Genomic DNA, 57671 nt, shown 5'->3' with positions numbered 1-57671 from the left:
CCGCCCACACAAGCTGCTGTCCGGTGTGCAGGGACCGCTGCGGTCCCAAGACTTCGACATACTGTGCATCCGTGAGAACACCGAGGGCGAATATTCCGGCGCGGGCGGCCGCGTGCATCAGGGCACGGACAGCGAGGTGGCGGTGGAAACCTCCATCTTCACTCGAAAGGGCGTCGAACGCATACTGCGTTTCGGGTTCGAACAGGCGCGTGCGCGGCGCGGCAAGCTCGCCTCAGTGACAAAGTCCAATGCACAGAAATACTCGATGGTCTTCTGGGACGAGATCACCCACAAGCTCTCGGTAGAATATCCGGATGTCGAGGTGACCAGCTACCATATCGACGCCATGGCTGCCCGCATGGTCATGGCGCCTGAGAGCCTCGATGTCGTGGTCGCATCCAATCTGTTCGGCGACATTCTGACCGACCTTGGCGCCGCCATCCAGGGCGGGCTCGGCTTTGCGGCGTCCGCCAACATCAATCCTGATCGCTCAGCGCCGTCCATGTTCGAACCCGTCCACGGCTCCGCGCCCGATATCGCTCATCTCGGAATTGCCAATCCGATAGCCGCCATCTGGTCCGGCGCAATGATGCTGGAGCATCTCGGAGAAGCGGCTGCCGCCGGAAGGATAATGGCCGCAATCGAGGCGACGACGGCGCGCGGCATCGGCGCCATACCCGGCAAGGACAAAACCGACGCGATCACGGCATCAGTGCTTTCAGCACTCGATTAGCGCGTCGCGCAAACCTGGCAGTGGTTTAGAAATGCTCTGATGAAAGGGGAGAAAATGAACGGTTTAAGGGATCGCAGCCTGCTGCGCCAGCAAGGGCTCATCGGCGGAGAATGGTGCGGGGCCGCAGCCGGGCGCACGATCGAGGTGATCGATCCGGCGACGCAGAATGTGCTGGGCAGCGTCCCCGACATGGACGGGGCCGATACGCGGGCGGCAATAGCGGCGGCGGAAAAAGCCTTTGGCCCCTGGCGGGCAAAGACCCACGCCGAGCGCGCCGCCCTGCTCGAGGCCTGGCACGATCTGATGCTCGACAATATCGAGGACCTGGCGCTGATCCTGACCACGGAACAGGGAAAACCGCTGACGGAGGCGCGAGGCGAAATCCGCTACGGCGCCTCGTTCGTCAAATGGTTTTCCGAGGAAGCACGCCGCATCGGCGGAACGACCATCCCCTCGCCCACCGCGGACCGGCGGATCGTTGTCCTGAAGGAACCCGTCGGCGTGTCGGCGGTCATCACGCCGTGGAATTTTCCCAATGCGATGATTACGCGCAAGGTGGGGCCGGCGCTTGCGGCAGGTTGCACGGTCGTCATCAAACCATCGGAGCTGACGCCCTTTTCGGCGCTGGCGCTCGCCGTACTGGCGGAACGGGCCGGCATCCCCAAGGGCGTGATCAACATCGTCACCGGCATGCCGGCCGCAATCGGCGACGAACTGATGACGAACCAGACCGTCCGCAAGATCTCTTTCACCGGCTCGACCCGCGTCGGGTCGCTGCTGATGCGCGGGGCGGCCGACAGCGTCAAGCGGCTCAGCCTCGAACTCGGCGGCAACGCGCCTTTCATCGTCTTCGACGATGCCGATCTCGATCTTGCCGTGGAGGGCGCCATCGCGTCGAAATTCCGCAATGGCGGGCAGACCTGCGTCTGCGCCAACCGTCTTCTTGTTCAGTCCGGCGTCTACGATGCGTTTGCCGCCAAACTCGGCGCGCGGGTTTCGGCCATGAAGGTCGGGGCAGGCACGGAGGTAGGCACGGATATCGGACCGATGATCAACAAGGCTGCGATCGAGAAGATCAAGCGTCACGTGGAAGATGCAGTAGGAAAAGGAGCCAAGATCCTCGCCACTGCGGATTCCATGCCTGCCGGCGATCAATATGCCGCTCCGATGGTGCTTGGCGGCGCGACCGTGGACATGCAGCTTGCCAGCGAAGAGACATTCGGACCGATTGCCCCGCTGTTCCGGTTCGACACCGAGGAAGAGGCGATCCGCCTCGCAAATTCCACCCCCTTCGGCCTTGCGGCCTATTTCTACACTGAGAGCCTGAAACGGTCCTGGCGGGTCGGCGAGGCGCTCGAATTCGGCATGATAGGCCTGAACACGGGCGCCATCTCCACCGAGGTCGCTCCGTTTGGCGGCGTCAAGCAATCCGGCCTCGGGCGTGAGGGCGCACAATGCGGCATTGAGGAATATCTGGAAATGAAGAGCTTCCACATCGGCGGGCTTTCCTGACCGGCAAGAAAGAAGGGGCGCTCGGAAGATCATTCCGGCGCCCTTCCGCAAACTTTGGATCTAATTTCTGCCTGTCTCGTGCTGCTGCAACCTTTTGCGACACAGGCCCGCGAACGGCTCAACCGCACTCGTCACGCCGCGCTTACATGAAGCGATCAAGCGTCTTGTAATAGAGCCCGACGACCGGCAGGAACCACGGCTTGCCGAAATGGCCGGGGACGGCAGGCCATTCGAGGCCTTTTACCGGATTGCGATCCGCCTTGCCCATGATCGCATCGGCGATGATCATGCCGAGGTGGGTGGAGAGCTGGGCGCCGTGGCCGGAATAACCCATCGCGTACCAGACGCCATCGACATAGCCCGCGCGGGGGTAACGGTCTTTCGTCATATCGACGAGCCCGCCCCAGCAATAATCGATCTCAATGCTGGCAAGTTGCGGGAAGATTTCAGCCAGACCGGCGCGCAGGATATCGCCGCTCTTTGCATCCGACCGCTGGTCGGACGTGGCGGAAAAGCGCGCGCGACCACCGAAGATCAGCCGCTTGTCCGGCGATAGCCGGAAATAGTTGCCGATGTTCATCGAGGTGACACAGGTCCGGTTTCCCGGCATGGTCGCTGCGACTTCGGCGTCGCTCAGTGGTCGGGTGGCGAGCAGAAAGCTGCCGACGGAAATAATCCGGCGGCGGAAATAGCCGAAGGTCGGCGGCGTATAAGCGCCTGTCGCGACCAGCACGTGGTCGGCGGTGACGGTGCCTCGCCCCGTCTCGAGGCTGTGGCGGCCGTTGCCTTGCCTATGACCGGTCACGGCAGCCTTTTCGAAAATGGCGGCGCCGTGACGGACGGCTGCTGCGGCGAGCCCGACGACATAGCGACCCATATGCATCATTGCGCTCTTCTTCGAGAGCATCGCGCCATGGAAGGGCGAGCCGACCTCACTCTTCAAGTCACCCGCCGAAAGAAGCGCCGTCTCCGGATCGACCTCTTTATGCACAGCCTCGAAATTGCGGGCAATGGCATCGAAATGCTGCGGCTTGGAGGCAAGCTTCAGCTTTCCGGCACGACGGAAATTGCAGTCGATCCCCTCCTCGGCGATGATCGTCTCGATCGTGTCGATCGACTCATCGAACGCCCGATAAAGTGCGATGGCCCGTTCCGGGCCAAGCGCTGACTTGGCGGACAGGAAGCTGTGGGCAAGCCCGTTGTTGAGATGGCCGCCATTGCGTCCCGACGCCCCCCAGCCCACTCGTTCGGCCTCCAGCACGACGACCTTGATACCGGCTTTCGCAAGCTGGCGCGCTGCCGCAAGCCCGGTAAAGCCGGCGCCGATGACGGCGACATCATAATGTCCTTCGACCGGACCTTGAACCGCATCGGCAAAATGGCGGGCCGTGTCGTGCCAGTAGGATTGGAACTGCATCCACTCGTCTCCGTCAGAGGCCGACCACGCCAGGCAAGCCGGAGATATCGGGAATTTCGACATAGCCGTAATAGGGGTTAGCCGGCTCGTGGCCGCGATTGACCCACACCTTGTTCTTGATGCCGAGATCGTGCGCCGACATCAGATCGTAGCGGAAGGAAGACGAGCAGTGCAGCACGTCCTCCGGCCCGCAGCCCAGCATGTCGAACATGTATTCGAAAGCCTGGAAACGCGGCTTGTAAGCATTGGCCTGCTGAGCGGTATAGACCGCGTGGAAGGGCGCGCCGAGCTTTTCGACATTCGACATGATCTGTGCGTTCATGGCGTTGGACAGGATGACCAAAGGAATCTCCTTGGCAACTCTGGCAAGGCCCTCCGGTACGTCGCGATGCGGCCCCCAGGTCGGAACACGCTCGTAAACCATCTGTGCTGCTTCGTCGCGAAATGTCACGCCGTTGCGTTTGCATGTCCGCTCGAGCGAATTGTGCACCACCTCGGCATAGGGCTTCCAGTCGCCCATGATCTCGTCGAGTCGATAGGCCGCGAAATTCTTGATGAACTCCGCCATGCGCGGCTCGTCGAGCTCTTCGCCGTAGAGATCGCGTGCCGCTTCCGCCATCTGGAAGTTGGTGAGCGTGCCGTAGCAGTCGAAGGTGATGTATTTCGGACGGAACGTCGTCATCTGCGTATCCTTGATCGATTGGAACCGGGACGTTTCACAATCATAGGCACCGCTTGATCCATGGCTTACCTGAATTGGCAGCATCCGAAGCAGAATCTATCGTATCGACAGCGGCGTTTGGCAGAAGGTTGCGCGCTCTCGCAGACGGACCATACCTTCGAGCACTCATGCTCCTGAAGCGGAGACGGGTTCAATCGTGGTTGTGGTCGTGATGCGAGGGAAGATCGAGGCCGAAGGTATGAACGAGATCAGCCACCTGAGCCGGGCTGAGGAACCGCGGATTGAGGTTGCGCAACAGCAGATAGAGCTTCGCCGTTTCCTCCAGCTCCTCGGTTGCGAAGACCGCCGCCTCCAGGCTGTCACCGGCGACAACAGGTCCATGATTGGCCAGAAGCACCGACGAATATCGGCCTGCCAGCCCGCGGATGGCATCGGCGACCGCCGGATCGCCGGGACGATAATAGGGCACCAAAGCGGTCTCGCCGGCCCTCATCAGATAATATGGCGTCATCGGCGGCAGGGCAGCACGCGGATCAATCTCCGGCAGCATGGTCAGAGCCACGGCATGGGTGGAGTGGAGATGCACGATGGCGCGGGCGTTGCCACGCGTATCGTAGAGGGCCGTGTGAAGCGGAATTTCCTTGGTCGGCTTGTCGCCGGACAGCAATCGGCCTTCCGCATCGAGCCTCGATATACGCGCCGGGTCGAGAAAGCCGAGCGAGGCGTTGGTCGGCGTCACCAGCCAACCGCCGTCTTCCAGCCGCAACGATATGTTGCCGGACGAACCGGGCGTCAGCCCGCGCTCGAACAGCGAGCGACCGTATCGGCAGATTTCCTCACGCAGGCGCGCGTCGGACATGGCGGTTCCTCCAATGTTACGCAGTAGCCCCTTCGATCAGTTCAAAACCGAGATCGATGGCCTGCGGCGGCGCGTTGGCAACGACCAACTGCGCGGCTGTTTGTCCCGTGGCCACGCGCGGCGTCCGGATGGTCGATAGGGGTTGCGGTATTGCCCGGCCGATATCGAGACCGTTGTAGCCGAAAATGGCGAGCCGCGAGGGGATGGCGATCCCCCGGGCAAGGCAATGAAAGTAACCGCCGAGCGCCATGTCGTCGTTGGAAAAGTAGACCGCATCGAGGTCAGTCGCCCTTGCAAGGAGTTGCTCCAGCCCCTGCCTGCCGTTTTCCACCGAGGAAGCGCCCGACAGAATCTCGCGGGCGATGAGGGGAGTTCCGTTGGCGTCCAGAGTTTCGCAAAAGCTCAAAAAGCGCTTGCCGGCGCGGGTGTCGCGGCTCAGGTCGTGACCGACATAGCCGATCCGGCGGTAACCTCGCCTGAGCAGAAACGCAGCGCTGTCCCGCCCGGCCGCACGGTTCGAGAAGCCAACGGCGATGTCGAGAGCATCGCCGTCCAGATCGAGCAGCTCCACAACCCGGCATCCGCTGGCACGCAACATCTTCGCCGTGGCGTCGGTATGCTCGTACCCCGCCAGCATCACCGCCGCCGGCCGCCAGGCAAGCATCGCGGCCGCGAGCGCTTCCTCTTTGCCCGGATCATAATCGGTTACCGAGAAAACCGCCTGATATCGGTTTTCCTCCAGGACGGCGCCGGCACCGCGCAGCACGTCGGCAAAGACGATGTTGGACAGCGAGGGAATGACGAAGGCTACAAGGCGTGAAGTCGTGGAAGCGAGCGTTCCGGCGATCCGGTTGGGCACATAGCCTAGCCGATCCACGGCGGCCATCACCCGCTCGCGCGTCTTTCCCGAAAACGAACCGTGGTTGCGCAGAACCCGCGACACCGTGCTCTCCCCGACGCCGGCCGCTTCAGCGACTTCTGCAAGGGTAACCGTCGCCTGATGTTTGAATTCCATCGTCAATTTCATACCCGGCGCTAGGATGACTTTCAGGCGCAAACCAGTTGTTGGTGCGCTGTAGCTGCCGCTTCCATTTTTCACCACTTCGGACAAGAAGCAAGATATTTTTGGCAGCGCTGCCATTTTGTCATTGGCAAGGCCCCCGACATGATTTAGAAAGAATGGCAGCGCTGCCAAAATGGGCATGGCCGGAGGACGTCTTATGATACCGCTTGCTGAAAACTCGGGCCCCGCCGTCATTGCAGCCGTCATCGGCCTTGGTTCCATGGGAAAGGGAATGGCCCTGTCCATGAAGCGCGCAGGTCTCGACGTCATTGGGTATGACATAATGCCAGGCGCGGTGGACCGCTTCGTCGCCGAAGGTGGACGCGGCGCTGCATCCCCGGCTGACGCCGCTGCGGATGCCGACATCGTCGTCTCCGTTGTGGTCAACGGAGCGCAGACCGAGTCCGTGCTGTTCGGACCCCAGGGCATTGCGGCGACGATGAAGGCCGACGCTGTCTTCATCTCATCGGCAACGATGGACCCCGCCGTCGCGCGCAATCTTGCGGAGCGGGCGGAGGCTTTGGATCTGCACTATCTCGATGCGCCGATTTCAGGCGGCGCCGCCAAGGCCGCCCGAGGCGAGCTGACGATTATGGCTTCCGGTTCCCGAAAGGCCTTCGAGACCGCGCGTCCGGCCCTCGATGCCATGGCCGGCAAAGTCTACGAGCTCGGCAACGCGGCCGGAACCGGCGCCGCCTTCAAGATGATCAACCAGCTTCTCGCCGGCGTGCATATCGCAGCCGCATGCGAGGCGATAACATTTGCGGCCAAGCAGGGTCTGGACCTCGACAAGGTCTATGAGGTCATCACCGCCTCGGCCGGCAATTCCTGGATGTTTGAAAACCGCGTGCCGCATATACTGGCCGGGGACTATGCTCCGCTCAGCAGCATTGAGATCTTCGTCAAGGATCTCGGAATCGTCCAGGATATGGCCCGCTCCGAACGATATCCCACACCGCTCGCGGCAGCCGCTCTGCAAATGTACCTGGCGGCCGCCGGAGCCGGCATGGGCCGTGACGACGATTCCTCGCTGGCGCGCCTCTACGCCAAACTCTCTGGCGCAGAATTGCCCGGCTCCGCCAAGGAGCCTCAGAGCCTGTAAAGGAAGCCCATCATGCCAGTTTTCGCCGCCAACTTGACGATGATGTTCAATGAATGGGCCTTCCTCGACCGCTTCGATGCTGCAGCCGATGCTGGGTTTTCCGCCGTCGAGTATCTTTTTCCCTACGAAGCAGTGCCGGAGGCCATCGCCGAACGGCTCGCCCGCAACAATCTGCAGCAGGCCTTGTTTAACCTGCCGCCTGGCGACTGGGCAGCAGGCGAGCGTGGCATCGCCGCCCTTCCCGGGCGGTTCGATCAGCTCAAAGCGGATGTCGGGCGCGCACTGGATTATGCGGCGGCTACAGGCGTCAAACGATTGCACCTGATGGCAGGCATCGCCAATCCTCAAGATCAGGACGCTTCTTCCTCCTACCGCCGATCCGTCGCCTACACCGCCGGCCGGCTCGGGGAAGAGGGCATCGACCTTCTGCTTGAGCCGATCAACGGGCGCAACATGCCGGGATACTTCCTCAACGACTTCGCCATGGCCGAGCGGTTCGTCGCCGAATGCGGCCTGCCGAACCTGAAGCTTCAATTCGACATCTATCACCGCCAGATCTTGCATGGCGACGTCGCCATGGCATTGCGGCGCCTGCTGCCGATCACCGGACATATCCAGATTGCCAGCGTGCCGTCCCGCAACGAGCCGGACGGGGAGGAACTGAACTATCCCTACCTGTTCAGCGAAATCGACCGCCTGGGCTATGACGGGTTCATTGGCTGCGAATATATCCCGCGCGGCCACACGCTGGACGGTCTGGGCTGGTTCGCCCCTTTTGCACGGAGCTAGACGATGGCTATTTCACTCGGGTCGATCGCTGACGACTATACGGGCGCGTCCGATCTCGCCAACACGCTGACGAAGAACGGCCTACGCACGGTCCAGACAGTCGGTATTCCCGATACCTCGCTGGCGCTGCCGGATGTCGATGCCATAGTTATTTCCCTAAAAATCCGCTCAGTCCCGGCCTCGGAGGCGGTGACGGCTGCCACCGGAGCTGAGCGATGGCTGCGCCATAGGGGCGTGGGCCACGTGCTTTACAAGATCTGCTCGACATTCGATTCCACCGTTGCCGGTAATATCGGCCCGGTCACGGAGGCCCTGAGCGACGCTGCTGGCGGTGGCAGCGTCCTGGTTACACCAGCCTTCCCGGAAACCGGACGTACCGTCTATCTCGGCCATCTCTTCGTCGGCCACCTGCCATTGAACGAAAGCCCCCTCAAGGACCACCCCCTCAACCCGATGCACGACGCCAATCTCGTGCGGGTTCTCGCTCGGCAATCGCGCCGCGCGGTCGGACTGATCGATCTGGCAGCTGTCGCGGCCGGACCGGCCGCCGCCAAGGCAAAGCTCAATGCCCTGCGCATGACAGGCGTGACCATGGCTATCGCCGACGCGATTTTCGAAAGGGATCTGGAAACGCTTGGCGAAATAGCATTGGAGGCTCCGGTATCCACCGGTGCGTCAGGCCTCGGCCTCGGCCTTGCCCGCGCACTCGTTCGTTCCGGTCGCATAGCCGGCAGCGCCACGACTGAAGACGTCATTCGCCCTGTGGGCGGGCTTTCGGCGATCATTGCCGGAAGCTGTTCGAAGGCGACGCTACACCAGCTCGACGTCGCCGAACGGTCGATGCCTGTGCTGCGGCTTGATCCGGAGCGGTTGATATCAGGCCCGGATGAGATTGCCGCAGCGATTTCCTGGGCCGGAGACCGCATCTCCACCGGCCCCGTGATAGTCGCCGCGAGCGCGGCGCCGGAAACCGTATCCCAGCTGCAATCGCAATATGGTCGGGAGGCCTCCGGCCACGCGATCGAGACCGCGACGTCGATCATCGCCGCCGAACTGGTTGAGAGGGGCGTGCGGCGCCTCGTCGTCGCAGGCGGCGAAACGTCCGGGGCCGCAGTTGACAAGCTCGCCATCCCAGCATTCCTGATCGGCCCAGAGATTGCCCCCGGCGTGCCGGTCCTGCGCTCGGTCGGCAATCGGCAGGGCGACATGCTTCTGGCGTTGAAATCAGGGAACTTCGGCGGCGACGACTTCTTCGCGGCAGCTCTCGCGATGATGCACTGAACTGTCCCAGCGAACCAGAGCGATTTGGCGCCAAGCGTTCAGTCAACATCCCCGATGGAAATTATCGATCCGCTCCAGCATAAGATGCGGCGGCACGTCAGCGCAAAGCTATAAGATACTGCCTTAACCGCGGCCTTCAGACGATCCGCCCGCCGGGGCTCCGGCAGACTTGCGGGCACGATATGAAGGACGGCCCGATGCAAACACGTCAGATCGAAATCGCCCCGTTCAGCCCCGACCATCTGGAAGCCGCCGTTGCGCTCTCCAGACAGGCGGGCTGGCCGCATCGGCCGGAGGACTGGCAGATGGCCCTGGCCTTGAGCGAAGGTATGGTCGCGATCGAGGACGACAGGGTCGTCGGCACCGTCCTCGTCACACCTTACAAAGACGATTGTGCGACCATCAACATGGTCATCGTCGACGAAACGATGCGCGGCCGCGGCCTCGGCCGCAGCCTGATGGATGCGGCTTTGCGGATCGCGGGCGACCGGCCGCTGCGGCTGGTCGCGACAACCGCAGGCCTGCCGCTCTACCAAAAGCTCGGCTTCCATGAATGCGGGACCGTGCTGCAGCACCAAGGCTTTGCCGGAGGCATCGGCGCGCCGACTGGCACGCAAACCGCCACCGCGGGTGATCTCAACGCCATCATGGCGCTCGACCGCCTTGCCTTCGGTGCCGACCGCGAAGGGCTGCTCTCCTATCTTGCAAGGGTCGGCGAATTCGCCGTCATTCGCCGCGACGGCGCCGTTTCGGGATTCGCATGCCTGCGTTCCTTCGGTCGCGGCGAGGTGATCGGACCGGTGGTCGCCGCGGACATCGAGGACGCCAGGAAACTCATCGAGCATCACATCGCCGTTCGGCCAGGAAGGTTCCTCAGGGTGGATACGACTGCCGAAACCGGACTGTCCCCATGGCTGGCCACACAGGGGCTCGCCCATGTCGGCGGTGGCATCGCTATGAGAACATCATCGGCCGGCGACGTCGCCGCCCGGACCGCCACCACCTTTGCCCTTGCCAGCCAGGCGCTCGGCTGACCCGGAGATCCCCATGTACAGCAACTCGCTCATCGAACTCGATCGCGCCCACCTCATTCATCCCGTCGCATCCTATCGCAGTCATGAAAAGCATGGCGTGCGCGTGCTGGCCTCGGCCAAGGGAGCAACGGTCACCGACGCCTCGGGCAAACAGCTCATCGACGGTTTCGCCGGTCTCTGGTGCGTCAATGCCGGTTATGGCCATGAGAGCATCGTCGAGGCGGCGGCACGGCAGATGCGTGAGCTTCCCTACGCAACGGCCTATTTCGGCCTCGGCTCCGAGCCCGCGATCCGGCTCGCCGGGGAACTTGCCGATCGGGCGCCTGGTGATTTGAACCATGTCTACTTCACACTCGGGGGCTCCGACGCCATAGACAGCACGATCCGGTTCATCCGCTACTACTGGAATGCCCGAGGACGACCCGAGCGCGATCAGTTCATCTCGGTCGAACAGGGCTATCACGGCTCCTCGACGGTGGGTGCCGGCCTGACCGCCTTGCCCGCCTTCCATGCCGGATTCGGCCTGCCCTTCGACTGGCAGCATAAGATTCCCTCGCATTATGCTTACCGCAACCCGGTTGGCGACGATCCGCAGGCGATCATCGAGGCATCGCTTGCGGCGCTGAAAAGCAAGGTCGAGACGATCGGGCCGGAGCGCGTTGCGGCCTTCTACGTCGAACCGATTCAGGGTTCGGGCGGCGTGCTCGTGCCGCCGAAAGGCTGGGTTAAGGCGATGCGCGAATTCTGCCGCGAGCACGATATCCTTTTCGTGGCGGATGAGGTGATCACCGGCTTTGGCCGCACCGGGCCGCTTTTTGCCTGCAGCGAGGAAGGGATTGTGCCGGATCTTTTGACGACAGCCAAGGGCCTCACCTCCGGCTACGTCCCCATGGGCGCCGTTCTGATGTCCGATCACGTCTATGAAACGATCGCCGAAGGCGCTGGTGCTGCCGCAGTCGGCCATGGTTACACCTATTCGGCCCATCCCGTCAGCGCCGCGGTCGGCCTCGAAGTCCTGAAGCTTTATGAAAGCGGCCTTCTGGACAATGGCGTCAGGGCGGGTGCGCGGCTGATGGAGGGTCTGGAGGGGCTGAGGGATCATCCGCTTGTCGGGGATGTCCGCGGCCGCGGCATGCTTGCCGCCGTCGAGCTTGTAGTCGACAAGGTGAACAAAACGCCGCTGCCGGCATCCGCCGAACCGGCGCGCCGCATCTTCGACCGCGCCTGGGCAAACGGCCTTGTCATCCGCGCGTTCGGGAACGGCGTGCTTGGCTACGCACCGCCACTCTGCTGCACCGAAACCGAGATCGATGCGATCGTCGAGCGCACGCGCATGACGCTGGACGAGACGCTGGAGGACCCGGATGTGCGTCGGGCGCTGCGGGCCGGAGAATACCGCTAAACGGTCAGATTCGGTATTTTCTGCCGCTCCATGCCGCCATTTCGGCGAATCCGGCGCGGTGCAGGTGACAAACTGAAACCAAGAAAAGACCTGGAACCGGCGAATGCGGGTCTTCCAGACAAGAGCGGGACAATGCGCCCGCCGGCGGAACAGAAAATTCTTCTTCGAGAAGCCGCGCTCCGATTGGAGCCGAACACTGGGGAATTCACGTGAGCAAGAGCCTTTCGGAATTCAAATACCTGACCTTCGACGTCGTCGGCACACTCATCGATTTCGAGGGCGGCCTCAAGGCCTGCCTTGCCGAGATCGCTGGCGAGGTGGACTGCAAGATCGACGGCGAGCAGGCTCTCACCGTTTACCGCGCGGCCCGCTACTCCGAAGACGCCGAGCTCTTTCCTGACGACCTTGTTCGCGTCTATCTCGCGATCGCGCCGGACCTGGGCTTGCCCGTCGATCAGAAATACGGCGAGCGGCTGCGGGACTCGGCCAAGAGCTGGAGGGGGTTTGCAGACAGCGCCGCAGCACTGGCAAGTCTTGCCAAAGATTACCGCCTCGTGGCGATGACCAACGCGCGCCGCTGGGCATTCGACTTCTTCGAAAAGGAACTGGGCAATCCCTTTTATGCCGCCTTCACCGCGGATGACACGAAGACCGAGAAGCCCGATCCCGCCTTCTTCGAGAAGGTGTTTGACCACGTTGCCTCTGAAGGACATTCAAAAGACGACATCCTGCACGTCGCCCAGAGCCAGTACCACGATATCGGGATCTCCAGGAAACTTGGGCTGACCAATTGCTGGATCGAGCGGCGGCATGCCGAGAAGGGCTACGGCGGCACGATCGAGCCGGCGGAATTCACCGCACCCGACTATCATTTCACGTCGATGGCAGCCCTCGCCGAGGCCGTAGCCGCCGCGCGAGCCTGACTTAAAACCGGATCGGGCTCGCCAGCGCGGCCGCCCGCCACAGAAGAAAAGGGGAATGAAATGAACGACAAGATCACCAATTGGACCAGGTCCGACGACGCCATGGTCGAAAGCGCCATCCGTCGTGGCGCCACCCGCCGCGAGTTGCTGCATATGATGCTCGCGGGCGGTGTGGCCATGTCCGCCGGCGGGCTTGTGCTCGGCCGTGCCGGCAAGGCGCTCGCCGCTGCGCCGGTTTCCGGCGGGGCGCTCAAGGCGGCCGGCTGGTCATCCTCGACCGCCGATACACTCGACCCCGCCAAGGCGTCGCTTTCCACTGACTATGTCCGTTGCTGCTCCTTCTATAACCGCCTAACCTTCCTCGACAAGAGCGGCACACCGCAGATGGAGCTTGCCGAAGCGATCGAGAGCAAGGATGCGAAGACCTGGACGGTCAAGCTGAAGAGCGGCGTCACCTTCCATGACGGCAAGCCGCTGACTGCCGACGACGTGGTCTTCTCGCTGAAGCGCCATCTTGACCCCGCCGTGGGCTCGAAAGTTGCCAAGATCGCCGCACAGATGACGGGCTTCAAGGCGGTCGACAAGCAGACCGTCGAGATTACGCTCGCCAATCCGAATGCCGACCTGCCGACCATTCTTGCGATGCATCACTTCATGATCGTCGCTGATGGCACGACCGATTTCACCAAGGCCAACGGCACCGGCGCTTTCGTCAAGGAGGTCTTCGAACCGGGCGTGCGCTCGGTCGGGGTCAAGAACAAGAACTACTGGAAATCCGGCCCGAACGTCGATTCGTTCGAATATTTCGCGATCAGCGACGACAACGCCCGCGTCAACGCGCTGCTTGCCGGCGATATCCATCTCGCGGCAACGATCAATCCCCGCTCCATGCGACTCGTCGAGGCCCAGGGCGACGGATTTACATTATCGAAGTCAACATCAGGAAATTACACCAATCTGAACATGCGATTGGACATGGAGCCTGGCAACAAGCGGGATTTCATCGAAGGCATGAAATATCTCGTCAACCGCGAGCAGATCGTCAAATCGGCGCTGCGTGGTCTCGGCGAGGTCGGCAATGATCAACCCGTGTCCCCGGCAAACTTCTATCACAATGCAGAGCTGAAGCCGCGGGCTTTTGATCCGGAAAAGGCCAAGTTCCACTTCGAAAAGGCTGGCGTCCTCGGGCAAGCCATTCCGATCGTCGCCTCCGATGCGGCGAACTCGTCGATCGACATGGCCATGATCATCCAGGCCGCCGGTGCCGAAATCGGCATGAAGCTCGATGTCCAGCGAGTGCCATCCGATGGCTACTGGGACAATTACTGGCTCAAGGCGCCGGTCCACTTCGGCAATATCAACCCGCGGCCGACCCCTGATATCCTCTTCTCCCTCCTCTACACCTCGGACGCTCCGTGGAACGAAAGCCAATACAAGTCGGAGAAGTTCGACAAGATGCTCATCGAGGCGCGCGGCTCTCTCGATCAAGACAAGCGCAAGCTGATTTACAACGAGATGCAGGGCATGGTCGCTCAAGAAGCCGGTACTATCATTCCGGCCTATATCTCGAACGTCGATGCCACAACGGCCAAGCTGAAGGGCCTGGAAGCAAACCCGCTCGGTGGCCAGATGGGATATGCTTTTGCCGAATATGTCTGGCTTGAAGCCTGATAGAGCAAAGGAGACTGGGGCAGCAGCCGCGCCCCAGCTCCTCCATCTGCATTGATGCAACTCAACTCGAACGCAGAGGGAAGACGCCCGTGAACCGCCAGGTCTTATCCCTTGTATTGGGCAGATTGTTCGTCGCCATGGTCACCCTGGTGATCGTCTCCTTCGCCGTCTTCTTCGCGACAACGCTGTTGCCCGGAGATACGGCGACGATCCTGCTCGGACAGGCCGCCACGCCGGAAGCCGTGGAAGGCCTGCGCAAAGCCATGCATCTCGACGAACCGGCGCTTTTTCGTTTCCTTCGCTGGTCCGTCGGGCTGCTGCAAGGGGACCTCGGCACGTCCTATGCCAATGAAATGCCGATCGCTGCTCTCATAGCCGGCCGCTTCGTCAACACGCTGAAACTTGCCGGCGTCACCGCGCTTTTCTCCGTGCCGATCGCGCTCACGCTCGGGATCACTGCGGCAATGCTGCGCGGCACCCTTTATGATCGGATCGTCACCGTGATCACCATCGGCGTCATTTCCGTACCGGAATTCATGGTCGCGACCTCTGCCGCGCTCATCTTCGCCGTCTATCTGAAATGGCTGCCGGCCCTATCATTCGCCAATGAAGTTCACAGTCTGGCCGACCTGTTGCGTGTCTATGCCATGCCCGTGATCACCCTCACCTTCGTCGTCTCCGCCCAGATGATCCGGATGACGCGCGCGGCTGTTATCGAGACGCTCAACACGCCCTATGTTGAGATGGCATTGCTCAAGGGTGCCTCCCGGCCGCGCATCGTCTTTCGCCATGCGCTGCCGAATGCGCTCGGCCCCATCGTCAATGCGGTTGCGCTGTCGCTTTCCTATCTGCTCGGAGGCGTCATCATCGTCGAGACCATTTTCAACTATCCCGGTATCGCCAAGCTGATGCTGGATGGCGTCGCCACGCGTGATCTGCCGCTGATCCAGAGCTGCGCGATGATCTTCTGCCTTGGCTACCTGCTCCTGATCACCATCGCCGATATCATCGCCATCCTTTCAAACCCGAGGCTAAGATGACCATGTCCCATTCCGAAACCGCCTCCCGCCGGCTGTCCGGAACCCGGTTTCGCTATCGCTTCAACATCGTCGGCGCGATCGGCCTTGCCATCATCCTCTCGTGGGCGCTCGTGGCAATCTTTGCACCGTTGATCATCCCCTATCCGGTCGGCGAGATTGTCGATCTCGACTATTTCGGCCCGATGAGCCGTGAACTCTGGCTCGGCTCCGATTATCTCGGCCGCGACATGCTCTCGCGGATCCTGATGGGCGCGCGGTATACGGTCGGCATCTCGCTGGCGGCGGTCACGATCGCCTGCTTCAGCGGCGTGGTGCTCGGCATGATCGCAGCGGTCGCCGGCGGTTGGCTCGATACAATCCTCAGCCGGTTCCTCGACGCACTCAACTCCATCCCGAGCAAGCTGTTCGGACTAGTGGTCGTGGCTGCCGTCGGCTCCTCCGTCCCAGTGCTGATCATGACGCTGTCGGTGATCTACATCCCCGGCGCTTACCGTTTCGCCCGGGCGCTTGCCGTCAACATCAATGCAATGGATTTCATCACGGTTGCGCGCATCCGCGGTGAAAGTACCCTCTATCTCATTCGCTCGGAGATCCTCCCCAACATCGTCGGGCCGGTGCTTGCCGATCTCGGCATTCGTTTTGTCTTCATCGTTCTGCTGCTGTCTGGATTGTCCTTCCTTGGCCTCGGCGTCCAGCCGCCCTATGCCGATTGGGGGGCACTCGTGCGCGAGAACGTCGGCGGCCTGCCATTCGGCGCGCCAGCGGTGATGTTTCCCTCACTTGCCATCGCCAGCCTCACGATCAGCGTCAACTTGCTGATCGACAACCTGCCGCAGAAGATCCGCGACCGGAGCGAGTCATGAGCAACTTCATAGAAATCCGTGACCTCAAGGTCGAAGCAACCACCGATTCCGGCCGACGTGTCGAGATCATCAAAGGCGTCAGTCTCGATATTGCCGAGGGCGAGATCGTCGCGTTGATCGGCGAGAGCGGCTCGGGCAAAACCACGATCGCCCTGACCCTCATGGGCCATACCCGCCCGGGCTGTCGCATTTCCGCCGGCAGTGTTTCGGTCGGCGGCAAGGATATGGTTGCGCTCAGCGAAAAGCAGCGCGCCAAACTACGCGGCACCCAGGTCGCTTACGTGCCGCAATCGGCCGCAGCCGCCTTCAACCCTGCCACATCGATCATGGATCAGGTGATCGAGGTCACGCGTATTCATCAGCTGATGTCGCCGGAAGATGCCCGAACCCGGGCGATCGAACTCTTCCGGGCGCTGTCCCTGCCCGAACCGGAAACGATCGGCAGCCGTTATCCGCACCAGGTTTCCGGCGGACAGCTGCAGCGTCTGGCTGCCGCCATGGCGCTCATCGGCGACCCGACGCTTGTCATCTTCGACGAGCCGACGACCGCGCTTGACGTGACGACCCAGATCGAAGTTCTGCGTGCTTTCAAATCGGTCATGAAGAAAGGCGGCATATCAGGCGTCTATGTCTCGCACGACCTCGCCGTCGTCGCACAGATCGCCGACCGCATCGTGGTGTTGAAAGGCGGGGAGACCCAGGAAACCGGCACAACCGAAGAAATCCTCAACGATGCGAAGCACCCCTATACCCGGCAATTGCTCGCAGCCTTCGAACCAAAACCGCGAGGCGCGGCAAGTCCTGCAGGGAACGCGACGGCGCCGCTCCTGAAGATCGAGGACGTCGTCGCTGGTTATGGGCAGCGCCAGGCTGACGGACTTCCCCTCGTTCGTGCGGTCGAGCACGTAAGCCTGATAGTGGAAAGAGGGCGCAATCTCGGCATCATCGGGGAATCCGGTTGCGGCAAGTCGACGCTTGCTCGCACCATCGCCGGGATACTGCCGGCCGCAGTCGGCAAGATCGTCTTCGACGGCACGGAATTGCGCAGCAGCGCGCGTGAGCGCTCACGTGAGCAGTTGCGCGAAATGCAGATCGTTTTCCAATATGCCGATACCGCGCTCAACCCGGCGAAATCTGTCGAGGACATCCTGGCCAGGCCGCTGGTCTTTTACCACGGCATGGATCGAAAGGCACGGAGCGCCCGGATCGATCAATTGCTCGACATGGTGCACCTGCCCCGCAACCTGCGCCATCGCCGGCCTGGCGAACTCTCGGGCGGGCAGAAGCAGCGTGTCAACTTCGCCCGCGCCCTTGCCGCCGATCCGAAGCTGATCCTCTGCGACGAGATTACCTCGGCGCTCGACACGGTGGTTGCCGCCGCAGTCATCGATCTGCTCAAGGAGTTGCAACGCGAACTCGGCCTCTCCTACATCTTCATCAGCCATGACCTCTCGGTAGTAGAGGCGATCTGCGACGAAATCGTTGTGATGTACGGAGGCCGCAAGGTCGAGGAAATCACCTCCTCGACGGTGAAGACGCCGCAACACCCCTATTCACAGCTGCTCTTTTCATCGGTGCCAACGCTCGATCCGGCCTGGCTCGACGGGCTCCAGCAGGATCCGGAACTGGTGCGGACCTATTGCCGGCACTGAGTGCCGGTTCCACTGCGAAAATTCTTGGCACGGATTTGCCTCAGGGATCACGCAATCGTTCTGTGCTTACTGACCTGCGTTCCTTGAAACCCGAGCAAGAGCTTGTCAGATCGAGCGCGCACCGGGTCGGGTCGCGCTGGAAAGCCTCGACTCCACGGCAGAACCCCAGCAAGTGGCAGCCAACAGGGCTCTGGAAGGCAAGGATGAGATTTGTCGCAAGTCGTTCCAACCAGTAGGAAGCTTACAGTTATAGGTGGAACAACCTGCGACAGAGAGAACCGCTATCCGCGCAGCACCGATGAAAGATGCACAACCGCTATGCCATTTTGCTGGAACAGCTCTAATGCGGGAACAATGTGGTCAGCGGCATGTGGGCTTTGATGATCGGCGATTTCAGGACGACGAAGCTGAAATATTTGTCGATGCCGACGTCCAGGTCGGTCAGGCGCTCCATGATCGTCTGATACTCGTCGATGCCGGCCGTGACAAATTTCAGCAGATAATCGTAGCCGCCAGAAACCAGATGGCATTCGATCACTTGGTCGACCTTCTCGATCGCCGCCAGAAAGCGGGCGAAGTCGATCTGCCGATGGTTCTTCAACGTGATCTCGGTGAACACGGTCAGTGTCTGGCCGAGTTTACTGACATTGATCTGAGCAGAATAGCCTTCGATATAACCTTCCGACTGCAGCTTCTTCACCCGCATCAGACACGGGCTCGGCGACAGATTGACCAGCTCGGCGAGTTCCACATTCGTGACGCGGCCATTCTTCTGCAGTTCGTAGAGAATTTTTATGTCGATCCGGTCGAGTTTCATCATCACGCGCGCCTTCGCTTGCTCGAGATCGCCAATGACGCAGCATATTATGCTGCTTCCTTTCAACGTCGAGCTTAACACATCAAAGGGGGGTGTCGACCGGGTTGGAGGATATGCAGAAGCACAAATGGCTGCCGGCCTGCCGCCAAGACGGAATCTTCTGCTGTCGCTGCATGAACTCCGGCAAAGTCGCGGCGGCGGATCCGCTAGACTGGCCTGACACGGAGACCATGCCATGCCCGCACCGCTCACTCGCGTCGACACCACCCCGAAGCTGCCCGATACCGCCGATGCGGTCGTGATCGGCGGCGGCATCGTCGGCGTTTTCGCGGCTTATTATCTGGCCAGGCGCGGGTTGAAGGTCGCCCTCGTCGAGAAAGGCCTTGTCGGTGCGGAGCAATCGAGCCGCAACTGGGGCTGGTGCCGCCAGCAAAACCGCGACGCCCGGGAGTTGCCGATGTCGACGAAGAGCCTGGATCTGTGGGAGCGCTTCGCCACTGAGACCGGCGAGGACACCGGCTTCCGCCGCTGCGGTCTCCTCTATCTCAGTAATAGCGAGGAGGAACTTTCCGGCTGGGCGCGCTGGCGCGATTTCGCCCGATCGGTCGGCGTTACCACCCATATGCTGAGCGGCGCAGAGGCAACGGAACGCGGGCGGGCCACCGGCGCCCCGTGGAAGGGCGGAGTCTTTTCGCCGACGGACGGCACGGCCGATCCTGCAAACGCCGCGCCTGCCGTCGCGCGTGCGATCCTGAAGCTCGGCGGTACGGTGCATCAGTCCTGTGCGGCCCGCGGCGTCGACGTTGAAGGCGGCAGAGTTTCAGGTGTCGTCACCGAGCATGGCACCATCCGAACAAAAGTGGCGATCCTGGCCGGCGGCGCCTGGGCCTCCTCCTTCTGCCGCCAGCTCGGCATCCGATTTCCGCAAGCCTCCATCCGCTCGTCGATCCTCGCGGTTTCACCAGGTGCGAACGGGTTGCCCGATGCACTGCACACATCGGCAGTTTCCGTGACACGCCGCGGCGACTGCGGTTACACGATCGCCATCAGCGGCCGCGGCCGTGTCGACCCCACCGCCCAGCAGTTTCGTTTCGCGCCGCAGTTCCTGCCGATGTTTGCCCGGCGCTGGCGGAGTCTGGCACCTGGCGGATTGGAGGGAGTTCGCTCGGGCCATGAATCGCTGGCAGGGTGGCGGCTCGACAGGCCGACGCCAATGGAGCGCATGCGCATTCTCGACCCGGCCGTCGATGAGCCGACCATTGCCCTCACGCATTCGCGGGCACTCAAGCTTCTGCCCGCCTTGAAGAATACCGAAATCAAGGCGGCCTGGGCGGGCTATATCGACAGCACGCCAGACGGTGTACCGGGGATCGGCGAGATCGCCACCCTTCCCGGATTCATCCTCGCTGCCGGTTTCAGCGGCCACGGTTTCGGCATCGGACCCGGCGCCGGCCATCTGATTGCCGACATCGTCACGGGTGATGAGCCAATTGTCGATCCCCGGCCCTACCATCCCAGCCGCTTCGCAGCGTCCGCCTGGGGCAAAGTAGCTGATTTCTAGGACCCGGTCGGCCTTCGCGACGTTCGACGACGCGGATCGGCACGACCTTGTACCTGCCATAGCAGCCGATGCATCACTCTTCGACTGCCACGATCACGAAAAGCGGCGGTCAGGGCTAGGTTGTCTCTTCGATCCCTCACCGGCATCATTGGCAATTGTGGCGCGCAATACTCCCGCCACAGCTGTGCCAGCGACGGCGAGGTCACGCACCGTGCTCATGTGGTTCCCGTCTGCGACATGCGATTCCCGCACTTCAAGCCCTTGGGCGGCGAGAACCTTCCTGAACGCATTTGCCTGAATTTTGAATGGATCAGTTTCCAGGTCGCCGGTCATGATAGCGACGCGCGTTGCAGGATCGTGCTCGTGGCGCATCGGCGTAAACCGTCGCACCTCCTCGTCGCTCAAGGCGATCTCCTCACTAAGGAAGGAGGTCTGAAGCGGTTCGAGGTCATATAGGCCGCCGAGCAGGAAAGCAGCATCCACGCCCGAAGGCGCTGGCGAGCGATGGAAGAGAAAGGTTGCAAGATGTGCGCCGGCGGAGTGACCGCTGACGGAGAACTGCTTCGGCGTGGCGCCAAAACGATCCGCATGCGCCAGCAGGAAAGCCTTGGCTTTCAGGACCTGACCAACCAGGACGTCCATTCTCACGCCGGGCATCAAGGAATAATCGACGATGGCCGCGACCGCGCCAGCCCCGGTGATAGTCTCAGCGACGCAGGAATAGTCTTCCTTGGAAAACATCCGCCAATAGCCACCATGGATGAACATGTGGATCGGCATGTCCGAGCCGGCATCGCTTGGCAGGAAGATGTCGAGCGTCTCGCCCGGTCCAGCCCCATAGGCAATGTTGGCTTCCATTGTAACAGTGCGCCGCGTCGCAAGGCTGCGGGCACGGATATCGCCGACAATCTCGTCGAAATCTGAGACATGGTCACGGATGCGGAACGGATCGGCGGCCACAGGCTACTCCTCAGAAGCTCGTCGCAATGTACTTGGCTTCCATGAACTCTGCGATACCGTGGTGCTGCCCTCCTTCACGTCCGAGGCCGCTCTGCTTCACGCCGCCAAAGGGGGCAGCGGGATCGGAGACCAGTCCACGATTGAGCGCGATCATGCCCGCCTCGACCTTGGAGGCGACGCGCATGCCACGACCAATGTCGCGGGTATAGATGTAGGCGGCGAGACCATACTCCGTATTGTTGGCGGCAGCGATGACCTCTGCCTCGCTCTCGAAACGGTAGAGCGGCGCGACGGGGCCGAAAATCTCCTCACAGCCCATGTCAGAGGCCGGGGAAACATCGACAAGCACCGTCGGCGGATAGAAAAAGCCCCGTCCTGCCAATGTTCGTCCGCCGCAGAGAGCGCGAGCACCGCGGGAAGTGGCGTCCGCAACAAGGCGGTCGATCTTCTCCACCGCCTTGCGTGTGATCATCGGACCGCACTCGGTATCCGGATCTACGCCCGGACCGACCCTGAGGGCGGCCATGCGTCGAGTAAATTTTTCCGCGAAGGCATCGTGGATACCGGACTGGACATAAATGCGGTTCGCAGCCGTGCAGGCCTCACCGGCATTGCGCATTTTCGCAACCATCAGCCCGTCGATCGCCGCGTCAATGTCCGCGTCATCGAAAACGATGAATGGCGCGTTGCCGCCGAGTTCCATGGAGCAGGAGATGACATTTTTCGCCGCTTCCGCCAGAAGCGTGCGGCCGACGCCCGTCGAGCCTGTAAAGGAGAGTTTTCGCACCCGCGGGTCGGCCAGCATGGCGGCGATGACGGGGCCTGGCGTCGATGTTGTCATCACGTTCACGACGCCCGGCGGCACCCCAGCCTCCTCGTAGAGAGCCGCAAGCGCATAGGCCGTCAACGGCGTCTCGCTCGCCGGCTTCAGGATGACGGTGCAGCCTGCGGCAAGGGCTGGCGCAATCTTGCGGGTCGCCATCGCGGCGGGGAAATTCCACGGTGTGATGAGAACGCAGACGCCGATAGGCTGGTAATCGACGACGATCCGGTTTCCACCGGCCGGGGCGATACCGAACTCACCAGAGATGCGCACCGCCTCCTCGGCGTTCCACCGAAAGAACTCCGCTGCATAGGCCACCTCGCCGCGCGCGTCGCGCAACGCCTTTCCGTTCTCGAGCGAAATGAGCCTCGCAAGCGCTTCGGAGCGCTCCACCATAAGTTCGAAGCAGCGGCGCAGGATCTCGGACCGCTTCCGCGGCGGGGTCTCGCGCCAGCTTTCCGCGGCGCTCGCCGCAGTCTCGACGGCCGCTGCCGCATCCGCAAGGGTCCCATCCGGCACGGCGGCAATGACCGCTTCTGTCGAGGGATCGATCACCTGGATCCGTCCCTCGCCCGCTGCAGGCCGCCACTCGCCGCCAATATAGAGGCCGCGGGAAAACGCGCTCAGCCCGAAGGGATCGTGGTCTGGATGCGGCGAATGCTGGTTCACGTTCATGATGATTTCCCAGGTCAGAGTGCGGAAGCGGCCAGGTCGCCGTCATAAGCGGCCCGAACCAGGCCGCGCATGGCGTCCGGATCGAGGGGACGTGGATTATTCTTGATCAGCCGGCCGATGCCGAGCGCCTGCTCGGCCGCCCAGTCAATCCGGTCTTCCGGCAGGCCGAGCCTGGCGAGCGTCGGCGCAATGCCGATCGCCGCAAAAAGGCGGCTCACCTCGTCGATCGCGGCATCGGCCAGTGTGAAGTCGTTCTCCACTCCGGCGGGATCGAGGCCGAGCGCCCTACCGACAGCGGCAATTTCCGCGGCAGCGACCCGCCGATTAAATGTCATCACATAGGGAAGCATGGTCGCCACCCCGAGCCCATGCGGCGTATGGGTCAGGGCGCCGACCGGATATTGCACCGCATGGGCCGCAGCGGTGCCCGCAGTCCCGAAGGCGCAGCCGGCTGCGAGCGCGCCCATCATCACATCGGCGCGCGCGTCGATGTCCGAACCGTCGTTGAAGGCCCTTTCCAAGCTCCGGCTCAGGAGCCGGATAGCATACAGCGCGAACTGGTCGGAGAGGTCGCTCTTGCCGACAAAGACATGCTGCTGCGCAAGCTCCGGATCGCCGGGGCGGCGCATCGCCGTGAACGCTTCGATGGCATGCGTCAGCGCACCCGCCCCGGCAACCGCCGTAAGCCCGGGCGGGCAGGATAAGGTGAGTTCCGGATCACAGATCGCCGCGGTTGCGATGAGATACGGGCTCGAAATGCCAACCTTCAGGATACGATCGGGATCGGAAACGACCGCAACCGGCGTCACCTCGGAACCGGTGCCTGCCGTCGTCGGCACGGCGATGACCGGCAGGACGGGGGCAGGCACCTTGAACTCACCATAGTAGTCGGCCAGCGCACCGCCATGAGCAAGAAGCAGCGAGGCGCATTTCGCCATGTCGAGGCAGCTGCCACCGCCGATGCCGATCACCATATCGGGCTCAAAGGCGCGCGCGGCCTCGACGCAAACTGCGACCGTATCGCGCGGCACGTCCGGCAGCGTCTGATCATGGACCAGTACAGCGATGCCGGCGGCTTCGACGGCGGCGATCATTTCCGCGAAGACGGGCGTTGCGGCAAAACGCGCGTCCGTGCAGACGAGAGCGCGCCAGCCGGTCCTGCTGGCGACGCTCGCGAGCGCATGGCGCTGGCCGATGCCAAACAGGATCTCCCGCGGCAGCCTCAAGGCGGCAAACAGGCTCATGATCTTTGTCCCTCGAAGGCCAGAACGCGGGAGGGGGAAAGCGCGTTGAGGTCATCCCAGAGGCGCTGGTCGATCTCAAAACCGTTGCGGCTGGCGGCCGCACGCCGCTGGCGGGCGCGATCGCCGGGGACGCGAATCGGTTCGCCAGCCACCTCGGATGGTGAGGCACGCACGGCATCGAGATAGGCTGACAGCTGCGCCGGAAGCCCGGGTGCCAGGCTGGGCTCGATCAAGATGAAAACGTCGCCCTTGTTGCATGGCGACTGGCTATCGAGCGTGCCGTGCACTTCAGGTGCAAGCGCCGAGCCTGCAAGAGCCGCCACCAGCAGCTCGATGGCAATGCCGAGGCCATAGCCCTTCGCACCGCCGAACGGCGCAATCGCGCCGGCCTTGGCACGCCTCGGATCGGTCGTCGGCTTGCCGGCCGCATCGCGCGCCCATCCCTCGGGAATAAGCCTGCCGGTCGCCGCGTGATGATGGATCCTGCCCATCGGCACGATGCTGGTGGCAAGGTCGAGTACGAAAGGGTCCTCGGCAGTCGGAACGCCAATGACGATGGGGTTGGTGCCGAGCATAGCCTGTGTACCGCCGAAGGGATGGACCAACGCCTCGCTCGACGAGAGCGCGATGCCGACCAACCCCATCGCAGCGATGGCCTCGACGTAATGCGCGAGCATGCCGAGATGGTTCGCATTGCGCACGGCAATCAGGCCGATACCAAGATCAGGAATATGAGGCGCCAGCCGCTCGATCGCGGCCATGGCGACGACGGGGCCAAATCCCGCCGAACCCTCGACCTCCAGCACCGCATCCGCCCGCCAGCGCTGTGTTCCCTTCGTTTGCGGGTCGACGACACCGCGCGCGATCCTTTCGACCAGGCGCGGGAGCCGGTACAGGCCATGCGAGGCGTGTCCCTTCATTTCGGCCGTTACCAGGACGCGGGCCTGCAGCGCCGCATGGTCACGCGGTGCGCCATGCTCTTCCAGCAGGCGGGTGGCAAGCGCGAGGGCTGCCGCTTCGGAAACTCGCATCATTTCTCCTCCCTATATAAAATCGTATAGGATATAGGATTGTCTTGAACGCAGCATCGTGCTAGCGATTGAACCTGTCAAGAGGCAAGGCAGCAGATGATTTCGACGAGACTCAGAGAACCTTCAACGGCAACGACACAGATACCGCGCGCCAACAGCCTGGCAGTTGACGTCTACGAGGCGATCTTCAACCAACTCATGTCGTTGAAAATCGCGCCGGGCGCGCGCATCACCGTCGACAACCTGGTCAGGGAGTTCAACGTCTCCCACACTCCGATCCGCGAAGCTCTCGGCCGACTTGAAGGCGAAGGCCTGGTCGTCAAGCAGCATCTCGTCGGCTACCGGGCTGCGCCCCAGATCACGCGCCACCGCTTCGACGAGCTCTATGAACTTCGTCTGCTGCTGGAACCCGCCGGCGCTGCGAAGGCGGCCCAGGCGATGGACGAGGAAAAACTGGCCATCCTGACGGAGGCCGCAGGCGTGATGACACGGAGCGACAAAAGGGACGAGCGGGCGAACTATTCGGCCTTCGCCCGCAACGACGCTATTTTCCACGACCGCATCATGGAATTTGCCGGCAACGAGTTGATCCGAGAGATGCTGGCATTCCAGCACACGCATTTCCACATCTTCCGCCTGATGTTTCATCGCCGTGTCACCGAGGAGGCACTCGGCGAGCATCAGACGTTGCTCGACGCCTTTGCGGCGCGCGACCCCGGCGCGGCTGCGGATGCAATGCGCATCCACATCGAACATTCGCGCGACCGGCTATTGCCGGCGTTCGACGACATTTGATCCACCCGGCAGGCAAGGACGTGCCTGTCGATCTGACAACGAGGAGGAGAACTCATGGCAGGCAAGAAAATCCTGATGCTCACCGGCGATTTCACCGAGGAGTACGAAATCTTCGTCTTTCAGCAAGCGATGGAGGCGGTCGGGCACACGGTGCACGTCGTTTGCCCGGACAAGAAGGCCGGCGACATTCTCCGGACGTCGCTGCACGATTTCGAAGGCGATCAGACCTACACAGAAAAGCTCGGGCACAACGTCACCATCAACAAGACGTTTTCAGAAGCAGAGGACCAGCTCGACCAGTATCATGCCGTCTACTGCGCTGGCGGGCGCGGACCTGAATATATCCGCACTGACAAGCGGGTGCAGGCGATGGTGCGTCACTTCCATGAGTACAGGAAACCTATTTTCACCATCTGCCACGGGGTCCAGATCCTGATAGCAGTCGACGGTGTCGTTCGCGGCAAGAAGGTGGGTGCGCTTGGAGCCTGCGAACCCGAGGTCACGCTGGCGGGCGGAACCTACATCGACCTCTCGCCCACTGAAGCCTATGTCGATGGGACGATGGTCTCGGCCAAGGGTTGGACGGCGCTCGCCGCCTTCATGCGCGAATGCCTGAAGGTGCTGGGAACGGAGATCCGCCACACCTGAGACGACGGCGCCAAGACTCGAAACGCTCCGGCAGTGACACCTGCCGGGCCTTTCATTACCTCTGGCCTTGCAATCACACGCCGCCGCGGTTCCAGCCGCGGCCACGGTCGCCGAACATTTCATAGCCGCCATCAGTGATGGCGAGCGTATCCTCCAGCTTGATGAACCCGCGCTTCGGGTGAAGCATCGTCGTCTCGACCGAGATCACGCTGCCGGCTTCCAGCGGCTTGTCGGCATCGATTCCCTCATAGGCGACGGGGTGGTTCGTCATGAGGAAAGGCGCTTCGTGGCTGATAAGGCCCATGCCATGGCAGAAGAAATCGGTGAAGGCCGCCGACGGCGAGGCCTTGAGTTCGGCTTCCGCTGCCACGATCATTTCACTGCCCGCAGCCCCTGCCCTGACCTTGGCAAAGGCCGCTTGCTGGATGCTTTCGACTTCGGCCAGAAGATCCTCCAGCTCCGCATCCGGCTCGCCGAGCACACCCATGCGGCAGAGGTCGCCGATATATCCGAGATAGTTGCCGCCGGAATCGATCGACAGGATCTCGCCCTCGACCCAGGCCTGCGGCGAGCCCGCCCGGTTGTGACTGGCGCCGAGCGTGAGCAGGCAATATTCGAAGTGCAGCCCCCGGTTCGTTTCCTCCCGTCGCAGTTGCTCGATGATCTCCAGTTTCGTCGAACCAGCGCGGGCGCCAGCGATCGTCGCCAGCATCGAGTCGGTGATCAGCTCGGAGGCGCGTCTGAGCTTTGCCAGTTCATCCGGCGTCTTGACGGCCCTCAACCGCTCCAACACATGTGTGGCATCGACAAACTGCGCGCCATCCAGCCGAGAGGCAAGGACATCGCGGGCATCGGATGGAAGGAAGGCCGGCTCGATGCCGATGCGCCCGCCGGCCTTGCCGATTTTCTTCAGGTGCTCGACGGCAAGTCCGGCTGCATCCTGCGTGCCCCAGGCTGCCGTATGCACCGCGGGCGTCCAGAATGGATTGTTCTGGTGCTCTGAGCCTTCCATGCGGTTCCCCACATAGGCGGAGTGATGAGGCGCGCCTTTCTCATAAATGACTATGGGCAGGTAACGGCTGTGCCCGATCGCGTCCATGGCGGCAAAGAAGATGAACTTGTAGCCACCCATGAGATATTGCGTGTTGTGTTTGGAGGTGGCGACGATGACGTCGAAACCGGCTTGCTCCATGAGACGGTCGAGCTTGGCCGTATCGAACGGTGCCACGGCGGCCTGCCTTGTCTGCCCTGCATTGTCGTTCATTGCTTTCCTCCCACAAAATGGATGCCCGCCTCACCGGCGCTGCGGCAGCAGACGGAAGTCCGGCAAATCGCGCAGAGCAAGCTCCGGCCCGGCCGGTGAGTAGACCACGAAGAGGAGCATCGGCCCGCCACCGGTGTTCTTCGTCGAATGAAAGCGACTTTCAGGAATATAGATCGTGCAGCCGCTGGTGACCTTCCGCGTCACCGGATTACCGCTCTCGTCCTCGACCATCTGCTCGCCCTCGCCGGAAATGACGAAGATGATTTCCTCCGCGCCCGGATGATTGTGACGGGAATGGCCTTCGCCACTTGGCAGTTCGACGACCCCGCCGGAAAAGCGGCTGGCGCCGTTGACTTCGGGCGCCACGGTCAGCGACAGCTTGCCCCAGTCGAAACCGAAGGCGCTGACATCCTCCGGATAGATAAAGTAATTGTCCTTCACCATGAACCCCTCCTCCAAGATCTTCCTCAGACGACCGCACCGATGGCGAGCGCCTTGAAATCTTCCGTTTGCTTGCGGATTGCCGCCTCTGCCGGCAATCGCTCCATCGAGCTTGCACCATAGAAGCCATGGCAGCCGGCACAACGCTCGAGGATGTAGCGCGCGTCCTCCGGCATGGAGATGGGACCGCCGTGGCAGAGCACAATGACGTCGTCGCGCACGGACCGCGCCGCGTTTGCGATCGCGGTGATCTCGTCGACGCAGTCATCGAGCGACTTGCCGGATGTGGCGCCAATCGTGCCGCCGGTCGTCACCCCCATATGCGCCACGACGATGTCGGCGCCGGCAAGGGTCATCGCGATAGCCTCGCTCTCGTCGAAGACATAGGGCGTCGTCAGCAGATCGAGCCCGTGGGCGGTCGCAATCATCTCGACCTCCAGATTGTAGCTCATGCCTGTCTCCTCGAAACTCTGCCGCATCCGGCCATCGAAGAGGCCGATCGTGGGGAAGTTCTGGACACCCGAAAAGCCCATGGCCTTCAGCTCAGCCAGGAACCGCGGCATCAGCACGAACGGATCCGTGCCATTGACGCCGGCGAGCACCGGCGTCTTTTTCACGACCGGCAACACTTCGAGCGCCATATCCTTCACGATCTCGTTGGCGTTGCCGTAGGCCAGCAGTCCGGCCGCCGAACCGCGTCCCGCCATGCGGTAGCGCCCAGAATTGTAGATAATGATAAGGTCGATGCCGCCTGCCTCCTCGGCCTTGGCGGAGATGCCGGTGCCGGCACCGCCGCCGACGATCGGCACGCCGGCTGCGATCATGCCGTGAAATTTTTCGAGGATGGTTTTGCGCGGTATGGCTGGCATCGATTTTGTCTCTCAGGGGTTGGCGATGTCACGGTAGGCCGCGACGGCGGCTTCTGCGAAATCCGGATCGTTGATATGGAGCGGCAGTCGAACAATACGTCGCGACGCCGTCGGCTTCACCGTCGCCTCGAGCGCGGCAAAGAGCGCGGCGTCGGCTTGCGGATCGAAGAACGCACCGCCTTCGATATCGAGGGCCGAGACGCCCTTCTCGGGAATGAGGAAGCAGACGGGGCCGTGGCAGAGGTTGAGCTTCTCGCCGATCCAGCGGCCAATCTGCGCGCATTCGGCCGACGTCGTGCGCATCAAGGTGACGTTCGGATTGTGGCGGTAAAACAGCCGCCCGGCATAGCGTTCGGGGGCGGGATCCGGAGCCCAGAAGTTCACCATATCGAGCGCACCGACCGAACCGACATAAGGCAGGCCCGTGCGGGCAATCGCGTCGAAGCGGTCCGGGGTGGCAGGCAAGACGCCTCCGAAAAGCAGGTCGCAGACCTCGGTGGTCGTGATGTCGAGCACGCCTGAGATCACGCCGCTGTCGGCAAGCTTCTCCATCGCGCGTCCGCCCGTGCCGGTAGCATGGAAGACCAGGCAGTCATAGTCCGCCCGGAGGCGCTCGACTATGGCGGATACGGCAGCTGTGGTAACGCCGAACATGGTAAGCCCGAGCGCCGGTTTCGATGCCGCCACCTCAGCCGGACGGCGTGACATGGCCGTAATCGCCTGGGCCGCGTTGTGAAGGATGACCCGGCTCAGCCGGTTCATCCCCGCCATGTCCGTGACCGACGGCATCATTACGATGTCGGAAACATCGACATAAGGAGCGACATTGCCGGAGGCGAGCGTCGAGACCATGATCTTTGGCAGGCCGAGCCGCAATTGGCGCATGCCTGCGGTAATGATCGAGGTGCCCCCGCCTCCGCCGATGCCGATAATGCCGGCAATGTCCTGGCAGTCCGCGAGAAAGCGCGCGAAGGCAATGCCCATCGCCTCGACTGCCCTTCCGCGGTCCCCACAGGCAAGGACGGCTTCAGCACCGTCGGGATGATATGCGGCTACCGTATCGGCCTTCACATCGACAGCGGTCCGGGCCTCACGGATGCCGACGTCGACGCGTACGACAACCCCGCCCGCCGCCTCGATGCAAGCGGCGAGATAAGCAAGCTCCTCGCCCTTCGTGTCGGCCGTACCGACCACGTAGATCTGCTTCATTTCCCCTCCGCGACCGGGTGGGTCCCTCCCAGCATATCCCACGTCTGGAGCAAAGCGATGGGCCCTTGCAAATTTGTGAGACGTGCGTATCATAAAGATATGGATGTCTCACGTCAACAGAACGAAACAGCCAGGACCGAGCGAGGCCCGCGAGCCCGCACGCGAAAACTGATGCTCGAAACGGCAACGCGGCTCATGCAGTCCGGCATTACTCCCTCGGTCAGCGAAGTGGCCGAGGCTGCCGAAGTCTCGCGGGCGACCGCCTACCGTTACTTTCCGAGCCAGGCCGCGCTGGTGCATGCCGTGGTAGATGAGGCTCTGGGGCCGATACTCGGCTGGTCGTCCGACAGTCCGGATGCACGCGCCCGCGTCGCCGACCTTTTGGCGACAGCGATGCCGCGCATCGACGAGTTTGAGGCCACCTTCAAGGCGGCGCTGAAACTTTCGCTGGACCAGTGGGCGCAGCGCCAGGCGGGCACGCTCGGCAACGAGCCGCTGTTCACGCGCGGCCACCGGGTCGACCTGCTGAGGTGCGTTACGGCGCCCTTGCAGGGCACCGTACCGCCCGAAGCCCGGGAACGCCTCGCTCAGGCACTTTCGCTCGTATTCGGCGTCGAGGTGCTGATCGTGTTGAAGGATATCTGGGGCCTGACCTCCGAAGGCGCGCAATCTGTTGCCGAGTGGGCCGCCAAGGCGCTCGTCGACAGCGCGCTACGGCAGGCGGAGGGTAGAGCATGAGATCGCGGGCCGCCAACTGGCTAGACCAGATGAAGTAATTGTTCTGCATTATGGCCGGGATTGGCGACAAGGAATTTGAGGCCGCCCGACGTAACTGCATCAGGTAAGCCGCAGATGCGGGAATATATCCAGAAGTCTGGAAGAAGAGCCGAAGTTGAAAGCTCTCTCCAGGGTCGCTCTTGACGGTAATGGAGTTTGGTACTACCAGATCAGGGAATAATATTCAGGCTTGAGATCTGAACGCGCTGGGGTCGGGGAGGACTCCAGTACGAAATCCACCCAGAAGGATCAAGAAGCCGGATCGGGAGGCCCGCGACGACGCGGGAAGGTGCATAAATGGGAGGAAACGTTATGCGCAAAACTATGACCGGTCTCGTTGCCGGTGTCGGATTGATGTGGGCCTGCGGAACGTCCGCACAGGCCCAGGAACTGACGATTTTCTGGGCCGAGTGGGACCCGGCAAATTATCTTCAGGAGCTCGCAAACGAATACGAGGCTGAAACCGGCGTCAAGGTCACTGTCGAGACCACACCATGGGCCGACTTCCAGACCAAGGCCTTCACCGAATTCAACGCAAAAGGTTCAGCCTATGACCTGGTCGTCGGCGACAGCCAATGGATCGGGGCGGCGTCAGAAGCAGGACATTACGTCGATCTGACCGAATTCTTCACGAAGCATAATTTGACTCAGGTGATGGCTCCGGCAACAGTGAAGTACTACTCCGAGTATCCGGCGAACTCGAAGAAGTACTGGTCAATCCCCGCAGAAGGTGACGCCGTCGGCTGGTCCTACCGCAAGGACTGGTTCGAGGACCCCAAGGAGATGGAGGCGTTCAAGGCCAAATACGGTTACGACCTCGCCCCGCCGAAGACATGGGCGGAAATGCGCGACATCGCCGAGTTCTTCCACCGTCCAGACCAGAAGCGCTACGGCATCGCCATCTATACCGACAATTCTTACGACGGCCTCGTCATGGGGGTCGAAAACGCGATCTTCTCGTTTGGAGGCGAACTCGGCGATTACCAGAACTACAAGGTTGATGGCATCATCAACTCGGAGAAGAACGTCAAGGCGCTCGAATTGTATCGCGAGCTCTACGGCTTTACGCCTCCCGGTTGGGCAAAGTCCTTCTTCGTCGAGAATAACCAGGCGATCACCGAGAACCTGGCGGCGATGAGCATGAACTATTTCGCCTTCTTCCCGGCTCTGGTGAACGAGGCGTCGAACCCTAACGCCAAGGTTACCGGCTTCTTTGCCAATCCGGCGGGCCCGAACGGCGAGCAGTTCGCAGCGCTCGGTGGGCAGGGGATATCGATCATCTCCTATTCAAAGAACCAGGAAGAGGCGATGAAATTCCTCGAATGGTTCGTCAAGGACGAGACCCAGAAGCGCTGGGCGGAGCTCGGCGGCTACACGGCAAGCGCCAAAGTGCTTGAATCCCCGGAGTTTCAGAACGCGACACCTTACAACAAGGCTTTCTACGAGACCATGTTCAAGGTGAAAGATTTCTGGGCAACTCCTGAATATGCCGAACTGCTGATCCAGATGAACCAGCGCATTTATCCCTTCGTCACCGCCGGCCAAGGCACGGCGAAGGAAGCGCTCGACGCTCTGGCAGCGGACTGGAACGCGACGTTCAAGAAATACGGACGCAACAAATAGCAAACGCGAGCAGCGGAGGGGCCGTGCCGCCCCTCCCATTTCATTCTGCATCCCGCGCCGAAAGGCGCGGCTCGAGAGGGCGCGGCGCCCGGCATTCACTTCGCGCATCGTGATGCCTTTCCGGCATCCGGCGCCGAACTCTCGGAGGAGGAGAGGATTGGCCACCGCAGTCATGACATCACTCGACACGAAATCGCGTGCCGCATCCCGCGGCATGAGCGATATCCGCATTCGCAATCTGTTCATTATTCCAACGATCCTGTTCCTGATCGTCTTCAACATCTTTCCGCTGATCTATTCGCTCGGCTATTCCTTCACGGACTTTCGTGCCTCGTCGAACGCGGCGGCCAGGTTCGTCGGCCTGCAGAACTACCGCGAGCTGCTGAACGATCCCTTCATCTGGTCGAATTTCGCCATCACCGCCAAATATGTGATCGTCTCTGTGACGGGGCAGGTGATCGTCGGCTTCGGCACGGCGATGCTGCTCAATCGCGACATTCCGCTGAAGGGCCTTCTGACGACGCTGCTGCTGCTGCCGATGATGCTCTCAATGGCAGTGGTCGGCCTCTTCTGGAAGCTGCTCTACGATCCCTCCTTTGGCATCATCAACTACACACTCGGCCTCGGCTCCTTCGAGTGGTTGTCGAATCCGGATGTGGCGCTCTATGCGGTCGCAATCACCGATATCTGGATGTGGTCGCCCTTCGTGATGCTGCTGTCTCTTGCCGGTCTTTCTGCCGTGCCAAAACACCTCTACGAGGCAGCGGCGATCGATCGGGCAGGACCATTCTATACTTTCTTCCGCATCACGCTGCCGCTTGTGGCGCCGATCCTGATGATCGCAATCATCTTCCGTACGATGGAAGCCTTCAAGACGTTCGACCTGGCCTACATCCTGACCAGCCAGCCGACGACCGAGGTGATCTCCATCCGGCTCTACAAGATGGCCTTCCAGGAATGGCAGACGGGGCGCTCCTGCGCACTGGCCTATATCGTGCTCATCATGATCCTCGCCATCACCAACATCTACGTGAAGTACCTCAACAAAGTGAAGGAGCGCTGAGATGGCGGCCGTTCAAACCCGCTCCGAACGCGCGCTGAACCGGGTCGCGATCGCCGCAGTGCTGATCATTACGCTGATCTTCCTGGCGCCGATCTACTGGATCACCTCGACGGCCTTCAAGCCTCGCAACCTCGCCACCACCATCCCGCCGACGGTGCTCTTCGAGCCGGAACTCTCGCCCTTCGTGAAGCTTTTCACCAAGCGCTCGCAACTGCGCGGGGTCCCGACGCCCGAAGAATATGCCGCCGCCCCCTGGTGGGAGCGGATGGTGTTCGATGGCGGCGAGAAGATCGTCCGCTCCGGCCGCGGCGAGGTCCAGCCATCCGGCTATCCGAACCGCTTCATGAACTCGCTGTTCGTCGCCATCACGTCCACGGTGCTGGCGGTCGGCATGGGAACTTTCACAGCCTACGGTTTCTCTCGCTTCAGAGTGAAGGGGGAGGCGGACCTGCTCTTCTTCATCCTGTCGACGCGCATGCTGCCGCCCGTCGTCGTGGCGATCCCGATGTTCCTCATGTACCGCGCCGTCGGCCTCAACGACACGCATTGGGGACTCATCATCCTCTACACCGCCTTCAACCTTTCCTTCTCAGTTTGGCTGATGAAGGGTTTCATCGACGAAATTCCGAAGGAATATGAGGAGGCCGCGCTCGTCGACGGCTACACGCGGATGGAGGCCTTTTTCAAGATCGTCATCCCGGAAGCGGCGACCGGCATCGCCGCGACCGCGGTCTTCTGCTTCATCACGGCCTGGAACGAATATGCGTTTGCGTTGATCATGACGAACCGGCGCGCGCAAACCGCCCCACCCTTCATTCCGAGCCAGGTCGGCTCCGGCCTGCCGGATTGGACGGTCATTGCGGCCGGTACGTTCCTGTTCCTGCTGCCGGTTGCCATATTCACCTTCCTGCTCAGGAACCATCTCCTGCGCGGCATGAGCTTCGGAGCGATCCGCAAATGACCTTGCGCGCCTTCAACCAGAAATATCTCGAGCCCGGTTCGCAGTATCTGATGATCCTGGGCATTATCGCGCTCTGCCAGCCCTGGAACCTGTTCCTGCACCGCTACGGCATGACGATGACGCTCGTCGGACTGATCGCCTTCATGGTGACGACCAAAATCCCCCGGGACGCGCAACCAGACGAAGGGGGCCGCTCATGACTCAGATTGAATTACGCGCCATCCAGAAATATTTCGGTGCCGTCCAGGTCATTAAAGACCTCAATCTCGCCATCGCCGACAACGAGTTCATCGTGCTGCTCGGCCAATCGGGCTGCGGCAAGACGACGACATTGCGCGCCGTCGCGGGCTTGGAGACGATAGACGAAGGCGACATCCTGATCGACGGGCAGCCGGTGCAGCATATCAAGGCATCCGGCCGGGACATCGCCATGGTGTTCCAATCCTTCTCGCTCTACCCGCACATGACGGTCTACGAAAACATCGCCTTCCCGCTCCGCGCCACCCGGATGAGCCGCGCAGATGTTGATAAGGCGGTCCGCGAGATCGCCGCGGTGCTGCGCATCACCGGTCTGCTGGCCCGCAAGCCTTCAGCGCTGTCAGGGGGCGACATGCAGCGCGTGGCAATCGGCCGCGCGCTGGTGCGACGACCAAAGGCCATGCTGATGGACGAGCCGATTGGTGCGCTGGACGCGAAGCTGCGAGAGGAGATGCGGGCAGAAATCAAGCGTCTGCATATCAAGCAGGGTTCAACCACCATCTACGTGACGCATGACCAGGTGGAGGCCATGTCGCTCGCAGACCGCATCGTCATCATGCACGAGGGCATCCTCCAGCAGGTCGGCACGCCGGAAGAGGTTTACGGGCAACCCGCCAACATGTTCGTCGCACAGTTTGTCGGAAGCCCGGTCATGAACATGGCGCCGGCGACCGTCAGCCAAACGGGCGACCGCACGAGCGTGCAGGTCAGCGCCGGGACAACGGGCTTCGAGTTCCCCGCCGTACTGACCAATCGCCTCTCGGACGCAAGGGCCGAGAACGGCCAGCTGACACTCGGGGTTCGGCCGGAGGGGGTGATCGTTTCACGAGAGGCACGTGAGGGCTTCGTGCCGGTCGAGGCGCATATTATCGAGCCGCTCGGCTCGCACGACATCGTAGACCTGAAGGTCGGCCAGCAGATGATCAGGGCACGAACCAAAAGCGGTTTCGTGCCCGGTCCGGGCCAAGCCGTCTGGGCACGCATCGACCCCGCCCAGGCGCATTTCTTCAACACGACAACCGGTTCATCGCTTGGGATCAGACTCTGATGGCGCATATCGAACTCAAGGGCATCACCAAGACTTTCGGCAACCACACGGCACTGAAAAACCTGAACATCGATATCGCTGACGGCGAGTTTTTCGTGCTGCTCGGGCAGACTGGGGCCGGCAAGACAACGACGCTTCGCCTGATCGCCGGCCTCGAAAAACCGACGGCAGGCCAGATCTACATCGACGGGCACGACGTCGCCGACTGGGGCGCCGCCGAGCGAGACGTGGCCCTGGTGCTCCAGCAGTACTCGCTCTACCCGCGCTATACGGTACGGGAGAACCTGGAATTTCCATTAAAATCCCGTATCCGCCGCATTGAGCCCCAGGAAATCAAGGAGCGCGTCGCTCGGGTTGCGAAGACCCTGCGCATCGAGCATCTCCTCGACCGCAAGACTGACCGGCTGTCGGGAGGCGAGATGCAGCGCGTATCGATCGGCCGTGCCATCGTGCGCAAGCCCCGGGTCTTCCTGATGGACGAACCGCTTTCGGCTCTCGACGCAAAGCTTCGCGAAGCACTCCGCACGGAGTTGAAGAACCTGCAGATGAACCTCGGCGCGACCTTTCTCTTCGTCACCCACGACCAGATAGAAGCTATGTCGATGGGCGACAAGATCGGGGTTCTGAACAACGGCCAACTGGTGCAGACAGGGACACCGCAGGAGATCTACCGGAACCCGGTCAACACGTTCGTAGCGCGCGCCGTCGGTTCACCGCCGATGAACCTGATCGCCGGCACGCTTGCCGGCGGCGAGGCAGTAGCCAGCGAGGGGTACCGGCTGCCGCTTGGCAACGGCCACGGGATCGAGACAGACGGTCGCCCGCTCACCTTCGGCATCCGCCCAGAGGACATCTTCCTCGACAGCGGTGCGCCGGGGGAAGCACGGGTGCACGACGTGGAAAACCATGGTGTCGAAAAGATCGTGACGCTACGCACCGGCGAGAGGTTCATCCACGCGACCGTGCCGACGCAGACGGTGCTTCGCATCGAAGATACGGTTCGTTTTTCGTGGAATCCGGAAAAGGTCGTGCTGTTTGATGCCGGAAGCGGCGTAAGCCTGCGGCACGCGGGCTGACCTGATCGGTGCAAAAGATGCCTGCTGCTCTGGCCGCGGCAGGACAGCCGGCATTCCCGCATGCCGCTTATGCCGGAAAGCGCCGACGGTAGTGGTCTATCACTTCGGGATTGCGTAAATTGACCGGCAAGTCGCCCTTGATGACCCGCAGCGCTTCGTTGGCCGCGCCTGTTCCCATGCGCATCATACTCTCTTCCGTTAGGCCAGCCAGATGCGGCGTGACGATGACGTTGGCAAAGCCGAAATAGGGATGATCGAGCGGCAGCGGTTGCGTTGCAAAGACATCGAGCGCCGCCCCGCCGATGCGGCCGTCCCGCAGCGCCTCGATCAGCGCGGCGTCATCGACCACCGGTCCGCGCGAGACGTTGACCAGAATGGCGCCGGGCTTCATGCGGCCGATGCGCCTGGCATTGAGCAAGCCAGTCGTCTCCGGCGTCAGTGGGCAGCAGAGCACGAGGACGTCGGCACTCGCGACAAGCTCATCGATTGCCAGGAAACGCGCGCCCTCCGGCATGTTTTCCGGCGACCGGCTCGTGGCGACCACCTCCAGGCCGAAACCGAACTTCGCGATCTTGAAGATCGCCTTGCCGACGTTGCCCATACCGACGATGCCCATAGTGCGGCCGCCGAGGTCGACGGCCGCATCCGACTGGGCGCGGCCTGCTGCCCAGCCGTTCTGACGCAGGTCCCGGTCCATTTGGCGGAAACGCCTCAGCAGAGCCAATGTCACCAGCAAGACGTGCTCGGCGACGGTCGACGCATTGACAGCCGGCACGTTGGCGACAAGCACGCCGGCTCGGGTCGCCGCCTCCATCGGCACCATGTCGAGGCCGGCACCATGGCGGATCGCCGCGCGAAGCGCCGGCGCATCCTCGAAGAAGGCCGGGGGGATCGGCGCGCGCACGACAATAATGCCCGCGCCGCGGCCTTCTCGCAGCAGCGTTTCGGGATCGGGTGCGGAAGCCACGCGCAGATCACCTGCAGCCTCAAGCATGGCCGTGGCCGCGGGGTGCAATGGATGTGTCGAAAAGATGAAGCTCATCGGCCCTCCCGCCGGTACGCCTATCCGGCCGCCGTAGCTGGACCGCCGATGAGACCCTTCCAATAGCTTTCTGCACCCTGAAGATGCGCGCTCATCAGCGCCTGGGCGAGATTACCGTCCCGGGCAAGCAGCGCCTCGTAGATGCGGATATGCTCCTCATGCGAGCGCCGGCTGCGGGCGGCATCGGCAAAATAGATCGGCAGGCGGTGCTCGCCCATGACGTAATAGACGCTGCAAACCCGATAGAAGACGCTATTCTTGGTGGCTCGCACGATCTCCAGATGGAAATCCCGATCCTCGCGCGCCAGCCCCTCGCCCGCGGCTAGCTTCCCCTCGGACGCGGCGAGGATATCGCGCAGGCGCTGGTAATTCTCCTCCGTCGCCCGGTCGCAGGCGAGTTCGGCGGCCTTGATCTCGTGGATCTTGCGAAGCTCCACCGTCTCGTAGATCAGGATGGGATCAAGCGGAACGCCGGCGCGGGCAAAAAGCGCCATTGCCTCCACGCTCGCCTCCGTCGTCGTCAGGTAGATGCCCGACTTGGCTCGACGCTCGACGATGCGCATTGCCTCCAGGATCGCCAGTGCCTCGCGGATCTGGCCCCTGCTGACGGTGAAATGTTCCGCAAGTTCGCGCTCCGATGGCGTACGGCCATTGCCGCTCGAGTTCGAAAAAAGGTGTGCGGCGAGATCCGAGAGGAGGGAATTTTCTTTCATCGTCACTGTCTTTGCGCATGAGTCTCCAGGACCCGCTGATTGATCGTGAAGCCCAGGCCAGGCCTGTCCGGGATCTCTATCATACCGTCCTTCACCGACACAGTGTCCTCGACAAGATCATGAATCATCGGATTTGCGCCGAGGGAATATTCGATGACGAAGCTCGCCGGGGAAGCCGCGCACAAGTGCAGGCCGGAGAAGAAGCAGGGCGCACCGGCCCAAAGATGCGGTGCGAAACGCAGGTTGAAGGCGCTGGCGAGTGAACTGATGCGCATCGCCTCGGTAATGCCGCCGCAGAAGGCCGGATCCGGCTGGAATATGTCGGCGGCCCGAAGCATCGCAAGATCTCGGAAGGCAAAACGCGTCGCCTCGCTCTCGCCGGCAGCGATCGGCACGTTCCCAGCCGCACGCACCTCCGCCATGCCAGGCTTGTCATCGGCTATCACCGGCTCCTCGAACCAGGCGAGGTCGCAATCGGCAACCATCTGGATGAAGCGCTTCGCGTCGGCAACAGTATAGGTGCCGTGCGCATCGACCATCAAGTCGACGTTGGGGCCGACCGCTTTGCGAGCCGCCCGCACCCGCGATGCGGAGACATGCGGCGCACCATCCATCGCGCCGACGCGCATCTTGACTGACTTGAAACCGCCGGCCGCGATATAGGACCGGAGCTGATCGCCGATCCGCTCCGTGCTCTCCCAGCCGCCCGAGGCATAGGCGGGCAACCGGTCCGCCTTGCGGCCACCCAGCAGCTTCCAGACCGGGACGCCGAGCGATTTGCCGAGAATGTCCCAGAGTGCGATATCGACTGCGCTGATCGCCGCGACGGAAAGGCCGCGCCGCGCGATCTCGGGCATCGCGTGACCGGAACTCGCCGCCGTCTGGTGGCGTACGCCGTTGTAGAGCATTTCCCATATGGTGGAGATGTCGGCAGGATCGCGGCCGATGAGTTTCGGCCCCAATTCGTGATTGATCATGTGTACCAGCGTACCATAGGTGCCGGCACTGCCTGCGGCATTCTTGCCCTCTCCCCAGCCCACGATGCCATCGTTGGTTTCGATGCGCAGGATCGCAGCATCGAAGGTCGTCAGCCGGCCGAAGTCGCTGCGGTGCTGACGGCTCGCCTCGATGGGAATCTTAACCCACCAGGCTTCTACGGTCTTGATACGCATGTCTCGGATCCCCGCTCCTCCCGGCCGCCCGCGGGCCGCGCGGCATATGTCTTTCCGTTCATTGCTTGATCAGCGGCAGGATTGTCTCGGCGGTGATCCGCATCTGATCGTCGTAGAATTTCTCGGTGAGAAGGCTCGAGCCGTGGTCCTGGATAAATTTCAGCTGCTCCGGGGGAATGTCGACAGGATTGCGCTCGACCATGTCCGGATATTTGGTGGCGGGCGTCCGGTCGACCGGAGCGACGAATTCGTTGGTGACGGCCCCGTCGTAACCGATCTCCTTCAGCGTACCGATGATCTTCGGCCAGTCGAGGTGGCCGAGACCGGCGGCAAAACGATTGTTATCGGCGATGTGGAAATCGAACAGGCGCTTTCCAGCGAGCCGGATCGCCTCATATATGTCTTCCTCCTCAATGTTCAGGTGGAAGGCATCGAGGCAGACCCCGCACTCGGGGCTGACAGCATCGGCGAGCGCCAATGCCTGGGCGGCACGGTTGAAGAAATAGGTCTCGAAACGGTTGAGCGGCTCGACGGCAATGCGTACGCCCCTCTTCTGAGCGTAGGCAAAACACTCCCTGGTGGCGTCCACCACCCATGTCCACTCTTCCTCCTCAGTCCCATCCGGCACCACCTTGCCGACCGTCGCCGGTACGAGCGTGAGGATCTCGCCCTCAAGTTCGCTGACCATGGTGATGACGCTCTTGACATAATCCACCGACCTGGCCCGCTGGCCTTCATCCCTGGCGGCGAGATTTCGCTCCCCGAGCGTCAGCGTAACAGCGCCCCAGCAGCGGATGCCATGCTCCCTCAGCAGCGCACGCGTCTCCTTCACGTCGTACTGTGCCGGCTCGCCGGATATCTCGATGCTCTCGTAGCCATATTTCTTGATGCGTTTCAGCGTGACGGCGAGCGGTTCGGCCCGCATCCAGTTGTGTGTCGAAAGATGCATGAGGTTCCTCCTAGATTGTTGCGGCCACGCTCGACAGCCGCTTGGCATCGAAACGTCACCTTGTCGCTGGCCAATTTCGCTTTTGCGGCAATCTGGTTTGGCCAATTCTTATTATCGAAAAGGTCTAACCCAAATCCAGAGCCTCTGCAAGACGACTTCGAAAGGTCCTCACAGCCGCTGTAATCGGCTGTTTGTCGCCGTTTTCCATCGCTCATGTGGGGAATGTCCGCTCCCAATCGCAAGCGAAGCAGCTTGACCACAGCCGGCATTTTGGTATGACCAGATTTGGGAAATCATGGACCCTGGAGCCGCAGCGCTGTGGCGAAGTATCAAGGGGGGAGAGATGAAGATCGGCATGTGCATGTTCCTCTGGACGACAGCTGTCGGCCGGAAACACGAGGGATTGTTACGCGATATCAAGGACACAGGTTTTGACGGCGTCGAGATCCCGATCTTTTCGGGCACACCCGACGACTACCGGCGGCTGGGGGCCTTGCTTGACCGGATCGGCCTGGAACGGACCGCCGTTTCCGCCATGGGCGACCCCCAGATGAACCTGATCGCTTCCGACGCGGCGACCCGCAGACGCGGCATTGACTTCATGAAATGGGCAATCGACTGCAGCGATGCGCTCGGCGCGACAATGCTGAGCGGGCCGCTGCATTCGACGCTCGGCAAATTTTCTGGAAGCGGGCCGAGCGCGGCGGAACTCAAGCGCTCGATTTCCTCGCAGTTGGCGATCGGCGATCATGCAGCAAAGCACGGCGTCACGATCGGACTTGAGGCGCTCAACCGTTTCGAATGTTACCTGTTCAACACGATGGACGACCTTGCTGCCCATATCGACGCGGTCGGACATCCGAATATCCGCGCCATGTACGACACCTTCCACAGCAATATCGAAGAAACCGATCCTATCGGCGCTTTCACGCGCAATCGTGACCGCATCGTGCATGTCCACATTTCGGAGAACGATCGCGGCGTACCGGGGCGCGGCAACATTCCCTGGGCGGAGACGTTCAGGGCACTGCGCGCGAGTGGCTACGACGGGTGGCTGACAATCGAAGCGTTTGGTCGGGCGCTCAAGGAGCTCGCCGCCGCGACAAAGGTCTGGCGCGACTTTTTCGAGACACCGGAATCAGTCTATCGCGAAGGCTACCGCCATATCCGCGACGGATGGCAAGCCGCGGCCACCAAGCAACCTGCCTAGTTTCGATCCAGACCGCGCTGCACCGCACGGGATGCCGCAAACGCGGCCGAGCTGCCCGAGGAATATCGACGGTCGTGCTGCCGATGCAAGACCGCCATTTCTCGGGTGTGCAAACTTGTTGCTCAGCCAATCGCCATAAGGCTCGCATTGCCGCCGGCAGCGGCGGTGTTGATCGAGGTCGAGACCTCTTCCAGCAGCCAGTTCAGACAATAGGCCTCGGGATCGCTCACCAGTTCCTCGCTGGTCGCAGCCTGGACCAGCAGAAGCGGACCAGGCAACGCGGCGATCTTACGGTTGACCGAAAGAACCCTGTCGCGGTCTCCTTCGATGAGCGCACCCGAGAAGGGTCCGTCTTTTTCCCAATCCGAGGTCCAGGAGACGCGGCTCGCAACGGTCGCGGGAAGATCCGCCAGCACCGATTTCGATATCGAGCCAGCATCCACGACGATGTGGTTGCCGGTCGAAAGGGCAGCGGCGATCTGGCGATGAAGGCCGCTTTCCGTCTGCGGCACGACAAGAATACGTCCGCGCGGGTGGAGTGCATAGAGATTGCGCTCGCCGACCGGGCCGGTGAGCTCGCGTTCGAGGCCGAGCGCTGAGCGGCTCGCATATCCTCTCGCCGCTTCGCCCTCGCTCGACAGTCCCTTCTTGTCGAGCCAGACGATGTATTGGCGAAGGGCAAGGTCGGTATGAACGGAGTCCTGCTGCGGCGGCACGGGGGGGCGCTGCACCAGGCGACCGATATAGAGCGGACCGCCGGCCTTCGGCCCGGTTCCCGACAGGCCGCGGCCGCCGAAAGGCTGCACGCCGACGACAGCGCCGATGATGTTACGGTTGACGTAGAGGTTGCCGGCCTTGATGCGGCTCGTCACATGGGCGATCGTTTCGTCAAGCCGGGTGTGAAGCCCGAATGTGAGGCCGTAGCCGGACGCATTGATGTCGTCGATCAGGCGATCGAGGCCGTTTCTCTTGAAGCGGACTACATGCAGGACCGGCCCGAAGACCTCCTTCGTCAGGTCCGAGAGCGACTTGATCTCGATGATCGTCGGAGGAACGAAGGTGCCTGCTGCCGCGCTTTGCGGCAACGGCAGCTGCTCCACCTTGCGGCCGGCACCGCGCATCGCTTCGATATGCTGGTCGATCTCCGCCTTTGCGCCATCGTTGATGACAGGTCCGACATCGACACTCAGCCGATCCGTGCGGCCGATCGTCAATTCACGGAAGGCGCCCTTCAGCATGGCGAGCGTCCTGTCGGCCACGTCATCCTGCAGGCAGAGAACGCGGAGCGCCGAGCAGCGCTGGCCGGCGCTGTCGAAAGCCGATGTCACAACGTCGGCCACCACCTGTTCGGCGAGCGCCGAGGAATCGACGATCATGCCGTTCTGACCCCCGGTTTCGGCAATCAGCGGGATCGGCTTGCCGGTTGCCGACAGGCGCTCGGCGAGCTGCGCCTGGATCATGCGCGCGACCTCGGTCGAGCCCGTGAACATGACGCCGGCGGTCTCCTGAGCACCGACCATGCCGGCGCCAAGGCGGCCGCTGCCGGGCACGAACTGCAGCGCGCCGACCGGCACACCGGCTTCGTGGAGGATCTTCACGCTCTCCGAGGCGATGATGGGTGTCACGCCGGCGGGTTTGGCCAGCACAGGATTGCCGGCGACCAGGGCTGCCGCAACCTGGCCGGTGAAGATCGCCAGCGGGAAGTTCCACGGACTGATGCAAACGATCGGTCCGAGCGGCAGATGCGACGGCCCAAGGGTCTTGCGGGCCTGATCGGCGTAGTAGCGCAGGAAGTCGACAGCCTCGCGCACTTCGCCAATTGCATTGGCGGCGGATTTGCCGGCCTCGCGCATGATGATGCCCATCAGCACCTTGATGCGGGCCTGCATGATGTCGGCCGCCCGTTCGAGGCAGGCGGCGCGCTCGACCGGCGGGACGGCCGCCCATTGCGGCGCATAGTCCGCGGCCATCGCAACGACGCGGGCTGCGTCCTCGACCTTCACTTCGGTCACCGTGCCGACCACGTCGCGGTGATCGGCAGGATTGAGGACATCGCGGGTCACGCCGTCCGTGGAGCCGTCGGCGAGGATCGGAAGCGCATGCCATGGCGTCGCAGCCGTGGAGGCGAGCGTCTGCGCCAGGTCCGAAAGGGTGGCTTCGCTCGACAGATCCAGGCCGCTCGAATTGGGACGGGCGTTGCCGTAAAGGGCCTTGGGTGCTGCGATCTGCACATGCGGGGCGCCGACGACGGGCATGGCCGCGACAGTCTCGGCCGGATCGGCGATCAGTGCTTCGACCGAAACGTTCGGATCGGAGATGCGGTGCACGAAGGAGGAATTGGCGCCGTTTTCGAGCAGGCGCCGTACCAGATAGGCAAGCAGCGTCTCATGTGTTCCGACTGGCGCATAGATGCGGCAGGGCCGGTCGAGCTTCTCTTTCCCGACGACTTCGTCATAGAGCGGTTCGCCCATGCCGTGCAGGCACTGGAACTCGTATTTGCCGACCGCGAAGTCGGGCCCTGCCAAATGATAGATCGTGGCGAGCGTCTGCGCATTGTGGGTCGCGAATTGCGGGAAGACGGCATCGGCGGCGGCCAGCAGCTTGCGCGCGCAGGCGATGTAGGCGACGTCGGTGTAGATCTTGCGGGTATAGACCGGATAATCGTCGAGACCATCCAACTGGGCGCGCTTGATCTCCGCATCCCAATAGGCGCCCTTGACCAGACGCACCATGATCCGGCGCCCGGAGCGGCGCGCGAGATCGATGATGTAGTCGAGCACGAAGGGGCAGCGCTTGCCATAGGCCTGCACGACGAAGCCGAGCCCGTTCCAGCCGGCAAGCTCGGGAGCAAAGCAGAGTTCTTCGAGGAGATCGAGCGACAGCTCCAGCCGGTCGGCCTCCTCGGCGTCGATATTAAGGCCGATATCATAGGACTTGGCGAGAGCGGCGAGCGCCTTAACCTTCGGCAGCAGCTCGCCCATCACTCGGCCGGCCTGAGCTCTGCTATAGCGAGGATGCAGGGCCGAAAGCTTGATCGAAATGCCAGGGCCGTCATAGATGCCGCGGCCATCCGCCGCCTTGCCGATCGCGTGGATCGCCTTTTCGTAATCCTTGAAATAACGCTCGGCGTCGGCGGCGGTCGTCGCCGCCTCGCCCAGCATGTCGTAAGAATAGCGGAAGCCGCGGGCTTCCAGCGGCCGGGCGCGCTTTAGCGCCTCCTCGATGGTTTCGCCGGTGACGAACTGCTCGCCCATCATGCGCATCGCCATATCGACGCCGCGGCGGATGACCGGCTCGCCGGCGCGCGCGATCAGCCGCGTCAGCGCCGCCGACAGGCTGCGGTCGTTGACCGTCGAGGTGAGCTTGCCGGTGACGACCAGCCCCCAGGTGGCGGCGTTGACGAACATGGATTTGCCACCGCCGATATGCGAGGTCCAGTTGCCCTCGGCGATCTTGTCGCGGATCAGCGCGTCGCGGGTGTCCGTATCGGGAATGCGCAGCAGTGCCTCGGCAAGGCACATGAGCGCCACGCCTTCCTGGCTGGAAAGCGAATATTCCTGCACCAGCCCTTCGACGCCGGTGCCCTTGTGCTTGGCCCGCAGCGCCTCGATCAGAGTGCGGGCCGTGTTGCGGATATCATAACGCTTCGCCTCGGAAACGCGGGCGGCGGCAACGAGCGGCGGCAGGCATTCGGTTTCCGGGCGGCGATAGGCGGCCGTGATTGCCTGGCGAAGCTCGGATTGCGGCCGGATCGGCGGCGCGAAGGCGGCGAATGGCGCGGGATCATTGGAGGATACGGGGTCGGTCGCTGCGTTCAACATGGGAGTCCCTGAGTAATCAATGGCTGTTTAGCGGATAAATGGAACACCGGGCTCGTCGTCCCAGAGCGCATCATCCATAAAAACGGGGCCGGAATATTCCGTCTCGCTAAGTGGACGCGCATCCGATTTGTCGCGCTTGAGGGTGAATGCCGCTGCAACCGCTCTTATCGCCACCGGCCTGTAGTGAACGAGCAAGTCGGGTTTCTGATCGTCATCCGCTTTTTTCCCGCGCATTCATGATCCCCATTAGTGCGATGCCGGATAGTGATTGCGGCAATGCGCCAAGCGCTCACGCCGTCCCATCGTCGGGATATAATCTACCACAATCACAAATCACGATCTTCCTTGATTTCAGCGATTTTCAAGCTGTATGAACTTAAGAAGTGATCACCGGGAGTTAAAATGGCCACAGAAACCGACATCTTTAGTGAATTGGACCAGTTCGACAGAAAGATCCTCGCGGCCCTGGTCGAGGACGGGAGACTGTCGATCACCGATCTGGCGGCGCGCGTGGGGCTTTCGAAGACGCCGTGCCAGCTTCGCTTCAAGCGACTGATCAACGACGGATATATCGAAGGGTTCAAGGCCGTTCTCAATCCCGCGAAAATGCGGCTCGACCACATCGCGTTCGTCGAGGTGAAGCTCTCGGATACCCGTGAGGATGCGCTGAAAAGCTTCAACGACGCCATCAAGAAGATCAGGGAAGTCGAGGAGTGCCACATGATCGCCGGCAGGTTCGATTATCTCCTGAAGATCCGCACCCGCGACATCGGCCGCTACCGCCGCGTTCTCGGCGAGCGCATCTCGACGCTGCCGCACGTTGCCAACACCTCGACCAACGTCGCGATGGAGACGATCAAGGAAGGCTGGGACAAGTTCGGTTCGAGTCTTTCGTGAAGGGTGGCGATGGCCGACAATCTTGCTAAATCAACAATCGGCATTTGAAGCCGCGAACGAGGAGCAGGATGGATCACGCCAACAGCCCGCAGGCATCGGCGAACGAAGAGAAGGAAGCCCGCCGGCTCCAATATCTTCCGTGGAAACGCGTCGCGTCGGACCTTGATCACCCCGCTCACCTCGCCCGCAAAGCCGCGCTCAGGCAATCCTGCGGCGCAGAGCTGGCCGAGACTTCCTATATCGCCGAGAACGCCGCGATCTTCGCCGAAAGCCTCACAATGGGCGAACGGTCGTGGATTGCGGGGCAAGCCCTCGTGCGCGGCGAAATTATCCTCGGCGACGATTGCTCCGTTAATCCCTATGCCTGCGTTTCCGGCAAGGTAACATGCGGCAATGGGGTCCGGATTGCTTCGCATGCGTCGATCGTAGGCTTCAATCATGGCTTCGACGACCCCGCTCTGCCCATACACCGCCAGGGGGTCGTCAGCCTGGGCATCGTGATCGGCGACGATGTGTGGGTCGGCGCCAATTGCGTGATCCTCGACGGCGTCACGATTGGAAACGGCGCCGTTATTGCCGCCGGGGCGGTCGTCACCGGGGACATTCCCGCGATGGCGATTGCCGGCGGCGTGCCTGCCCGAGTGCTACGCAGCCGAGGCTCGGTGCCCAGGAAATCCGGCGCGGGAGATATTGAAGAACGACTCGTCAGGCTTGGGCAGAAGGCGAAAGAGCAATGGCCGGACATTCTTGCGCGCTGGCAAACGCAAGGATTCTATGAATCGCTGGAGGCGGACGGCATCAGGCGACCGGCGATCCGGCATCTCTGCGACGCGATCGAAATCGCCGCCGGCTTCGGCGACCTGCCGCCGGGCCTCGATCCGGCGGAAACCGTCGAGCGCCTGCAAGGACTGCAGGACCGGGAGACCGGCCTTTTCCCGGAAGAACATGCGCTTGTAGGCGGCCGCGTTTTGCGGGATGACCCGAAGGCGCTCTACAACGTCCTTTCGGTCGGCTATGCGCTTGAACTGCTCGGCTCCAGCCCGCGCGACCCGGTCCAGGCGGCTGATCTCGACGCCGGCGAGCTCGACAAATGGCTGAGCGCGCTGCCTTGGCAAAACAGGGCGTGGCACGCCGGCAGCGTGGTCGATGCGGTCGGAACCGCGATCTATTTCAACGCCCGGTATTTTGGCATCAGGCAATCACGCCAGGCACTCTTCGAATGGCTGAAGAGGAATGCCAATAGCGTCTCCGGACTATGGGGCGAGCCGACGGCGCTGGAGGGATGGCTCCAGCCGGTGAACGGCTTCTACCGCCTGACGCGTGGCACCTACGCCCAGTTCGGCATTGCGCTTCCGCACCCGCACGCTTCGCTCGAAACCGTTCACCTCAATTATCGCAACCACAACGGCTTCGCCGGTGCAAAATATAATGCATGCAATCTTCTCGATACGATCCATCCTCTCCTGCTGATTGCCCGGCAGACCGATTACCGGCGGGCCGACGGCGAGACGATCGCCCGTACCCTCATAGCAAGAGCCCTGGACAGATGGCGGGATGGCGAAGGATTCGCGTTCGCCGATGGTGGCGAGCCGAGCCTGCAGGGGACGGAGATGTGGCTCTCGGTCATTCACCTGGCGGCTGAATTCCTCGGCCTTGCGGACCAGTTCGCCTTCATTCCCAAGGGCGTGCACCGGACGGCAACTCCCGGGCTCGGCCTGTGATCAATCGTGCAGCGCGGCCGTCAGCCAGGCAGCGGCGAGATTGCACGCATTGTTGCGCTTGGCTTTGACGGGCACGATCACGTTGTAGCGGTCTTCGGCGGCAAGCTCGCTTGCCTCGGCGCGCACCAGGGTTCCGTCCTCCAGAAAAGTGCCGATCAGCATGCGCCATCCCAGGGCAATTCCCTGCCCCGCGCGCGCGGCGGCGATGGTCTCGGTATAGTGGTTGAAGCGGAGCGACGGTTTTATCTCGATACCGGCGCCGCTGAGCGAAACCCATTGCGACCAGCTGTACCAGGAACGGTCGAGAACATCAGTCTCGATGAATTCGTCGGCCGCGCCCAACGGGCCACTCCCTCGACGCCTGAGATAATCGGGTGAGCAGACGGGAGTAATGACGTCGCCGCGCGAGGCAATGACGGTTCCATCTCTGAAGGGAGGCATGCCGTAGCGGATGGCGACGTCGATCTCGCCGTCATCAAGAGCGATCGGACTGTCCTGGGAGATCACCCGCACCAGAATTCCGGGATTCGCCTTGCGGAACTCCGCCAGCCGCGGCAGCAGCCAGAACGACGAGAATGCGATTGTCGCCCCGATCGTCACGACATCCTGGCCGCGCGACTGGATCGCCTCCACGCTCTCGGCGATATCGGCGAAACTCTTGGCGAGCGTCACGCCCAGGTTGACGCAGGCGGCCGTCGGCTCGATCGCCCGGTGCTTGCGCAGGAAAAGCGGCTGACCGAACTCCTCCTCGAGAACGGCAATCTGCCGGCTGACCGCCGCCTGGGTGACGCCGAGTTCGCCTGCCGCAAGCGTGAAGCTTTTGCGCCTGAGCACTGCTTCCAGCGTTACCAGCGCAGTCAGCGAGGGAAGCCGTCTTCGAAACTGCATCTTGCCCCTCTTCGCATGAACAAACATTATGCGAACGTGATTTTTTATGCCGTTGAATCCCCGCAACTGCAAGCGCAATCTGGGGAACTCTTACATAAGAGGTTCTCATGCTAAACAAGCTTCCATCTTCCCTTTCAGCTCTTCTCGATGCGCGCGCCGATGGCCACTCCCTGCCGGCCGGCCTTTACACCAGAGAAGATGTGTTCGAGGCGGACATCGACGTCTTCTTCCATAAGCACTGGATCTGCGTCGGCCTCGACTGTGACGTTCCCGAGCCCGGCGACGCCACGGTGATCGATATCGGCAAGACGAGCCTGATCCTCCTGCGCGACGACGACGGCGAACTTCGCGTCCTGCACAATGTCTGCCGCCATCGCGGTGCCCGCCTTCTCGATCCGGGCAAGACGATCGTGTCGAAGCTTGTCTGTCCCTATCACACCTGGACCTATGAGCTTACGGGAGAGCTCAGCTACGCTCCCCATATGGGCAAGGATTTCGACAAGGACTGTCGCGGCCTGAAACCCGTCACCTTCAAGTCGATCGGCGGGCTGATCTATGTGTGTCTCTCCGACAATCCGCCCGAAGACATCGCTCTCCTCGAGCAGACGATGACCGAGCGGCTCGCCCCCTACGACATCCGCAATGCCAAGATCGCCCACCAGACCGACGTCATCGAGGACGGCAATTGGAAACTGACGATGGAGAATAACCGCGAGTGCTATCATTGCTCAGCGAACCATCCGGAACTCTGCGTCTCCTTCGTCGATCTCGACTTCGGCTTCGATCCCGAAACGCTGAGCCCGGAAGACCGAGAACAGGCGGAAGAGCATTTCCGGCTTTACGAGGAGCGCACGCAGGCATGGGAGGCAGACGGTTTCCCCTCGGCTGCCATCGAGCAGCTCACCGACTGCGCCACAAACTTCCGTACGCAGCGGCTGATCATATCAGGCGCCGGCGAATCCCAGACCCACGATGCCACCGCCGCATCCTCAAAGCTGCTCGGGCACATGACCCGCAAGGATCTCGGCGACACCCATCTGTGGGGCCATAACAGCTGGAACCACTTCATGGGCGACCATGCGGTGGTGGCAACCGTCATCCCGCTTTCGGCGGGCAAGACGCTGGTCCGCACCAAATGGCTCGTCCACAAGGATGCCGTCGAAGGGGTCGATTACGATCTCGACAAGCTGACGGATGTCTGGATTGCAACGACCGACCAGGATGCCGATCTCGTCGCCCGCTCGCATGCCGGCACGCTCGATCCCGCCTATCAGCCAGGCCCCTATTCCCGCTTCTCCGAGACGAACCTCGACAAGTTCGCCACCTGGTACATCGATCGGATGCGCGCCCATGGATACTAGGAGCCCGCAGGCCTTGACAGGGAAAGCCACGGTCGCCGACCTCTGGAATCTCGAGGAAGACGACGCGCTCGTCTGCCTCGACGTCCAGCAGGAAACCCATGACGTCAGGACCTTCACATTCGCCTCGCGCGAGGGCAAACGGTTCGCGTTCAAGGCCGGGCAGTATTTCCTGTTTGACCTCGAACACAACGGCGAGGCCGAGAGCCGCTGCTACAGCATCTCCTCTTCGCCGCATCGGACGAACGCTTTCTCTGTCACGGTGAAACGCGTTCCCGGGGGCAAGATCTCGAACTGGCTGCACGACACGTTGGTTGCAGGGGCATCGGTCAAGGCGAACGGCCCGCTCGGCCATTTCGTGCGATCCGATACGGGCCAAAAGCTCCTGCTGCTCTCGGGCGGCTCCGGAATCACGCCGGTGATGTCCATTCTTAGAGAGATCGCCGACAGCTGCGAACCCGCCGATGTCGTCTTCATGAATGCCGCCCGCACGCCGCAGGACCTGATTTTCCGCGACGAACTCGCCTGCATCGCCCGAAGACTTAAGGGGCTTCGGCTGCACTTTCTTCCCGAGACCGTCGTGGGCGAAGCATCGTGGCCAGGCCTCACCGGCCGTATTTCGGCGGAGTATATGCGGCTGGCGGTTCCCGATATCGCCGAGCGCACCGTGATGTGCTGCGGCCCCGCCCCGTTCATGGCGGCGGCGCGCCGCATTGCCGGGGAACTCGGCGTGCCTGCTTCGCACTATGTGGAAGAAAGCTTCGATGCCGCCGTCATCAACGAGCCGGAGATTCCCGCGGTGCAGGAGGCGGCCGTCAAAGTCTTTCAGGTCACCTTTTCGAGGCAGGCCCGCAGCATCGACGTCTCGGGCGATCAGAGCGTGCTTTCGCGCGCCAAGAAGGCGGGCGTCAGAATTCCATCCTCCTGCGCGAACGGCGTCTGCGGGACCTGCAAGTCGAAGCTGACTTCGGGCAGCGTCGACATGAACCACAATGGCGGGATCCGCCAGAGGGAAATCGACGCCGGTTTCTTCCTCCCGTGCTGCTCCAAGCCGCTCAGCGATCTCGTCATCGAGCGCTGAGCGTCGGCCAGTTCAGTGCGCTCTCAAAGCGGCGGCGCGATGCTGCGAGGGCGTCTGCCCGAATGTGCGCTTGAATGTCCTCGTGAATTGCGAGGCATTTTCGAAGCCGACATCGAGCGCGATCTCGATCAGCGGCGCCTTCGACTGGGCTAGGATCGATTTTGCCCGCTCCATGCGGACGCGATTATAGGCCTTGGCGGGCGACATTCCGGTCTTCTCGATGAATATCCTCTCCAGCTGCCGCCTTGAGAGCCCGACCATGGCGGCAAGCTTCTCGATCGGCATGCTGCCGTCGACGAACTGCTCCATGGTAATCATCGCCGCCTTGACGCGGGCGTCGTCATAGTCGTCGTAAAGCGGGCGCCGGGGCTGAATATCCGCTGGCGTCCGGGCCTTCTCGATCTGAAGGACCTCCAGCGCGTTTCGTTCCGCATCTCGGCTGATGTATTTCCTCACCAGCAATGCCGCCATGTCGGCAGCGCTGCTGCCCCCGGCGCAGGATCCACGCTGCCGGTCGAGATTGAAGAGCCGGTCGGAGCGGACGGCAAGCTCAGGAAAGCGCTCCCGAAACTCCTTGTAATGCAACCAGCTGACGCAGGATTCGTGCCGCTTCATCAGGCCTGCCGCAGCAAGGATGAATGAGCCGGTGCACACGCCGATCAGCGGCACTTTCTTCGCATCTGCCTGCCGGAGGAAGGCAATTGTCTGCTGGTCGACCGGATTTTCCACCGTCAGGAGTCCGCCGACGACCACGATGTAGTCGAATCGTGAAGGATCGACGAAATCGGAGGTCGGTGCGACCTGGACGCCGCAACTCGAGGTGATCAGATGCCGCGTGCTGCCGATCACCTGCCAGTCGGCCAGCACCCTGCCGGAACGATCCTGCTGGTCGCTGGCCAGCCTGAGCGTGTCCACGAAGAGTGCGAAGGCCGACAGCGTGAAGGACCGCGACAGAACGAACCCCACCTTGAGCCTGGCCGCCGGCTTTGCGCTATTGTCGACCAACCGATGCTGCTCAGGTCGCATGTTCATTTCCTGCCCCTCCAAACGCGCTCATCGAATGCGATACCGTGCGCTAGCGGACCACGATCGTCGACGAAGATAGTGTTGTGCCAGATCACCGGCGCCCAGTCTCGACGCTCGCAGGGATGTCGGCAAAAGGTGCCAAGAATTCATGACTTCTTCCCGTCCCCCAGCAAGCGGCGCTCTCCGCTATTCGGTCAATCACCATGGTCAATACCACGATAGCGACCGAGGCATTGATCGAAGGCGCGGTATCGAGCGTCCTGATCGCGTCGTAGATCGCTTCTCGGAACTCGCCCGAAGCCACGATGCCAGCGATAATTGCCATGCCGAAAGCCATCATCGTGTTCTAGTTGATACTCGCAATGACGCTGGGCAGCACAACGGGAAGGCGGATAGAGAACATTTTGCCGGCGTCGTCCCGAGAGCCTCTGCCTGGTCGTAGGCGGACATGATTGATCCCGATCGCCGCGATTGACGCCAGCGCGGGGCCTTTCCAGGCTAATGATCGGTAGCATGGTGCGGAGGCCGGCGAGGCGAACTGTCGGGCGCCGGAAGCCGCAGATCCATGTGGCGGAGCGGAGCCGTCGTGGACGATCTATCGTCCAATGCCCGGTAGGGGAGCGCCGGCACACCGCCGCTCCCCGGAAGGTTCAGGCGGCGAGAGCGCCGCTCTTCTTGGCGGTCCAGGTTGCGATGTAGTCCATCAGCGCGGGCGAAAGGCAATCATAGGGCTCGAGGCCCGATGCCTTCAGCTGCGCCCTGACGGCGTCCATCTTTGAAGGATCGAAGCCGCTTTCGATGATCGACGACACGAAGGCCGCGAAGGTCGGCTTTGCCCAACCGCCTTCCTGGAAGCGCTCCGGATGGACGAAGGACAATCCCTGGAAGGGATGTTCACGTTCGACCGGCCCGTACATATGCACTCCGCACTCCTTGCAGGCATGCCGCTGGATCAAGGCGGCGGAATCGACGACCGCAAGCTTGTCGCCGTTTTCCAGCACCTCGACGCTTTCGGTCGGCGTCACAGCCACGACCGAGAAGACGGCACCTTTCGGTTTCCAGCACTTGGTGCAGCCGCAGACGTGGTTGTGGGCGATGTCAGCCTTGATCCTTACCTTAACTGGATTGCTCGCGCAGTTGCACACAAGCGTTCCGCCTGCGAAAGCAGCGTCAGTCGCTCCAAAGCCTGAATCCACTGCCGGATGTATGGCTATGCTGGTCATTGCTTCTCTCCTTCCCTCCCTGGCCGTTTGCGTTATGCCCGGCCGAGCTCTGCAATTACCTTCCCAGCCTCTGCGCGTGCCAGCGCAGATGGTCCTCCATGAATGTGGAAATGAAGAAGTAGGAATGGCCGTAGCCTTCCTGCATGCGAAGCCTGAGGTTGATATCAGCCGCCTCGCAGGCTTGTCTCAGCTCGTCGGGGCGCAATCCATCCTCGAGGAAGCTGTCAGCCGTTCCCTGGTCGACGAGCAGTTCCGGGAAACGATGTCCGTCCTCGATCAGCGAGCAGGCGTCATAGGCCCGCCAGGTCTTTTCATCGGCGCCGAGATATTTCCGGAAGGCCGGCTTCGACCAGCCGGAAACCGAGGGATGGCTGATAGGTGCGAAGGCCGAGCAGCTGCCGAAGCGGTCCGGGTTCTTGAGCGCGATCGTGATTGCGCCATGTCCGCCCATCGAGTGACCGAAAATTCCCTGACGGTCCATGTCGACCGGAAATTCCGCAGCAAGAAGCTGCGGCAGCTCGTCGACGATATAGCTGTACATGCGATAATTGGCCGAATAGGGCGGCTGGGTAGCGTCGACGTAAAATCCAGCGCCCTTGCCGAACTGCCAGTTGTCGGCCTCATCGGGAACGTGGTCACCGCGCGGGCTGGTATCCGGGCAGACGATGATGAGACCGAGTTCGGCGGCAAGCCGCCGATACTCGCCCTTGTCCATGACATTCGCATGCGTGCATGTCAGGCCGGACAGATACCATAGGACCGGCAGATTGCCCGCGGCGGCCTGTGGCGGCACGAACACCGCGAAGGTCATGTCGCAATCGCAGGCCTCGGAGCGTTCGACATAGACGCCCTGCGTGCCGCCGTGAGACTTGTCGGTCGAGATCGTCTTCATTCTCAATAGACCACCACGCCGCGGATGCTTTCACCCTTGTGCATCAGCTCGAAGCCCGTGTTGATGTCTTCGAGCGGCATGGTGTGGGTGATCATAGGATCGATCTGGATCTTGCCCTGCATGTACCAGTCGACGATCTTCGGCACGTCGGTGCGGCCGCGGGCGCCGCCGAAGGCCGTGCCCATCCAGTTGCGGCCGGTCACCAGCTGGAACGGCCGCGTTGAGATTTCCTGGCCGGCGCCGGCAACGCCGATGATGACCGACTTGCCCCAGCCGCGATGGCAGGCCTCCAGCGCCTGGCGCATGACCTTGGTGTTGCCGGTGCAGTCGAAGGTGTAGTCGGCGCCGCCGATCAGGTCGCCATTGCGCTTGGTCATGTTGACCAGATAGGGAACGATGTCGTCGCCGACCTCCTTCGGATTGACGAAATGCGTCATGCCGAACTTCTCGCCCCAGGCCTTGCGGTCCGGGTTGATATCGACGCCGATGATCATGTCGGCGCCGGCAAGGCGCAGGCCCTGCAGGACGTTCAAACCGATGCCGCCGAGCCCGAAGACGATCGCCGTCGATCCGACCTCGACCTTGGCCGTATTGATGACGGCGCCGATGCCTGTGGTGACGCCGCAGCCGATATAGCAGACCTTGTCGAAGGGCGCGTCGGGATTGATCTTGGCGAGCGCGATCTCCGGCAGCACCGTGTAATTGGCAAAGGTCGAGCAGCCCATATAGTGATGGATCTTGTCCTTGCCGATCGAGAAGCGCGAGGTGCCGTCCGGCATGACGCCCTGACCCTGGGTGGCGCGGATCGCGGTGCACAGATTGGTCTTGCGCGACGTGCAGGAATAACATTCGCGGCATTCCGGCGTATAGAGCGGAATGACGTGGTCGCCCTTCTTGACCGAGGTCACACCCGGGCCGACATCGACGACGATGCCGGCGCCCTCATGGCCGAGGATGGCCGGAAACAGGCCCTCCGGATCGGCGCCCGACAGGGTGAAATCGTCGGTGTGGCAGATGCCGGTCGCCTTGACCTCCACCAGCACTTCGCCGGCCTTCGGGCCATCGAGCTGCACGGTCATCACTTCAAGCGGTTTTCCGGCCTGAACGGCTACGGCGGCGCGAACGTCCATTTGATAATCCTTCCCTGTTAAATTCAATTTCGGCTTAGATATGCAGATACAGCCGAGAGATCGGACGATTTGCTTCGGCCTCCCCTCTCGATCACCCCGGCTCGACCTGACACCAGACTGCGAGAAGCGGCTGGGCCGTACATCGTATCGCGAAGGATTGCCCCGCATCGTTCGCGAACACTGTTCCGGTCGCGGCGGAAAACCATTGGGAATCGCCAAGGCAGATTTCCGCCGGCGAAAGCAAGATGAAGGCTCGCGGCTGCGTCTGAACATGATCGGGAAAGCGGGTGTAGCGATCCATATAGATCACGCCCACCCGGAGATCGGCCCGCTCCTCCAGACCGCCAGGCCCGACCAGGACCGCATGGGAGTGCGTGTTGCCGAAATTCAGGCTTGCAAAGGGGCCGGTCCGGCCGCGTCTCCAGAGCAGCTTGTCGGCGAGACTCTCGAACTGGCCGGCGATCGCCTCATATTTCCGTCCGGATTTTGCCAAATGGCCGATGGCCTCATCCAGCCCTTCGGGCACACCGGGAAGAGGGCCGCCCTCCGGCCGCACCTTGCCTGTCTTGAGCAGCCTCTGCAGCACTTTGCCCGCAACGAAACTGGCAACGGCGGGAGCCTCCGACGACAGCATCAGCCCGCCGATATCGTTGAGGAATTCCTGCAGCGGCCGAGGTCGCCTTTCCCGTCCGATGTCGTGCAGCCTCACATAGGCCGGCTTTTCCTCATCGTTCAGGAGAAGGTCGGCACCAGGTCTGATCGGACGTCCCACCACACGCACCACTTTTGGTCTCCCCCAGTCAGAGCGCCTTTTGCAATTCCGGCAGTGCCTCGAAGAGATCGGCGACGAGGCCGTAGTCGGCGACCTGGAAGATCGGCGCCTCCTCGTCCTTGTTGATGGCGACGATCACCTTACTATCCTTCATGCCGGCAAGGTGCTGGATGGCGCCTGATATGCCGCAGGCGATATAGAGATCGGGCGCCACCACCTTGCCGGTCTGACCGACCTGCCAGTCGTTCGGGGCGTAACCGGCATCGACGGCAGCACGGCTTGCACCGACGGCGGCGCCGAGCTTGTCGGCAACCGGCAGGATGACTTCCTTGAACTTCTCGGCCGAGCCGAGCGCCCGGCCGCCCGAGATGATGACCTTCGCCGAGGTCAGTTCCGGACGTTCCGAGGCCGACAGCGCATCGGAAACGAACCGCGACAGACCCGGATCGGAGACAGCCGGGATCGCCTCGACCGAGGCAGAACCGCTTGCAGCTGCAGAGGCGAAGGAGGCGGTGCGCACGGTGATCACCTTTTTGGCATCGCTTGCCTGCACCGTCTGAATGGCGTTGCCGGCATAGATCGGCCGCTTGAAGGTGTCGGGGCTGACGAC

The 57671-nt window shown here is 62.1% G+C and carries 53 protein-coding genes and 1 pseudogene (1 of these 54 running past the window's edge); 27 read left to right on the top strand and 27 right to left on the bottom strand.

Annotated elements, in window-relative coordinates; genetic code table 11:
• A protein-coding gene (locus FFR93_RS35040) for a tartrate dehydrogenase (RefSeq protein WP_138396554.1) crosses the window boundary here: on the top strand, positions 1–733 show its 3' portion. It extends 311 nt beyond the left edge of the window; the window shows 733 of its 1044 coding nt (coding positions 312–1044); its start codon lies off the left edge, out of view; it ends in the stop codon at positions 731–733.
• 54 nt (positions 734–787) lie between these two features.
• Positions 788–2245 (top strand): NAD-dependent succinate-semialdehyde dehydrogenase, encoded by a 1458-nt coding sequence (locus FFR93_RS35035; protein ID WP_138396553.1) that lies wholly within the window; start codon positions 788–790, stop codon positions 2243–2245.
• A 142-nt stretch (positions 2246–2387) separates the two neighbouring features.
• On the opposite strand, the gene FFR93_RS35030 is transcribed toward FFR93_RS35035, so the two are convergent.
• The 4 genes from FFR93_RS35030 to FFR93_RS35015 form a co-directional block, all read right to left on the bottom strand.
• Positions 2388–3662: an FAD-binding oxidoreductase gene (locus tag FFR93_RS35030; protein WP_138396552.1), complete on the bottom strand. Its 1275-nt coding sequence runs from the start codon at positions 3660–3662 to the stop codon at positions 2388–2390.
• Positions 3663–3675: 13 nt separating this feature from the next.
• Positions 3676–4344, bottom strand: a complete 669-nt coding sequence (locus FFR93_RS35025; protein ID WP_064709671.1) for a haloacid dehalogenase type II — start codon at positions 4342–4344, stop codon at positions 3676–3678.
• A 190-nt stretch (positions 4345–4534) separates the two neighbouring features.
• The gene (locus FFR93_RS35020; RefSeq protein ID WP_064709672.1) at positions 4535–5203 is read right to left on the bottom strand and encodes an aldolase; all 669 of its coding nucleotides are present in this window, start codon (positions 5201–5203) and stop codon (positions 4535–4537) included.
• Between the two features lie 16 nt (positions 5204–5219).
• Positions 5220–6218, bottom strand: coding sequence for a LacI family DNA-binding transcriptional regulator (locus FFR93_RS35015; protein WP_064709673.1), 999 nt, complete (start codon positions 6216–6218; stop codon positions 5220–5222).
• Positions 6219–6423: 205 nt separating this feature from the next.
• Here FFR93_RS35015 and ltnD point away from each other — a divergent pair, with 205 nt between their 5' ends.
• The 10 genes from ltnD to FFR93_RS34965 all read left to right on the top strand — a co-directional run bounded on the left by ltnD (position 6424) and on the right by FFR93_RS34965 (position 18023).
• Positions 6424–7368, top strand: coding sequence for an L-threonate dehydrogenase (gene ltnD, locus FFR93_RS35010; protein ID WP_138396551.1), 945 nt, complete (start codon positions 6424–6426; stop codon positions 7366–7368).
• 12 nt (positions 7369–7380) lie between these two features.
• A complete protein-coding gene (gene otnI / locus FFR93_RS35005) occupies positions 7381–8157 on the top strand; it encodes a 2-oxo-tetronate isomerase (RefSeq protein WP_138396550.1) in 777 nt (258 codons plus the stop codon).
• Between the two features lie 3 nt (positions 8158–8160).
• A complete protein-coding gene (gene otnK / locus FFR93_RS35000) occupies positions 8161–9438 on the top strand; it encodes a 3-oxo-tetronate kinase (RefSeq protein WP_138396549.1) in 1278 nt (425 codons plus the stop codon).
• A 197-nt stretch (positions 9439–9635) separates the two neighbouring features.
• Complete coding sequence (locus FFR93_RS34995; RefSeq protein WP_138396548.1) at positions 9636–10472, top strand: GNAT family N-acetyltransferase; 837 nt, start codon at positions 9636–9638, stop codon at positions 10470–10472.
• 13 nt (positions 10473–10485) lie between these two features.
• Positions 10486–11874: an aspartate aminotransferase family protein gene (locus FFR93_RS34990; protein WP_138396547.1), complete on the top strand. Its 1389-nt coding sequence runs from the start codon at positions 10486–10488 to the stop codon at positions 11872–11874.
• Positions 11875–12083: 209 nt separating this feature from the next.
• A complete protein-coding gene (locus FFR93_RS34985) occupies positions 12084–12797 on the top strand; it encodes an HAD-IA family hydrolase (RefSeq protein WP_138396546.1) in 714 nt (237 codons plus the stop codon).
• Positions 12798–12857: 60 nt separating this feature from the next.
• Complete coding sequence (locus FFR93_RS34980; RefSeq protein ID WP_138396545.1) at positions 12858–14468, top strand: ABC transporter substrate-binding protein; 1611 nt, start codon at positions 12858–12860, stop codon at positions 14466–14468.
• Between the two features lie 89 nt (positions 14469–14557).
• Complete coding sequence (locus FFR93_RS34975; protein WP_138396544.1) at positions 14558–15508, top strand: ABC transporter permease; 951 nt, start codon at positions 14558–14560, stop codon at positions 15506–15508.
• The gene (locus FFR93_RS34970; RefSeq protein WP_138396543.1) at positions 15505–16371 is read left to right on the top strand and encodes an ABC transporter permease; all 867 of its coding nucleotides are present in this window, start codon (positions 15505–15507) and stop codon (positions 16369–16371) included. Before FFR93_RS34975 ends, FFR93_RS34970 begins: the two co-directional genes overlap by 4 nt.
• Positions 16368–18023: an ABC transporter ATP-binding protein gene (locus FFR93_RS34965; protein ID WP_138396542.1), complete on the top strand. Its 1656-nt coding sequence runs from the start codon at positions 16368–16370 to the stop codon at positions 18021–18023. Before FFR93_RS34970 ends, FFR93_RS34965 begins: the two co-directional genes overlap by 4 nt.
• A 340-nt stretch (positions 18024–18363) precedes the next feature.
• Here the strand turns inward: FFR93_RS34965 and FFR93_RS34960 are convergent, their stop codons facing one another.
• The gene (locus FFR93_RS34960; RefSeq protein WP_064709736.1) at positions 18364–18840 is read right to left on the bottom strand and encodes an Lrp/AsnC family transcriptional regulator; all 477 of its coding nucleotides are present in this window, start codon (positions 18838–18840) and stop codon (positions 18364–18366) included.
• Between the two features lie 235 nt (positions 18841–19075).
• Between FFR93_RS34960 and FFR93_RS34955 the strand changes: the two genes are divergently transcribed.
• A complete protein-coding gene (locus FFR93_RS34955; protein ID WP_138396541.1) occupies positions 19076–20401 on the top strand; it encodes an FAD-binding oxidoreductase in 1326 nt (441 codons plus the stop codon).
• Between the two features lie 93 nt (positions 20402–20494).
• On the opposite strand, the gene FFR93_RS34950 is transcribed toward FFR93_RS34955, so the two are convergent.
• Genes FFR93_RS34950 through FFR93_RS34935 form a run of 4 tightly spaced genes read right to left on the bottom strand, consistent with a single transcriptional unit; the run spans position 20495 to position 25134 of the window.
• Positions 20495–21361: an alpha/beta hydrolase gene (locus FFR93_RS34950; protein ID WP_138396540.1), complete on the bottom strand. Its 867-nt coding sequence runs from the start codon at positions 21359–21361 to the stop codon at positions 20495–20497.
• A 10-nt stretch (positions 21362–21371) separates the two neighbouring features.
• Entirely contained in the window at positions 21372–22859 is a 1488-nt protein-coding gene (locus FFR93_RS34945) for an NAD-dependent succinate-semialdehyde dehydrogenase (RefSeq protein WP_138396539.1), read from the bottom strand.
• Between the two features lie 14 nt (positions 22860–22873).
• Positions 22874–24103, bottom strand: coding sequence for an iron-containing alcohol dehydrogenase (locus tag FFR93_RS34940; protein ID WP_138396538.1), 1230 nt, complete (start codon positions 24101–24103; stop codon positions 22874–22876).
• Complete coding sequence (locus tag FFR93_RS34935) at positions 24100–25134, bottom strand: Ldh family oxidoreductase (RefSeq protein WP_138396537.1); 1035 nt, start codon at positions 25132–25134, stop codon at positions 24100–24102. Before FFR93_RS34935 ends, FFR93_RS34940 begins: the two co-directional genes overlap by 4 nt.
• 96 nt (positions 25135–25230) lie before the next feature.
• Between FFR93_RS34935 and FFR93_RS34930 the strand changes: the two genes are divergently transcribed.
• Positions 25231–25929: a GntR family transcriptional regulator gene (locus FFR93_RS34930; RefSeq protein WP_064709693.1), complete on the top strand. Its 699-nt coding sequence runs from the start codon at positions 25231–25233 to the stop codon at positions 25927–25929.
• Between the two features lie 54 nt (positions 25930–25983).
• Positions 25984–26577 carry a DJ-1/PfpI family protein gene (locus FFR93_RS34925; protein ID WP_064693160.1) on the top strand — a complete coding sequence of 198 codons (594 nt, stop codon included), beginning with the start codon at positions 25984–25986 and terminating at the stop codon, positions 26575–26577.
• A gap of 73 nt (positions 26578–26650) precedes the next feature.
• Here the strand turns inward: FFR93_RS34925 and FFR93_RS34920 are convergent, their stop codons facing one another.
• Genes FFR93_RS34920 through FFR93_RS34905 form a run of 4 tightly spaced genes read right to left on the bottom strand, consistent with a single transcriptional unit; the run spans position 26651 to position 30360 of the window.
• Complete coding sequence (locus FFR93_RS34920) at positions 26651–27841, bottom strand: Xaa-Pro peptidase family protein (protein ID WP_138396536.1); 1191 nt, start codon at positions 27839–27841, stop codon at positions 26651–26653.
• 30 nt (positions 27842–27871) lie between these two features.
• Positions 27872–28285: a cupin domain-containing protein gene (locus FFR93_RS34915; RefSeq protein ID WP_138396535.1), complete on the bottom strand. Its 414-nt coding sequence runs from the start codon at positions 28283–28285 to the stop codon at positions 27872–27874.
• 23 nt (positions 28286–28308) lie between these two features.
• A complete protein-coding gene (locus FFR93_RS34910) occupies positions 28309–29151 on the bottom strand; it encodes a phosphoenolpyruvate hydrolase family protein (protein WP_138396534.1) in 843 nt (280 codons plus the stop codon).
• A 12-nt stretch (positions 29152–29163) separates the two neighbouring features.
• Entirely contained in the window at positions 29164–30360 is a 1197-nt protein-coding gene (locus FFR93_RS34905) for a Tm-1-like ATP-binding domain-containing protein (RefSeq protein WP_138396533.1), read from the bottom strand.
• Between the two features lie 99 nt (positions 30361–30459).
• Here FFR93_RS34905 and FFR93_RS34900 point away from each other — a divergent pair, with 99 nt between their 5' ends.
• The 7 genes from FFR93_RS34900 (at position 30460) to FFR93_RS34870 (ending at position 37166) form a co-directional block, all read left to right on the top strand.
• Positions 30460–31098: a TetR/AcrR family transcriptional regulator gene (locus FFR93_RS34900; protein WP_171049310.1), complete on the top strand. Its 639-nt coding sequence runs from the start codon at positions 30460–30462 to the stop codon at positions 31096–31098.
• A gap of 351 nt (positions 31099–31449) precedes the next feature.
• Positions 31450–32760: an extracellular solute-binding protein gene (locus FFR93_RS34895; RefSeq protein WP_138396532.1), complete on the top strand. Its 1311-nt coding sequence runs from the start codon at positions 31450–31452 to the stop codon at positions 32758–32760.
• Between the two features lie 157 nt (positions 32761–32917).
• Entirely contained in the window at positions 32918–33823 is a 906-nt protein-coding gene (locus FFR93_RS34890) for a sugar ABC transporter permease (protein WP_064713089.1), read from the top strand.
• Between the two features lies 1 nt (position 33824).
• Positions 33825–34784 carry a carbohydrate ABC transporter permease gene (locus tag FFR93_RS34885; protein WP_064709700.1) on the top strand — a complete coding sequence of 320 codons (960 nt, stop codon included), beginning with the start codon at positions 33825–33827 and terminating at the stop codon, positions 34782–34784.
• Positions 34781–34984: a hypothetical protein gene (locus FFR93_RS34880; RefSeq protein ID WP_138396531.1), complete on the top strand. Its 204-nt coding sequence runs from the start codon at positions 34781–34783 to the stop codon at positions 34982–34984. The genes FFR93_RS34885 and FFR93_RS34880 overlap by 4 nt, the downstream gene beginning before the upstream one ends.
• Positions 34981–36090 carry an ABC transporter ATP-binding protein gene (locus FFR93_RS34875; RefSeq protein WP_138396530.1) on the top strand — a complete coding sequence of 370 codons (1110 nt, stop codon included), beginning with the start codon at positions 34981–34983 and terminating at the stop codon, positions 36088–36090. Before FFR93_RS34880 ends, FFR93_RS34875 begins: the two co-directional genes overlap by 4 nt.
• The gene (locus FFR93_RS34870; RefSeq protein ID WP_138396529.1) at positions 36090–37166 is read left to right on the top strand and encodes an ABC transporter ATP-binding protein; all 1077 of its coding nucleotides are present in this window, start codon (positions 36090–36092) and stop codon (positions 37164–37166) included. Before FFR93_RS34875 ends, FFR93_RS34870 begins: the two co-directional genes overlap by 1 nt.
• 67 nt (positions 37167–37233) lie before the next feature.
• Here FFR93_RS34870 and FFR93_RS34865 read toward each other — a convergent pair whose 3' ends face one another.
• From FFR93_RS34865 to FFR93_RS34850, 4 genes are read right to left on the bottom strand one after another with little or no spacing between them, the layout of a single operon-like run.
• Positions 37234–38208, bottom strand: a complete 975-nt coding sequence (locus FFR93_RS34865) for an NAD(P)-dependent oxidoreductase (RefSeq protein ID WP_138396528.1) — start codon at positions 38206–38208, stop codon at positions 37234–37236.
• 20 nt (positions 38209–38228) lie between these two features.
• Entirely contained in the window at positions 38229–38921 is a 693-nt protein-coding gene (locus FFR93_RS34860; protein ID WP_138396527.1) for a FadR/GntR family transcriptional regulator, read from the bottom strand.
• A gap of 2 nt (positions 38922–38923) precedes the next feature.
• On the bottom strand, positions 38924–40093 hold the full coding sequence (locus FFR93_RS34855) for a mandelate racemase/muconate lactonizing enzyme family protein (RefSeq protein WP_064709706.1): 1170 nt from the start codon (positions 40091–40093) through the stop codon (positions 38924–38926).
• Between the two features lie 58 nt (positions 40094–40151).
• Complete coding sequence (locus FFR93_RS34850; protein ID WP_138396526.1) at positions 40152–41042, bottom strand: sugar phosphate isomerase/epimerase; 891 nt, start codon at positions 41040–41042, stop codon at positions 40152–40154.
• Positions 41043–41385: 343 nt separating this feature from the next.
• On the opposite strand from FFR93_RS34850, the gene FFR93_RS34845 reads away from it, so the two are divergent.
• Positions 41386–42252, top strand: a complete 867-nt coding sequence (locus FFR93_RS34845) for a sugar phosphate isomerase/epimerase (RefSeq protein WP_064709708.1) — start codon at positions 41386–41388, stop codon at positions 42250–42252.
• Positions 42253–42374: 122 nt separating this feature from the next.
• Here the strand turns inward: FFR93_RS34845 and putA are convergent, their stop codons facing one another.
• Positions 42375–46073: a trifunctional transcriptional regulator/proline dehydrogenase/L-glutamate gamma-semialdehyde dehydrogenase gene (gene putA / locus FFR93_RS34840; protein WP_138396525.1), complete on the bottom strand. Its 3699-nt coding sequence runs from the start codon at positions 46071–46073 to the stop codon at positions 42375–42377.
• Between the two features lie 27 nt (positions 46074–46100).
• Positions 46101–46307, bottom strand: a complete 207-nt coding sequence (locus FFR93_RS34835) for a hypothetical protein (protein WP_138396524.1) — start codon at positions 46305–46307, stop codon at positions 46101–46103.
• A gap of 168 nt (positions 46308–46475) precedes the next feature.
• Here FFR93_RS34835 and FFR93_RS34830 point away from each other — a divergent pair, with 168 nt between their 5' ends.
• The gene (locus FFR93_RS34830) at positions 46476–46970 is read left to right on the top strand and encodes an Lrp/AsnC ligand binding domain-containing protein (protein ID WP_138396523.1); all 495 of its coding nucleotides are present in this window, start codon (positions 46476–46478) and stop codon (positions 46968–46970) included.
• 68 nt (positions 46971–47038) lie between these two features.
• Entirely contained in the window at positions 47039–48691 is a 1653-nt protein-coding gene (locus tag FFR93_RS34825) for an acyltransferase (protein WP_138396522.1), read from the top strand.
• On the opposite strand, the gene FFR93_RS34820 is transcribed toward FFR93_RS34825, so the two are convergent.
• Positions 48692–49579: a LysR substrate-binding domain-containing protein gene (locus FFR93_RS34820; protein ID WP_064709712.1), complete on the bottom strand. Its 888-nt coding sequence runs from the start codon at positions 49577–49579 to the stop codon at positions 48692–48694. It lies immediately after the preceding gene.
• 107 nt (positions 49580–49686) lie between these two features.
• Between FFR93_RS34820 and FFR93_RS34815 the strand changes: the two genes are divergently transcribed.
• Together FFR93_RS34815 and FFR93_RS34810 are read left to right on the top strand one after the other, a co-directional pair.
• Entirely contained in the window at positions 49687–50940 is a 1254-nt protein-coding gene (locus FFR93_RS34815) for an aromatic ring-hydroxylating dioxygenase subunit alpha (RefSeq protein WP_138396521.1), read from the top strand.
• A complete protein-coding gene (locus FFR93_RS34810; RefSeq protein WP_138396520.1) occupies positions 50930–52018 on the top strand; it encodes a hybrid-cluster NAD(P)-dependent oxidoreductase in 1089 nt (362 codons plus the stop codon). The genes FFR93_RS34815 and FFR93_RS34810 overlap by 11 nt, the downstream gene beginning before the upstream one ends.
• A gap of 12 nt (positions 52019–52030) precedes the next feature.
• On the opposite strand, the gene FFR93_RS34805 is transcribed toward FFR93_RS34810, so the two are convergent.
• From FFR93_RS34805 to FFR93_RS34775, 7 genes and pseudogenes are all read right to left on the bottom strand, one after another.
• A complete protein-coding gene (locus FFR93_RS34805; protein ID WP_138396595.1) occupies positions 52031–53044 on the bottom strand; it encodes a GlxA family transcriptional regulator in 1014 nt (337 codons plus the stop codon).
• A 91-nt stretch (positions 53045–53135) separates the two neighbouring features.
• A pseudogene (locus FFR93_RS34800) lies at positions 53136–53450 on the bottom strand (hypothetical protein); the annotation flags it as partial.
• Positions 53451–53694: 244 nt separating this feature from the next.
• Positions 53695–54267 carry an S-(hydroxymethyl)glutathione synthase gene (gene gfa, locus FFR93_RS34795; protein WP_138396519.1) on the bottom strand — a complete coding sequence of 191 codons (573 nt, stop codon included), beginning with the start codon at positions 54265–54267 and terminating at the stop codon, positions 53695–53697.
• Between the two features lie 55 nt (positions 54268–54322).
• Positions 54323–55159 (bottom strand): S-formylglutathione hydrolase, encoded by an 837-nt coding sequence (fghA, locus tag FFR93_RS34790; protein ID WP_138396518.1) that lies wholly within the window; start codon positions 55157–55159, stop codon positions 54323–54325.
• A 2-nt stretch (positions 55160–55161) separates the two neighbouring features.
• Positions 55162–56289 (bottom strand): S-(hydroxymethyl)glutathione dehydrogenase/class III alcohol dehydrogenase, encoded by a 1128-nt coding sequence (locus FFR93_RS34785; protein WP_138396517.1) that lies wholly within the window; start codon positions 56287–56289, stop codon positions 55162–55164.
• A 91-nt stretch (positions 56290–56380) separates the two neighbouring features.
• A complete protein-coding gene (locus FFR93_RS34780; protein ID WP_138396516.1) occupies positions 56381–57073 on the bottom strand; it encodes a dimethylsulfonioproprionate lyase family protein in 693 nt (230 codons plus the stop codon).
• A 16-nt stretch (positions 57074–57089) separates the two neighbouring features.
• A partial coding sequence (locus tag FFR93_RS34775; protein WP_205910756.1) for an FAD-binding protein occupies positions 57090–57671 on the bottom strand: 582 nt, incomplete at its 5' end.

It is taken from the genome of Rhizobium sp. MHM7A (assembly GCF_005862215.1).
GTDB classification, from domain to species: domain Bacteria; phylum Pseudomonadota; class Alphaproteobacteria; order Rhizobiales; family Rhizobiaceae; genus Rhizobium; species Rhizobium bangladeshense.
The sequence above is the reverse complement of the archived record's forward strand: the minus strand, read 5'-3'. Positions and strand labels throughout refer to the sequence as shown.

Coding starts and splice junctions, on each gene's coding strand:
- FFR93_RS35035 (WP_138396553.1), top strand. CDS start 788: ATGAACGGTTTAAGGGATCGCAGCCTGCTGCGCCAGCAAGGGCTCATC.
- FFR93_RS35030 (WP_138396552.1), bottom strand. CDS start 3,662: ATGCAGTTCCAATCCTACTGGCACGACACGGCCCGCCATTTTGCCGAT.
- FFR93_RS35025 (WP_064709671.1), bottom strand. CDS start 4,344: ATGACGACGTTCCGTCCGAAATACATCACCTTCGACTGCTACGGCACG.
- FFR93_RS35020 (WP_064709672.1), bottom strand. CDS start 5,203: ATGTCCGACGCGCGCCTGCGTGAGGAAATCTGCCGATACGGTCGCTCG.
- FFR93_RS35015 (WP_064709673.1), bottom strand. CDS start 6,218: ATGGAATTCAAACATCAGGCGACGGTTACCCTTGCAGAAGTCGCTGAA.
- ltnD (WP_138396551.1), top strand. CDS start 6,424: ATGATACCGCTTGCTGAAAACTCGGGCCCCGCCGTCATTGCAGCCGTC.
- otnI (WP_138396550.1), top strand. CDS start 7,381: ATGCCAGTTTTCGCCGCCAACTTGACGATGATGTTCAATGAATGGGCC.
- otnK (WP_138396549.1), top strand. CDS start 8,161: ATGGCTATTTCACTCGGGTCGATCGCTGACGACTATACGGGCGCGTCC.
- FFR93_RS34995 (WP_138396548.1), top strand. CDS start 9,636: ATGCAAACACGTCAGATCGAAATCGCCCCGTTCAGCCCCGACCATCTG.
- FFR93_RS34990 (WP_138396547.1), top strand. CDS start 10,486: ATGTACAGCAACTCGCTCATCGAACTCGATCGCGCCCACCTCATTCAT.
- FFR93_RS34980 (WP_138396545.1), top strand. CDS start 12,858: ATGAACGACAAGATCACCAATTGGACCAGGTCCGACGACGCCATGGTC.
- FFR93_RS34970 (WP_138396543.1), top strand. CDS start 15,505: ATGACCATGTCCCATTCCGAAACCGCCTCCCGCCGGCTGTCCGGAACC.
- FFR93_RS34965 (WP_138396542.1), top strand. CDS start 16,368: ATGAGCAACTTCATAGAAATCCGTGACCTCAAGGTCGAAGCAACCACC.
- FFR93_RS34960 (WP_064709736.1), bottom strand. CDS start 18,840: ATGAAACTCGACCGGATCGACATAAAAATTCTCTACGAACTGCAGAAG.
- FFR93_RS34955 (WP_138396541.1), top strand. CDS start 19,076: ATGCCCGCACCGCTCACTCGCGTCGACACCACCCCGAAGCTGCCCGAT.
- FFR93_RS34945 (WP_138396539.1), bottom strand. CDS start 22,859: ATGAACGTGAACCAGCATTCGCCGCATCCAGACCACGATCCCTTCGGG.
- FFR93_RS34940 (WP_138396538.1), bottom strand. CDS start 24,103: ATGAGCCTGTTTGCCGCCTTGAGGCTGCCGCGGGAGATCCTGTTTGGC.
- FFR93_RS34935 (WP_138396537.1), bottom strand. CDS start 25,134: ATGCGAGTTTCCGAAGCGGCAGCCCTCGCGCTTGCCACCCGCCTGCTG.
- FFR93_RS34930 (WP_064709693.1), top strand. CDS start 25,231: ATGATTTCGACGAGACTCAGAGAACCTTCAACGGCAACGACACAGATA.
- FFR93_RS34925 (WP_064693160.1), top strand. CDS start 25,984: ATGGCAGGCAAGAAAATCCTGATGCTCACCGGCGATTTCACCGAGGAG.
- FFR93_RS34920 (WP_138396536.1), bottom strand. CDS start 27,841: ATGAACGACAATGCAGGGCAGACAAGGCAGGCCGCCGTGGCACCGTTC.
- FFR93_RS34915 (WP_138396535.1), bottom strand. CDS start 28,285: ATGGTGAAGGACAATTACTTTATCTATCCGGAGGATGTCAGCGCCTTC.
- FFR93_RS34910 (WP_138396534.1), bottom strand. CDS start 29,151: ATGCCAGCCATACCGCGCAAAACCATCCTCGAAAAATTTCACGGCATG.
- FFR93_RS34905 (WP_138396533.1), bottom strand. CDS start 30,360: ATGAAGCAGATCTACGTGGTCGGTACGGCCGACACGAAGGGCGAGGAG.
- FFR93_RS34900 (WP_171049310.1), top strand. CDS start 30,460: ATGGATGTCTCACGTCAACAGAACGAAACAGCCAGGACCGAGCGAGGC.
- FFR93_RS34895 (WP_138396532.1), top strand. CDS start 31,450: ATGCGCAAAACTATGACCGGTCTCGTTGCCGGTGTCGGATTGATGTGG.
- FFR93_RS34885 (WP_064709700.1), top strand. CDS start 33,825: ATGGCGGCCGTTCAAACCCGCTCCGAACGCGCGCTGAACCGGGTCGCG.
- FFR93_RS34880 (WP_138396531.1), top strand. CDS start 34,781: ATGACCTTGCGCGCCTTCAACCAGAAATATCTCGAGCCCGGTTCGCAG.
- FFR93_RS34875 (WP_138396530.1), top strand. CDS start 34,981: ATGACTCAGATTGAATTACGCGCCATCCAGAAATATTTCGGTGCCGTC.
- FFR93_RS34870 (WP_138396529.1), top strand. CDS start 36,090: ATGGCGCATATCGAACTCAAGGGCATCACCAAGACTTTCGGCAACCAC.
- FFR93_RS34865 (WP_138396528.1), bottom strand. CDS start 38,208: ATGAGCTTCATCTTTTCGACACATCCATTGCACCCCGCGGCCACGGCC.
- FFR93_RS34860 (WP_138396527.1), bottom strand. CDS start 38,921: ATGAAAGAAAATTCCCTCCTCTCGGATCTCGCCGCACACCTTTTTTCG.
- FFR93_RS34855 (WP_064709706.1), bottom strand. CDS start 40,093: ATGCGTATCAAGACCGTAGAAGCCTGGTGGGTTAAGATTCCCATCGAG.
- FFR93_RS34850 (WP_138396526.1), bottom strand. CDS start 41,042: ATGCATCTTTCGACACACAACTGGATGCGGGCCGAACCGCTCGCCGTC.
- FFR93_RS34845 (WP_064709708.1), top strand. CDS start 41,386: ATGAAGATCGGCATGTGCATGTTCCTCTGGACGACAGCTGTCGGCCGG.
- putA (WP_138396525.1), bottom strand. CDS start 46,073: ATGTTGAACGCAGCGACCGACCCCGTATCCTCCAATGATCCCGCGCCA.
- FFR93_RS34835 (WP_138396524.1), bottom strand. CDS start 46,307: ATGCGCGGGAAAAAAGCGGATGACGATCAGAAACCCGACTTGCTCGTT.
- FFR93_RS34830 (WP_138396523.1), top strand. CDS start 46,476: ATGGCCACAGAAACCGACATCTTTAGTGAATTGGACCAGTTCGACAGA.
- FFR93_RS34825 (WP_138396522.1), top strand. CDS start 47,039: ATGGATCACGCCAACAGCCCGCAGGCATCGGCGAACGAAGAGAAGGAA.
- FFR93_RS34820 (WP_064709712.1), bottom strand. CDS start 49,579: ATGCAGTTTCGAAGACGGCTTCCCTCGCTGACTGCGCTGGTAACGCTG.
- FFR93_RS34815 (WP_138396521.1), top strand. CDS start 49,687: ATGCTAAACAAGCTTCCATCTTCCCTTTCAGCTCTTCTCGATGCGCGC.
- FFR93_RS34810 (WP_138396520.1), top strand. CDS start 50,930: ATGGATACTAGGAGCCCGCAGGCCTTGACAGGGAAAGCCACGGTCGCC.
- FFR93_RS34805 (WP_138396595.1), bottom strand. CDS start 53,044: ATGCGACCTGAGCAGCATCGGTTGGTCGACAATAGCGCAAAGCCGGCG.
- gfa (WP_138396519.1), bottom strand. CDS start 54,267: ATGACCAGCATAGCCATACATCCGGCAGTGGATTCAGGCTTTGGAGCG.
- fghA (WP_138396518.1), bottom strand. CDS start 55,159: ATGAAGACGATCTCGACCGACAAGTCTCACGGCGGCACGCAGGGCGTC.
- FFR93_RS34785 (WP_138396517.1), bottom strand. CDS start 56,289: ATGGACGTTCGCGCCGCCGTAGCCGTTCAGGCCGGAAAACCGCTTGAA.